The 54,901-nt window shown below is 73.4% G+C and carries 51 protein-coding genes; 26 read left to right on the plus strand and 25 right to left on the minus strand.

The window, feature by feature from the left end:
• Positions 1–30: 30 nt before the first annotated feature.
• Both ABZY33_RS08175 and ABZY33_RS08180 read right to left on the minus strand, forming a co-directional pair.
• Positions 31–909, minus strand: a complete 879-nt coding sequence (locus ABZY33_RS08175) for an alpha/beta hydrolase (RefSeq protein ID WP_356490678.1) — start codon at positions 907–909, stop codon at positions 31–33.
• Positions 906–1,463 (minus strand): quercetin 2,3-dioxygenase, encoded by a 558-nt coding sequence (locus ABZY33_RS08180; protein ID WP_356490679.1) that lies wholly within the window; start codon positions 1,461–1,463, stop codon positions 906–908. The genes ABZY33_RS08175 and ABZY33_RS08180 overlap by 4 nt, the downstream gene beginning before the upstream one ends.
• A gap of 125 nt (positions 1,464–1,588) precedes the next feature.
• Between ABZY33_RS08180 and ABZY33_RS08185 the strand changes: the two genes are divergently transcribed.
• Positions 1,589–2,044 (plus strand): MarR family winged helix-turn-helix transcriptional regulator, encoded by a 456-nt coding sequence (locus ABZY33_RS08185; protein ID WP_356490680.1) that lies wholly within the window; start codon positions 1,589–1,591, stop codon positions 2,042–2,044.
• On the opposite strand, the gene ABZY33_RS08190 is transcribed toward ABZY33_RS08185, so the two are convergent.
• Both ABZY33_RS08190 and ABZY33_RS08195 read right to left on the minus strand, forming a co-directional pair.
• Positions 2,025–3,245, minus strand: coding sequence for a phytase (locus ABZY33_RS08190; RefSeq protein ID WP_356490777.1), 1,221 nt, complete (start codon positions 3,243–3,245; stop codon positions 2,025–2,027). The two genes, ABZY33_RS08185 and ABZY33_RS08190, sit on opposite strands and share 20 nt — an antisense overlap.
• A 200-nt stretch (positions 3,246–3,445) precedes the next feature.
• Positions 3,446–3,712: a hypothetical protein gene (locus ABZY33_RS08195; RefSeq protein ID WP_356490681.1), complete on the minus strand. Its 267-nt coding sequence runs from the start codon at positions 3,710–3,712 to the stop codon at positions 3,446–3,448.
• A gap of 242 nt (positions 3,713–3,954) precedes the next feature.
• On the opposite strand from ABZY33_RS08195, the gene ABZY33_RS08200 reads away from it, so the two are divergent.
• The gene (locus tag ABZY33_RS08200) at positions 3,955–4,392 is read left to right on the plus strand and encodes a glutaredoxin domain-containing protein (RefSeq protein ID WP_356490682.1); all 438 of its coding nucleotides are present in this window, start codon (positions 3,955–3,957) and stop codon (positions 4,390–4,392) included.
• A gap of 18 nt (positions 4,393–4,410) precedes the next feature.
• Here ABZY33_RS08200 and ABZY33_RS08205 read toward each other — a convergent pair whose 3' ends face one another.
• Together ABZY33_RS08205 and ABZY33_RS08210 are read right to left on the minus strand one after the other, a co-directional pair.
• Positions 4,411–5,964, minus strand: a complete 1,554-nt coding sequence (locus ABZY33_RS08205) for an MFS transporter (RefSeq protein ID WP_356490778.1) — start codon at positions 5,962–5,964, stop codon at positions 4,411–4,413.
• 189 nt (positions 5,965–6,153) lie between these two features.
• Positions 6,154–6,627 carry a MarR family winged helix-turn-helix transcriptional regulator gene (locus ABZY33_RS08210; protein WP_356490683.1) on the minus strand — a complete coding sequence of 158 codons (474 nt, stop codon included), beginning with the start codon at positions 6,625–6,627 and terminating at the stop codon, positions 6,154–6,156.
• Between the two features lie 314 nt (positions 6,628–6,941).
• Here ABZY33_RS08210 and ABZY33_RS08215 point away from each other — a divergent pair, with 314 nt between their 5' ends.
• Positions 6,942–9,149 carry an MMPL family transporter gene (locus ABZY33_RS08215; protein WP_356490684.1) on the plus strand — a complete coding sequence of 736 codons (2,208 nt, stop codon included), beginning with the start codon at positions 6,942–6,944 and terminating at the stop codon, positions 9,147–9,149.
• 70 nt (positions 9,150–9,219) lie between these two features.
• On the opposite strand, the gene ABZY33_RS08220 is transcribed toward ABZY33_RS08215, so the two are convergent.
• The 5 genes from ABZY33_RS08220 to ABZY33_RS08240 form a co-directional block, all read right to left on the minus strand.
• Positions 9,220–10,641, minus strand: coding sequence for a glycoside hydrolase family 43 protein (locus ABZY33_RS08220; protein WP_356490685.1), 1,422 nt, complete (start codon positions 10,639–10,641; stop codon positions 9,220–9,222).
• A gap of 100 nt (positions 10,642–10,741) precedes the next feature.
• Positions 10,742–11,683: a carbohydrate ABC transporter permease gene (locus tag ABZY33_RS08225; RefSeq protein ID WP_356490686.1), complete on the minus strand. Its 942-nt coding sequence runs from the start codon at positions 11,681–11,683 to the stop codon at positions 10,742–10,744.
• A gap of 2 nt (positions 11,684–11,685) precedes the next feature.
• A complete protein-coding gene (locus ABZY33_RS08230) occupies positions 11,686–12,591 on the minus strand; it encodes a sugar ABC transporter permease (protein WP_356490687.1) in 906 nt (301 codons plus the stop codon).
• A gap of 29 nt (positions 12,592–12,620) precedes the next feature.
• A complete protein-coding gene (locus tag ABZY33_RS08235) occupies positions 12,621–13,964 on the minus strand; it encodes an extracellular solute-binding protein (protein WP_356490688.1) in 1,344 nt (447 codons plus the stop codon).
• An 85-nt stretch (positions 13,965–14,049) separates the two neighbouring features.
• Positions 14,050–15,876 (minus strand): sugar-binding domain-containing protein, encoded by a 1,827-nt coding sequence (locus ABZY33_RS08240; RefSeq protein WP_356490689.1) that lies wholly within the window; start codon positions 15,874–15,876, stop codon positions 14,050–14,052.
• 150 nt (positions 15,877–16,026) lie between these two features.
• Between ABZY33_RS08240 and ABZY33_RS08245 the strand changes: the two genes are divergently transcribed.
• From ABZY33_RS08245 to fxsT, 5 genes are all read left to right on the plus strand, one after another.
• Positions 16,027–17,049 (plus strand): LacI family DNA-binding transcriptional regulator, encoded by a 1,023-nt coding sequence (locus ABZY33_RS08245; RefSeq protein WP_356490690.1) that lies wholly within the window; start codon positions 16,027–16,029, stop codon positions 17,047–17,049.
• Positions 17,050–17,209: 160 nt separating this feature from the next.
• Complete coding sequence (locus ABZY33_RS08250; RefSeq protein WP_356490779.1) at positions 17,210–18,400, plus strand: hypothetical protein; 1,191 nt, start codon at positions 17,210–17,212, stop codon at positions 18,398–18,400.
• A gap of 33 nt (positions 18,401–18,433) precedes the next feature.
• Positions 18,434–20,038: a hypothetical protein gene (locus tag ABZY33_RS08255; RefSeq protein ID WP_356490691.1), complete on the plus strand. Its 1,605-nt coding sequence runs from the start codon at positions 18,434–18,436 to the stop codon at positions 20,036–20,038.
• Positions 20,035–21,132 carry a MoxR family ATPase gene (locus tag ABZY33_RS08260; protein WP_356490692.1) on the plus strand — a complete coding sequence of 366 codons (1,098 nt, stop codon included), beginning with the start codon at positions 20,035–20,037 and terminating at the stop codon, positions 21,130–21,132. The genes ABZY33_RS08255 and ABZY33_RS08260 overlap by 4 nt, the downstream gene beginning before the upstream one ends.
• Positions 21,125–25,612: an FxSxx-COOH system tetratricopeptide repeat protein gene (gene fxsT, locus ABZY33_RS08265; RefSeq protein WP_356490693.1), complete on the plus strand. Its 4,488-nt coding sequence runs from the start codon at positions 21,125–21,127 to the stop codon at positions 25,610–25,612. The genes ABZY33_RS08260 and fxsT overlap by 8 nt, the downstream gene beginning before the upstream one ends.
• 19 nt (positions 25,613–25,631) lie before the next feature.
• Here fxsT and ABZY33_RS08270 read toward each other — a convergent pair whose 3' ends face one another.
• The 5 genes from ABZY33_RS08270 to ABZY33_RS08290 all read right to left on the minus strand — a co-directional run bounded on the left by ABZY33_RS08270 (position 25,632) and on the right by ABZY33_RS08290 (position 29,762).
• On the minus strand, positions 25,632–27,461 hold the full coding sequence (locus ABZY33_RS08270; protein ID WP_356490694.1) for an HEXXH motif domain-containing protein: 1,830 nt from the start codon (positions 27,459–27,461) through the stop codon (positions 25,632–25,634).
• 41 nt (positions 27,462–27,502) lie between these two features.
• Positions 27,503–27,670: a hypothetical protein gene (locus tag ABZY33_RS08275; RefSeq protein WP_356490695.1), complete on the minus strand. Its 168-nt coding sequence runs from the start codon at positions 27,668–27,670 to the stop codon at positions 27,503–27,505.
• Between the two features lie 100 nt (positions 27,671–27,770).
• The gene (locus ABZY33_RS08280; RefSeq protein ID WP_356490696.1) at positions 27,771–28,880 is read right to left on the minus strand and encodes a hypothetical protein; all 1,110 of its coding nucleotides are present in this window, start codon (positions 28,878–28,880) and stop codon (positions 27,771–27,773) included.
• 77 nt (positions 28,881–28,957) lie between these two features.
• On the minus strand, positions 28,958–29,377 hold the full coding sequence (locus ABZY33_RS08285; protein WP_356490697.1) for a VOC family protein: 420 nt from the start codon (positions 29,375–29,377) through the stop codon (positions 28,958–28,960).
• Between the two features lie 10 nt (positions 29,378–29,387).
• A complete protein-coding gene (locus tag ABZY33_RS08290) occupies positions 29,388–29,762 on the minus strand; it encodes a helix-turn-helix transcriptional regulator (RefSeq protein ID WP_356490780.1) in 375 nt (124 codons plus the stop codon).
• Between the two features lie 145 nt (positions 29,763–29,907).
• Here ABZY33_RS08290 and ABZY33_RS08295 point away from each other — a divergent pair, with 145 nt between their 5' ends.
• From ABZY33_RS08295 to ABZY33_RS08315, 5 genes are all read left to right on the plus strand, one after another.
• Positions 29,908–30,267: a hypothetical protein gene (locus ABZY33_RS08295; protein WP_356490698.1), complete on the plus strand. Its 360-nt coding sequence runs from the start codon at positions 29,908–29,910 to the stop codon at positions 30,265–30,267.
• A gap of 256 nt (positions 30,268–30,523) precedes the next feature.
• Positions 30,524–30,928, plus strand: a complete 405-nt coding sequence (locus ABZY33_RS08300; RefSeq protein WP_356490699.1) for a hypothetical protein — start codon at positions 30,524–30,526, stop codon at positions 30,926–30,928.
• Positions 30,929–31,264: 336 nt separating this feature from the next.
• Positions 31,265–31,783 carry a lytic polysaccharide monooxygenase auxiliary activity family 9 protein gene (locus ABZY33_RS08305; protein ID WP_356490700.1) on the plus strand — a complete coding sequence of 173 codons (519 nt, stop codon included), beginning with the start codon at positions 31,265–31,267 and terminating at the stop codon, positions 31,781–31,783.
• Between the two features lie 154 nt (positions 31,784–31,937).
• A complete protein-coding gene (locus ABZY33_RS08310; protein ID WP_356490701.1) occupies positions 31,938–32,663 on the plus strand; it encodes a chitinase in 726 nt (241 codons plus the stop codon).
• A gap of 163 nt (positions 32,664–32,826) precedes the next feature.
• On the plus strand, positions 32,827–33,663 hold the full coding sequence (locus ABZY33_RS08315; protein ID WP_356490702.1) for a GNAT family N-acetyltransferase: 837 nt from the start codon (positions 32,827–32,829) through the stop codon (positions 33,661–33,663).
• A gap of 30 nt (positions 33,664–33,693) precedes the next feature.
• Here the strand turns inward: ABZY33_RS08315 and ABZY33_RS08320 are convergent, their stop codons facing one another.
• Together ABZY33_RS08320 and ABZY33_RS08325 are read right to left on the minus strand one after the other, a co-directional pair.
• Entirely contained in the window at positions 33,694–33,906 is a 213-nt protein-coding gene (locus ABZY33_RS08320) for a hypothetical protein (protein ID WP_356490703.1), read from the minus strand.
• A 186-nt stretch (positions 33,907–34,092) separates the two neighbouring features.
• Positions 34,093–34,512 (minus strand): carboxymuconolactone decarboxylase family protein, encoded by a 420-nt coding sequence (locus ABZY33_RS08325; protein WP_356490704.1) that lies wholly within the window; start codon positions 34,510–34,512, stop codon positions 34,093–34,095.
• Positions 34,513–34,685: 173 nt separating this feature from the next.
• Between ABZY33_RS08325 and ABZY33_RS08330 the strand changes: the two genes are divergently transcribed.
• Positions 34,686–35,060, plus strand: a complete 375-nt coding sequence (locus ABZY33_RS08330; protein ID WP_356490705.1) for a VOC family protein — start codon at positions 34,686–34,688, stop codon at positions 35,058–35,060.
• A gap of 66 nt (positions 35,061–35,126) precedes the next feature.
• Here the strand turns inward: ABZY33_RS08330 and ABZY33_RS08335 are convergent, their stop codons facing one another.
• Positions 35,127–35,471, minus strand: a complete 345-nt coding sequence (locus tag ABZY33_RS08335; RefSeq protein WP_356490706.1) for a helix-turn-helix domain-containing protein — start codon at positions 35,469–35,471, stop codon at positions 35,127–35,129.
• Between the two features lie 129 nt (positions 35,472–35,600).
• Between ABZY33_RS08335 and ABZY33_RS08340 the strand changes: the two genes are divergently transcribed.
• The 4 genes from ABZY33_RS08340 (at position 35,601) to ABZY33_RS08355 (ending at position 40,098) form a co-directional block, all read left to right on the plus strand.
• Entirely contained in the window at positions 35,601–36,344 is a 744-nt protein-coding gene (locus ABZY33_RS08340; RefSeq protein ID WP_356490707.1) for an ANTAR domain-containing protein, read from the plus strand.
• A gap of 144 nt (positions 36,345–36,488) precedes the next feature.
• Positions 36,489–37,703, plus strand: a complete 1,215-nt coding sequence (manD, locus tag ABZY33_RS08345) for a D-mannonate dehydratase ManD (RefSeq protein WP_356490708.1) — start codon at positions 36,489–36,491, stop codon at positions 37,701–37,703.
• Positions 37,704–37,755: 52 nt separating this feature from the next.
• The gene (locus ABZY33_RS08350; RefSeq protein WP_356490709.1) at positions 37,756–38,226 is read left to right on the plus strand and encodes an MSMEG_6728 family protein; all 471 of its coding nucleotides are present in this window, start codon (positions 37,756–37,758) and stop codon (positions 38,224–38,226) included.
• A gap of 78 nt (positions 38,227–38,304) precedes the next feature.
• Complete coding sequence (locus ABZY33_RS08355) at positions 38,305–40,098, plus strand: ABC transporter ATP-binding protein (protein ID WP_356490710.1); 1,794 nt, start codon at positions 38,305–38,307, stop codon at positions 40,096–40,098.
• Between the two features lie 19 nt (positions 40,099–40,117).
• Here the strand turns inward: ABZY33_RS08355 and ABZY33_RS08360 are convergent, their stop codons facing one another.
• Positions 40,118–40,375, minus strand: a complete 258-nt coding sequence (locus ABZY33_RS08360; protein WP_356490711.1) for a DUF5133 domain-containing protein — start codon at positions 40,373–40,375, stop codon at positions 40,118–40,120.
• A gap of 163 nt (positions 40,376–40,538) precedes the next feature.
• Positions 40,539–41,720, minus strand: coding sequence for a PP2C family protein-serine/threonine phosphatase (locus ABZY33_RS08365; RefSeq protein ID WP_356490712.1), 1,182 nt, complete (start codon positions 41,718–41,720; stop codon positions 40,539–40,541).
• Between the two features lie 274 nt (positions 41,721–41,994).
• Between ABZY33_RS08365 and ABZY33_RS08370 the strand changes: the two genes are divergently transcribed.
• Complete coding sequence (locus tag ABZY33_RS08370; RefSeq protein WP_356490713.1) at positions 41,995–42,876, plus strand: SDR family oxidoreductase; 882 nt, start codon at positions 41,995–41,997, stop codon at positions 42,874–42,876.
• Between the two features lie 55 nt (positions 42,877–42,931).
• The gene (ligD, locus tag ABZY33_RS08375; RefSeq protein ID WP_356490714.1) at positions 42,932–43,843 is read left to right on the plus strand and encodes a non-homologous end-joining DNA ligase; all 912 of its coding nucleotides are present in this window, start codon (positions 42,932–42,934) and stop codon (positions 43,841–43,843) included.
• A 12-nt stretch (positions 43,844–43,855) separates the two neighbouring features.
• On the opposite strand, the gene ABZY33_RS08380 is transcribed toward ligD, so the two are convergent.
• Positions 43,856–44,941 (minus strand): Ku protein, encoded by a 1,086-nt coding sequence (locus tag ABZY33_RS08380; RefSeq protein ID WP_356490715.1) that lies wholly within the window; start codon positions 44,939–44,941, stop codon positions 43,856–43,858.
• Positions 44,942–45,039: 98 nt separating this feature from the next.
• On the opposite strand from ABZY33_RS08380, the gene ABZY33_RS08385 reads away from it, so the two are divergent.
• Positions 45,040–45,780, plus strand: coding sequence for an Asp/Glu racemase (locus ABZY33_RS08385; RefSeq protein WP_356490716.1), 741 nt, complete (start codon positions 45,040–45,042; stop codon positions 45,778–45,780).
• 95 nt (positions 45,781–45,875) lie between these two features.
• Positions 45,876–47,069 (plus strand): alcohol dehydrogenase catalytic domain-containing protein, encoded by a 1,194-nt coding sequence (locus tag ABZY33_RS08390; protein ID WP_356490717.1) that lies wholly within the window; start codon positions 45,876–45,878, stop codon positions 47,067–47,069.
• A 55-nt stretch (positions 47,070–47,124) separates the two neighbouring features.
• Here the strand turns inward: ABZY33_RS08390 and ABZY33_RS08395 are convergent, their stop codons facing one another.
• Positions 47,125–47,928, minus strand: coding sequence for a VOC family protein (locus ABZY33_RS08395; protein ID WP_356490718.1), 804 nt, complete (start codon positions 47,926–47,928; stop codon positions 47,125–47,127).
• Positions 47,929–48,329: 401 nt separating this feature from the next.
• On the opposite strand from ABZY33_RS08395, the gene ABZY33_RS08400 reads away from it, so the two are divergent.
• The gene (locus tag ABZY33_RS08400; protein WP_356490719.1) at positions 48,330–48,656 is read left to right on the plus strand and encodes a plasmid stabilization protein; all 327 of its coding nucleotides are present in this window, start codon (positions 48,330–48,332) and stop codon (positions 48,654–48,656) included.
• A 97-nt stretch (positions 48,657–48,753) separates the two neighbouring features.
• Here the strand turns inward: ABZY33_RS08400 and ABZY33_RS08405 are convergent, their stop codons facing one another.
• Positions 48,754–51,030, minus strand: a complete 2,277-nt coding sequence (locus tag ABZY33_RS08405; protein ID WP_356490720.1) for a catalase — start codon at positions 51,028–51,030, stop codon at positions 48,754–48,756.
• Positions 51,031–51,178: 148 nt separating this feature from the next.
• A complete protein-coding gene (locus ABZY33_RS08410) occupies positions 51,179–52,435 on the minus strand; it encodes an APC family permease (RefSeq protein ID WP_356490781.1) in 1,257 nt (418 codons plus the stop codon).
• A 279-nt stretch (positions 52,436–52,714) separates the two neighbouring features.
• Here ABZY33_RS08410 and ABZY33_RS08415 point away from each other — a divergent pair, with 279 nt between their 5' ends.
• The 3 genes from ABZY33_RS08415 (at position 52,715) to ABZY33_RS08425 (ending at position 54,815) form a co-directional block, all read left to right on the plus strand.
• A complete protein-coding gene (locus ABZY33_RS08415) occupies positions 52,715–52,960 on the plus strand; it encodes a DUF6479 family protein (RefSeq protein ID WP_356490721.1) in 246 nt (81 codons plus the stop codon).
• 34 nt (positions 52,961–52,994) lie between these two features.
• Positions 52,995–53,210, plus strand: a complete 216-nt coding sequence (locus tag ABZY33_RS08420) for a hypothetical protein (protein ID WP_356490782.1) — start codon at positions 52,995–52,997, stop codon at positions 53,208–53,210.
• Between the two features lie 333 nt (positions 53,211–53,543).
• Positions 53,544–54,815 carry a phosphatase PAP2 family protein gene (locus ABZY33_RS08425; RefSeq protein ID WP_356490722.1) on the plus strand — a complete coding sequence of 424 codons (1,272 nt, stop codon included), beginning with the start codon at positions 53,544–53,546 and terminating at the stop codon, positions 54,813–54,815.
• Positions 54,816–54,901 lie beyond the last annotated feature (86 nt).

The following is a 54,901-nucleotide window of genomic DNA, read 5'->3' on the forward strand; positions in this document are numbered from 1 at the left end:
CTGCCAGCACTTCGGCGCCCGGCAAAGAGATCAGCGGAGCGTGCGGGCGAACTCCAGGGAAGCCGTGAAGATCTCCGCCACGCCCGCGTCGGTGAGACCGATCCAGCCGTGGTTCGCCCCCGGCACCGTCCGCAGTTCGACCGGCGCACCGGCCGCCCGCAGCGCCGCCGCCAGGTCCCGGCCGTGCCCGCACGGCACCATCACGTCGTCCTCGCCGTGCACGATGAGGAACGGCGGCGCATCCGCGTGCGCCTGCCGTACGGGGCTCGCGGCGGCGGCCAGGCCGGGGACCGACGCGGGTGCCGCGCCGAGCAGCAGCGCCTCCATGGTCGCCGGGCTCGTGGGGTCGAACGGCGGCCGGGGCGTCTGCAGATCCGCGGGTCCGTACCAGACGACGGCCCCCGCGAGCGCCGGTTCCCGGTGCGTGAGGGCGAGCAGCGAGGCGAGGTGGCCGCCCGCGGACTCGCCCCACACGACGGTGCGCCCGGTGTCGACGCCGAGTTCGCCGGCGCGGAGCCCGAGCCAGCGCAACGCGGCACGCAAGTCCTCCAGCGGCGCCGGGAACGTGGCCTCGCCGCTGAGCCGGTAGTCGACGCAGGCGACGGCGAGCCCGGCCGCGGCGATCCGTTCGAAGGGGCCGGGCTGCCAGGAGCGGGTGCGGGCGCCGAGGTCGTCACGGCGTCCGCGCCGCCAGGCCCCGCCGTGCACGAACAGGACGAGGGGAGCGGGGCGTCCGGTCTCCGGCGCGGGCAGCCACAGATCCAGCTCCAGCGGCCGGCCGCCCTCCACCACGCCGTAGGGGACACCCCGCAGCGTCCGGATCCCGTCCGGCCGCCCGCCGGCCGGCGGCAGGGGGGCGACGTCCGGGTGCGGGGCGGCGATCAGCCCCAGCAGCTCGGCCGGTGTCATGCGGTCCTCCACTCCTGGTCGGGCAGGAAACGGACATCGTACTTCTGGGGCACGGCGGCGAACTTCCCCGGTTCGGGGACGAACGGCCGGTGCGGCAGACCGTGCCCGTCGGCCGGGGTGCCGAGGCTCTCGAAGAACCGCTCGAAGGTGCCGCCGGGGCCGGCCGCGACGCCGACGATCTGCGTGTGGTGGCGCTCCATGCGGTAGGCGTGCGGGCAGTTCTTCGGTACGAAGCCGAAGTCGCCCGGGGTCAGCAGCCGTTCGGTCTGCTCGCCCGCGGTGTCCTCGACGAAGAGCCGGACCGCGCCCTGCGTGACGTAGAAGACCTCGTAGGTGTCGGCGTGCAGGTGCGCCGGGATGATGTCGCCCTTGGGGCCTTCGCAGGTGAAGAAGTTGAAGGTGTTCTCGGTCTGCTCGCCGCCCGCGTAGACGGTGATGAGGTCGCCGAACAGATGGGCCCGGTCGCCCTCGCCCTTCTCGATGAAGTACGGCTGCCCGGGCTCGGCCGGGATACGGGACGCGTCCCGGTAGCGTGTCGCGAACTCGACGGTCATGATGTGCGCGCCTTCCTCTGTCAGGTCACCTGACGGCTGATGTCAGGTAGCCTGACATGTGCGGCGTGCGGCGGGCAAGCGTCCTGACCGCGGCGGAGAGTGCGAGCGCGAGTGCGAGGGAAGCGATGACGGGGAGCCGGCGGGATCTGCCGCAGCTGCTGGGTGAGGCCAGGCGCTGGTTCGAGGACGGGATGCTCGCGGCGCTGGAGAGCGAGGGCGTGCCGGCGGTGACGCCCCCGCAGGTGCAACTGTTCGCCGCGCTCGACGAGGACGGCACCACCGTGGCGGAGCTGGCCCGGCGCACGGGAGTGACCCGGCAGACCGTGCACCAGGCCGTGCACTCCCTGGTCGCCGCCGGGCTGCTGGAGCAGGTCCCGCACCCCGCGTCGGCCCGGCAGCGGCTGATCCGGCGCACCCCCGAGGGGCGGCACGCCCATGAGCGGGCGCGCCGCGCCCTGGACCAACTGGAGGGCGAGCTGGCCGACCGGATCGGCCCGGAAGCGGTCGTGGCGCTGCGCTCCGCCCTGGAGGCGCCCTGGGGCGGGCCGCCCGCCGCGCCGGTCAGCCGACCGCGTCCGTGACCTCGCCCAGGTCGACGAACTTGAAGTTCGTGGACGGCCGCCCGGGGTCGCCGGGCGCGTCGTGGCCGTCCTGGACGACGAGGAGGCCGTGCGGGTAGCGGCGGCCCAGCGGCGCGTCGAGCACGGCCGCGCCGTCGCACTCCTCGGAGCCGTCGAGCGCGGCGGAGGCCGGGGTGATCCGGAAGCCGCCCTCGTACGCGTTGCCGTCAAGGGCGTCGCGGTCGTAGGCCGCGAAGGTGTTGTCGCCCTGGCTGGAGGCGAGCAGCAGCCCGTCGCCGTCCTTCCGCGCCACCAGCGTCAGGCCCTCGACGTCCGCGGTGAGGTGCGTGCCTCCGTAACCGGGATCGGCGCCCGCGACGCACTCCTCGCTCGCCTCGTCGTAGCTGCCGGGGACCCCGTACTCGCGCACGGTGTCGACCAGCCGCGGCCGGCCCGTGAGGTCGGCGCGCAGCCGCCAGATGCCGACGTCCTCCTGGCCCGCGTAGAGCGTGCCGTCCGCCGGGTCCACCACCATCCCCTCCACCTGCGGGAGTTCGCCGGGCTCGGCACACGGCGACCAGGAGGTGCCGTCCGGCATCCGGAACGCCGCGGGCAGGTCCAGGGTGCGCAGCGCGTGGTAGCCGACGGTCCCGTCCGGGCGTGCGGTCAGCTCCAGCAGGGCGAGCCGGGTGCGCTCGCGCCGGCTGACGACCGCGTAGGAGCGGCCGGTCCTGGGGTCGGTCCAGGTGGCCAGGCCGTACGCGGTGCGCTGGGCGTCGGTCTCCTCCTGGGAGGCGGAGAAGACGCGGGGCGCGTCCGGGGCGGTGACGTCCTTCAGCGGGCCGCCGGGGCGGTCGCGGTCGATGCGGTAGACGCGCAGCCGGTCGCTGCCGCGGTCCGTGGTGACGGCGAGGTCGGACAGGCGCGCGCTGTGCACGAGGTCGACGTTGTTGAAGCGGCCGGGCGCGTGGCCCGGGCCGGGCGCGGCGGGCGCCGGCAGGGACTGCACCTCGCGCGCGGCCAGGTCGTACACGCGCAGGCCGCCCTGTTTCGCGGTGGCGATGACGAGGCTGCGGCCGGGGTGAGCGGCGTCGCGCCAGATCGCGGGGTCGTCGGCGTCGGCGTCACCGCCGGCCGTGTCGTCGTGCAGGGCGGCGGTCTCGGCGCGCGGCGCCACGGCCGGCGGCGCGGCGGTGGCCCCGGCCGGGGCGGTGACGGTCATGGCGCAGGCGGCGACGGCGGCGGCGAGCACGGCCAGGGGCGTCCGGCGGAGGGTCACGAACGGGCTCCTTCATGTCGGGAACATGCCGGGAACATGAGGGCAGCATCGTCTGCGCTCGACGTGAGGAGGAAGGGGGCGGCACGAGAACCGGGCTCGTACGTGGCGTGAATTCGCGGCGCCTGCAAGGGAGTTCGCGGAACCTACCGGCGCAGCCGCAGGCGGCCGAACCAGCGGCCCCGGTGCCCGTCGGGCGTCAGGACCGGGTCCGTGCGCCCGGCCTGCGCGCGGATCTCGACGTGGGACTCGTGCGCGGTGACCCGCAACGCCTCTTCATAGGCGGCCAGCGCCCCGCCCAGGGCGCCCCCGGCCGCGCCCCGCCGCCGGATGCGCGCGGCCAGCCACGTGAAGAGAGCGAGCACGGCGATGACGGCGAGAGCCAGCACGAGGTAGGGCAGGAGCGCGCTCATGGCTCGCAGCCTAGGTGTCCTGCTCACGAGCGTCGTCGACCCTGACCGCCCGGACCCGGCTGATCCACGACGGGCTCGATCCGCTCCGTCCCCCGGCAGCCGGGCCACCGTGGCTCCACCGCCGCCGTGCTCACCGGCCTGTTCTCGAGGGGCTCGCGCGGCACCACCTCACCGCGCACGGCACCGCGCACGGTGCCCCGGCCCGCGCCCCGGCCGGTGGCCACCGCGTAGGCTGCGGCCCCATGAGGCGCACCTGGGTCCTGCCGGCACTGCTGGTGCTGTGCGGCGCCGCCGCCGCGACCGGCCCCGCCCTGCGGGGCGGCACCGGGACGGCCGTGGTGTACCTGCTGCTGTTCGTCCTGCTCGCGGGCGTCTGCTCACCGCTGGTCTTCCCGCGCTCGCTCGGCGCGGCGCAGGCGCGGGCCCGGGGCGCCGCCGACGGACGCCCGGTCGTCTACTGGCGACCGGGCTGTACGTACTGTCTGCGGCTGCGCCTGCGACTCGGCCGCCGGGCCCGCCAGGTGTACTGGGTGAACATCTGGCGCGACGGGGCCGGGGCGGCCCAGGTCCGGGCCGTCAACGACGGCAACGAGACGGTGCCGACCGTCTTCGTCGCCGAGCGGCCGTACACCAACCCCGATCCCAGATGGCTGCGCGAGCAGCTCACCTCCCGCTCGTAGGCGGGCCACCGGCGGCCTTCAGTGCCGGGCCACCTGCTTGCGCAGCACCGCCGCCGAGACGAGCGCGCCGAGCGCGCACAGCACTCCCGTCACCGTGACGGCGGTGTGCACGCCGGACATGAACGCCGCGTGGCTGCCCTCGGTCACCGCGCCGCGGAGCGGGGCGGGCATCGAGGCGGAGACCGGTGCCGCACCCATCGCGACGGCGTCCTTGGCCTCGGCGAGCCCGCCGGCGGCCCGCTCCGGGACGCCGGCCGAGACCAGCTCGGAGCCGAGCGTCGCCCCGACCCGGCTGCTGATCAGCGACACCAGTACGGACGTGCCGAGCGCGCCGCCCACCTGGAGCGCGGTGGCCTGGAGCCCACCGGCGACCCCGGCGTCCTCGACGGGCGCGTTGCCCACGATCGCGGCGGACGACGCGGACATCACCATGCCGACGCCGAGGCCCAGCGCGACGAACGGCGGCCACAGCGCCCCGTACCCGGAGTCGGCCGCCCAGCCGAGCATCAGGAAGGACGCGGCGCCCTGGAGCACCATGCCCAGCGGCATCGTCAGGCGCGGCCCGAACCGGTCGGTGAGCGCCGCCCCCAGCGGGGAGGCGACGACGGAGGCGAGGCTGAGCGGCAGCGTGCGGACACCGGCCTCGACGGGCGAGAACCCGCGCACGTTCTGCAGGTACAGCATCACGAAGAAGATGCCGCCGAGCAGGACGAAGAAGTTCAGCGCCGTGACGACGGTGCCGACGGTCACCGCGCTGCTGCGAAAGAGCCGCATCGGCAGCAGCGGATGGGCGGCGACCCGGGACTCGTACAGGCCGAACAGGACCAGCAGCACCGCACCGGCGGCGATCGCGCCCAGCGTGCCGGGCGAACTCCAGCCCCACGTCTCGCCCTTGACCACACCGAACACGACGACCAGCATGCCGAGCGCGAGCAGGACGACACCGGCGACGTCGAACCTCTCGCCCGCGGCCGCCGCGTTCTTGCTCTGCGGCAGCACCAGCGCGCTGACCACGAGGGCGACGACGCCGACCGGCACGTTGAGGTAGAAGACGGACTCCCACCCGACGTGCTCGACGAGCAGCCCGCCGACGATCGGGCCGAGGGCGGTGGAGACCGAGGAGACCATCGCCCAGATGCCGACCGCCATGCCGAACTTCCGCGGCGGGAACACCGCGCGCAGCAGACCGAGCGTGTTCGGCATCAGCAGCGCCCCGAAGAAGCCCTGCGCGGCGCGGAACGCGATGACCAGCTCGATGGAGCCCGACAGGCCGATGGCCACCGAGGCGAGGGTGAAGCCGACGACGCCGGCCAGGTAGACGGTGCGCCGCCCGAACCGGTCGCCGAGCTTGCCGCCCAGGATCAGGGCGGCGGCGAGCGCGAGCAGATAGGAGTTGGTCACCCACTGCAGGCCCGCGGTGGAGGCGTGCAGATCGCGCCCGATCGCCGGGTTCGCGATGGAGACGACCGAGCCGTCGAGCCCGACCATGAACAGGCCGAACGCGACCGCGACCAGCGTGAGCCAGGGGTTGCCGCGCCGCGTCGGGGGCGCGGCGCCCGGCGGGACGGACACCGGGGTGGCGCAGGGGGCGACAGAGGGGGAGGAGGACACAGGTCTGCCTTGTCTGAGAGGGAGGACGGAACGCGTACGAAGAAACGCGTACGAAGAAAGAAGAAAGGGGTGGAGGCGCAGGCACGGGGGCACGGAAACGCCCCGCTCCCGCGCGGGCGGAGGCAGGGTGGCGGCGCGGCGGACCGGCGGTCAGCCCGCGTGCGGCCGCAGCGCGGTGTCGAGCGCGTTCAGCGCGCCGAGGGCGGAGCCGAGCGCGTCCAGCTCACCGCCGGTCAGATGCCCCAGCGCCGCGGCGAGATGGCGCCGGGCGATCTCCCCGGCCTCGGCGATGCGCTCCCGGGCCACGGCGGTGGTGTGCAGATGGGCCACGCGCCGGTCCGCGGTGTCACAGCGCCGCTCCAGGAGGCCGGAGCGGGTGAGGTGCGAGACGAGGGCGCTGACGTTGTTCGGCTGCATCAGCAGCTCGTGCGCGGCCTCGCGCACCGTGACGCCGTCCCGGTCCGCCACCAGACGGAGCAGGGCGAGCTGCGCCTCGGGCAGCCGGTCGTGCGGAAAGTCCCCGAGGATCCGGCGGTCGAGACTCCGGTGCAGCGTCGGCAGGGACACCGCGAGCACGGCGGCGACGCGGTCGATGTCCTTGCGGGCGGCACGGGAGGCGGGCATGACAAGCACCTTAGGTATGTCTCTATAGGTATGTCAAAACAGCTGTCCGACCGCCTCCCGCCTGCGGATTTCCACCCGGAGCCGCACGGCCGACTGCACCCGGGGTTCTACACGCATCACACACGACTCCTCCCCGGGTATGACACGCGCCGTCCGCGCCTACCGCGAACGCGGGTCCGGAGTCCGGCTCAGAGGCTTACCCGGGGGCCGAAAGCAGCGGAGACGATGGAATCCGATCCTGCCGACCACCCTGACGTGCGACGACGCGCCGCCGGGCGGTCGCCTCTGCCCCACGAACCCGACGGGAGCCCGCCGTGGCTACGTTCCTGTACAGACTCGGACGGCTGTCCTTCCGGCGCCGCCGCTATGTGGCGCTGCTGTGGGTGCTGCTGCTCGGCGGGATCGGCTTCGCGTCGTCGGCCGCGCCGGCGCCGCCCGCCGACTCGTTCTCGATGCCCGGCACGGAGTCGCAGAAAGCCTTCGACCTGCTCGACCAGAAGTTCCCCGCGGCCGGTGCCGAGGGGGCGACCGCCCGCGTCGTCATCCGCGCCCCACAGGGCGAGAAGCTCACCGACCGGGCGCCGAAGGCCGACGTCCGCGCGCTGGTGACCGCGCTCGGCAAGGGCCCGCAGGTCTCCTCTGTGGCGGACCCCTACAAGGCGAACGCCGTCAGCAAGGACGGCACCACCGCCTACGCCTCCGTCGCGTACAAGGTCGCCTCGGCCGAGCTGACCGACGCGGCCCACGACGCCCTCACCCGGGCCACCGACGACGCCCGCGCCGAGGGCTTCACCGTCGAGACCGGCGGCGACGCCGTCGAGGCCGAACAGGAGATGGGCGGCAGCGCCGAGCTGATCGGCATCGCGATCTCCGCGGTCGTCCTGCTCATCACCTTCGGCTCCCTGGTCGCCGCGGGCATGCCGCTGCTCACCGCGGTCATCGGCGTCGGTATCGGCGTCTCCGGCATCGCGGCGCTCGGCAGCGTCCTCAACCTCTCCAGCACCACGTCCACCCTGGCCATGATGATCGGGCTGGCGGTCGGTATCGACTACGCCCTGTTCATCGTGAGCCGCTACCGCGCCGAGATAGCCGAGGGCCGCGCGGGCGAGGAGGCGGCGGGCCGCGCGGTCGGCACGGCCGGATCGGCGGTCGTCTTCGCCGGCCTGACGGTGATCGTCGCCCTCGCGGGCCTGTCCGTCGTGAACATCCCGATCCTGACGAAGATGGGGATGGCCGCGGCCGCGACCGTCGCCATCGCCGTCGTCATCGCCCTCACCATGATCCCGGCCCTGCTCGGCTTCGCGGGCAAGAAGGTGCTGCGCCGCAAGGAACGCAAGGTCCTCCCGGCCCAGGGCGCCCCCGCGGGCAAGCCGAACCTGGGCACGCGCTGGTCCCGCTTCGTGATGCGCCGCCCGCTCACCGTCCTGCTCGTCGCCGTCCTCGGACTCGGCACCATCGCCGTCCCGGCCGCCGGCCTCGAACTCGGCCTGCCCGACGAGGGCTCCTCGGCCCCCGACAGCACCCAGCGCAAGGCGTACGACCTGCTGTCCGAGTCGTTCGGCGCCGGGTTCAACGGTCCGCTGATGGTGACCGTCGACGGCAAGGGCGCCGAGGGCGCCGCCAAGTCCGTCGGAGCCTCGCTCGCCAAGGTCGACGGCGTCGCCGCGGTCGCCCCCGCGCAGGTCAACGAGGCGGGCGACACCGCCATCATGTCCGTCGTACCGACCACGGGACCGAGCGACCACGCGACCGAGGAACTGGTCAGGACGATCCGCGCGAAGGCCGGCGCCTGGGAGGCGCAGACCGACGCGGACGTCCTCGTCACCGGCCAGACGGCGATGACGATCGACTTCTCACAGACCCTGAACGACGCGCTCGTGCCCTACCTGCTGCTCGTCGTCGGTCTGGCCTTCCTCCTGCTGATGCTGGTCTTCCGCTCGATCCTCGTCCCGCTCAAGGCGGCGCTCGGCTTCCTCCTGTCGGTGGCGGCGGCCCTCGGCGCGGTGGTCGCGGTCTTCCAGTGGGGCTGGCTCGCGGACATCGTGGGCGTCGACCAGCCAGGACCGATCATGTCGATGATGCCGATCTTCATGATCGGTGTGGTCTTCGGGCTCGCCATGGACTACGAGGTCTTCCTCGTGACCCGGATGCGGGAGGCCTACGTCCACGGGGCGCGGCCCGGCGAGGCCATCGTCACCGGGTTCCGGCACGGCGGCCGGGTCGTCGGTGCCGCCGCGATCATCATGATCAGCGTCTTCTCCGGCTTCATCATGGAGAACGACGACATGATCAAGATGATGGGCTTCGGCCTGGCCGTCGCCGTTCTCTTCGACGCGTTCGTGGTCCGCATGGCGATCGTGCCCGCGGTCATGGCGCTGCTCGGCAAGGCGGCCTGGTGGCTGCCCCGCTGGCTCGACCGGCTGCTGCCGAACGTCGACGTCGAGGGCGAGAAGCTGCAGCAGAACCTGGCCGCGGCGCCGCCCGCCGAGGACGACCGCGAACTGGAGCCCGTACGCGGCTGAATCCGCTCCCTCGCACGGCGACGGGCCCGCTCCGGTCACCGGGGCGGGCCCGTCGCCGTCCGGCCCGGGGTCAGTCGGTGTACACCTCGGCCCGGTCGACGCTCACGAACGCGGCGCCGGACGCACCGCCGCGCTCGCCCGTCACCCGGACCCGCAGCGTGTGCGCGCCGCTCGCCAGGCGCGGGCTGAGGTACTGGAGCGTCTCACCGGTACGGATCGCGCCGTAGTAGTCCAGGCGCTGTTCGGGGCCGCCGTCGACGCTGACCGCCGCGATGCCGTTGCCGGTGTCGCGGACCGAGAGCAGGGCGATCCGGGTGCCGGTGAAGGTGTACGTCGCGGTGGCGCCCGCCCGGTCGCTCCAGTGGTCGTCGCTCCAGAAGCACTGGGCGCCACAGCCCGAGCCCGAGTTCCAGGCACCGGTGTACGTGACGCCGCCGGGGCCGCTGGAGCGGCCGTCGTCGTTGATCCAGTAGTTGCCCGAGCCGGGGTCGCCCGCGGGCAGGTCCTGGGTCGCGCCCATGGCGAGCGGGACACCGAGGTCAGGGCTGCCGTCCGCGTTCCAGCTGATCTTCTGCGCCCGGGTCGTGCGGTCGGTGTAAGTGTTCACCGACGTGGTCTTGGCGTGGTAGACGAGCCAGTCCTGGGTGCCGTCGGGGGAGGTGAAGAAGGCGTGGTGGCCGGGACCGAACACGCCGTGGCCGTCGGCGCGGGAGAAGACGGGACCGGAGCGCTGCGACCAGTTGCCGGCGACGAGCGGATCGGCGCCGTCCGCCAGGGACATCATCCAGACCTGGTAGTCGGGTTTGCCGGTGTCGCAGGTCGAGTACGTCATCCAGGTGCGGCCGTTGCGGTGCAGGAACTCAGGTCCCTCGCGCACCTCGGGGCAGCCCCCGGCGGCGTTGATCGCGGTCGCGTTGCCCGAGACGGTCCAGGGGTTCGACAGCGGCGCGATGTTCAGCCCGTTGTGCTGGTAGGCGTTGATGCCGCTGTACGCGAGATACAGGCGGCCGTCGCGCTGCAGGATGCCCGGGTCGATGGCGAAGTCGTCCGCGTGGTCGGGCGGGGTGAGCTTCGCCTTGAAGTGGTACGGGCCGGCCGGGTCGTCGCGCTCCGACTCCAGGACGTAGAGGCGGTGATGGTCGTCCGTGCCGTCGTCGGCGGTGTAGTAGAGGTACCAGCGGTTGCCGGAGCGGTAGAACTCCGGGGCCCAGATGTGCTGGTTGCGGGTGCGGTCGGTGTCCGTCCAGACCGTGACCGGGTCGGCGTCGAGCAGCGTGGCCAGCGACGGCGAGCGCCACATCCGGATGCTGTCGCCCTGGGTGGTGGTGAGGTGGTAGGCCCCGTTCGCGTAGGCCATGAAGGGGTCGGGTCCGGTGTTCAGCGGATTGCGGAAGGTGCCCGAGGCCGCCGCGCCGGCCTGCGGTGCGCAGACCAGTCCGACGAGCAGGGCCAGGAGGGCGGTGACCAGGGCGAGACGGGGCCGGGCGCGCATGAGCGGCTCCTTACATCGATGTAAGTCTCACGGCTTCAGGACGGTAGGGACGGGACACGGGACTGTCAACGGGGCGTGGGGGAGGGCGCGTCGGGGCGTCTCACTGGCCGCCGAGGCCGGTCGTCGCCACGGACTTCACGATGTGCCGCTGGAAGAAGACGAACACCACGACGAGCGGCAGCGCGGCGAGCACGGCCGACGCCATCGACTGCGCGTACTGGATGCCGTACGCGTCCTTCACCGAGGTGATGCCGACGGGCAGCGTCATCAGGGACGGGTCGGAGGTCGACACGAACGGCCACAGGAAGTTGTTCCACGCGCCGATGAAGACGAAGATCGCCACGGCGGCGAGCATCGGCCGCGACAGCGGCAGCAGCACCGACCAGAAGATCCGCCAGTGCCCCGCGCCGTCGATCCGGGCGGCCTCCTCCAACTCCTTCGGCAGCGAGTCGAAGTGCTTCTTCAGGATGAACACCATCACCGGCGCCACCGTCTGCGGCAGGATCACCGCCGCGTACGTGTCCAGCAGGTGCAGCGTCAGCATCTGCTGGAACCACGGCACGATGAGGATCTGCGGCGGCACGAGCACGGCGGCGATCGTGAGCGCGAACAGCCACCGGCGTCCGGCGAACAGCGTGCGCGAGAACGCGTAGCCCGCCATCGCGGAGACCAGCACCGTGATCGCGGTGACGGCGGCCGAGATGAGGAGGCTGTTGAGCATCCACAGCGGCAGGTCCCCGCGCTCCCACACGGTGCTGAACCCGTCGAGCGTGAACCCGTGCTCCGGCCACAGCCAGTGCAGCGGATCGCTCGCGTCCTGCTCGGACTTGAACGCGGTCAGCAGCGCCCACGCCATCGGCAGCAGCCAGACCAGCGCGGCGACGGCGAGGACGGCGAGGGCCAGCACGCGGGTCGTCCGGCCTGCGCCGAGGGTCAGGTTCGACTGCGTCCGCTCCGGGCGCCGGGGCCGTCGCGGCGGTGTCACGGGCCTGCGCGCGCGGGGCGCGGGTGTGCTGCGGACGGGTGCATCGGTGGAGGTCATGGTCACTTCTCCCGGCGGCGGAGTAGGGCGAACTGGGCGGCGGAGGCGAGGACGACGAGAGCGAAGAAGATGTAGCTGATCGCCGAGGCGTAGCCGAGCCGGTAGCCGGTGAAGCCGACGTCGTAGATGTACTCGACGACGGGCCGCGTCGAGTTGTTCGGGCCGCCCTTGGTCAGCAGGTACACCTGGTCGAAGACCTTCAGGGACGCCAGGACCTGGAGCACCGTGATCACCACCGTGATCCGGCTCAGGCTCGGGAGCGTGATCGAGAACAGCCGTCGCCACGCCCCCGCCCCGTCGATCGCCGCGGCCTCGTAGAGGTGGTCGGGGATCGATTGCAGCGCGGCCAGATAGAGCAGGAAGTTGAAGCCGACCGTCCACCACAGCGTGGTCAGCGCGATCGCCCACAGAGCCACCGACTCATCGCTGAGCCAGGCGAGTTGGCCGAGCCCGGCCTTGTCGAGCAGGTGGTTGTAGAGGCCGAGGTCGGGTTGGTAGAGCCAGATCCACAGCAGGCTGACGACGCCGACGGGCAGCAGGTACGGCGCGAAGAACGCGAGCCGCCACACCCACTGGCCGGGCAGCCCGGTGTGCACGAGCAGCGCCATGCCGAGCGCCACCACGACCAGCGGGACCGTCGAGATGAGGGTGAACAGGACGGTGTGCCAGAGCGCCTTCCACATCTCGGCGTCCTGGAACGCCTCGGTGAAGTTGCCGGCGCCGATGAACGACGGGGCGTGTGCCGAAAGCGCCCGGTCGGTCAGGCTCATCCACAGGCCCTGGCCCAGCGGCCAGAGCAGGAACACCGCGAACAGGACGAGGAAGGGCAGGGCGAAGAGCAGGCCGGGGGAGAGCAGCCGCCGCACCGACGGGACCCCTGGCCGGGGCGAGGCGTGGGGAGAGGACATCGTTGTGCCTCCTAGGGGGCGGGACCGGTTCAGGCCGGGCTGGGCTTGGCGAGGAAGGTGTCGAGGCGCCGCACCATCGCGCGCGCCGCACGGTCGGGGGCGAGGCCGTCGAGCAGGGCCTGCTGGAGCACCTGCGACATGGCGTTCTGGAAGTCGGAGCCCGCGCCCGCGAACCAGGCCGCCGGGTCCAGGACGACGTGGTCCGCGGCCACTTTGTAGTGCGCCTGCGGCAGCAGGGCCGCGTACTCCTTGGTGCGGGTGACCGGCTCGTACGCGGGGATGTGGCCCGCGGTCGCCCAGATCTGGCCGGCTTTCAGGAGCGCGGCGACCGCCCGGTGCGTGCGGCGCCGGTGCCCGGCGTCGGGGTGCTCGCGGTGGGGGAGCACGAACGAGTGCGAGTCGGCGTAGACGGCCGGGGTGCCGAAGACCGTGGGGAAGGGGGCCGCGCCGACGTTCTTGTCCGCGCCCCGGAAGGTGCCCAGCTCCCATTCGCCGGACAGGATCATCGCGGTCTGCCGGTTGTTGAAGGAGGCCATGCCCGCGTTGTAGTCGAGCCGCTTGGGGTTCACCCGGCCGTCGACCAGTCTGGCCATGAACGCGATGACCTCGGCCATCCGGTCCACGTCGACCTCGGCCGGGCCGCCCGGCGGCACCTCGAAGACGCCGCCGGTCTGCTTGTACAGGCCGTAGAAGAGCCGCCAGCCCTGCGCGGTGTCGGTGACGTACCCGAAGGAGATGCCCTGCTGCCCGGACGCCTTCGCCAGCTCCTTGCCGGCGGCGAGGAACTTCTCGGGCGAGGAGAACGCCTCCGCGTCCAGCGTGCCGTCCTTCGTGAGCAGCCCCGCCTTCTTCACCGGCTCCGGATGGAAGAACACGATGAAGGGGTGGGTGTCGAGCGGGATCGCGTAGGTCTTCCCCGCGTACCGGGTACGGGACCACACGGCGTCGGTGAAGTCCTCGCGGCGCACGCCGTACTCGGCCAGCAGGCCCAGGTCCCACGGGTCGACGAGGCCGCTGGGCGCGTAGCCGGCCAGGCGCGACATGTGGCAGACCGCGACGTCCGGACCGCGGCCGCCGGCCGAGGCCATGGCGAGCTTCGTGTAGTAGGGGGTGCCCCACTCCAGGACCGTGCGCTCGATGCGGGTGCCCGGCATGCCGGGCCGCGCCGCGCGCGCCATGTCGTTGAGCAGGCCGCCGTCGGCCCCGCTGAACAGGTCCCACAGGCGCACGGTCGACTCGTCGGCCGCGAGCGCGTTGCCGCAGCCGCTGAGCGCTCCGGCGCCGAGGACCGTGGTCCCGGCGGCGAGCGCGGCTGTCAGCGCGCGTCGTCTGGTGAGTGCGGGGCGACCGACGGGTGCGGGTGTGCCGGTCATCTGGCTCCTTCCCGGGGGTGGCGGTGGGTGGCCCCGCCGCCGCCCTCTCGGACATACATCGATGTAAAGAATGGGTACGACGGGACTAGCGCGGGCCCTCGAAGGCCGCGGGACGCTGCTGCGCGGCCCGCAGCAGCGCGGTGTCGACCTTCTCGCCGCGGTCGAAGCGGTAGACGCCGTTGCGCTCCTGGAAGACGTCCGTGAGCTGGGTGTAGCAGTAACCGAACATGTCCGGGTCGTCGAGCAGCACGCCGGTCAGGCCGGCGAACCGCGCCACGAACTCCTCGGCGCTGCGCGGCCGTTCGCCGTACCCCCACGACTCGTCGCGCGCCTCTCCGGAGACCTCGGCGGCCGCCTGCGCGTCCCACCAGATGCCGCCGAACTCGCTGCAGAAGTAGGGCTGTCCGCGGTACGGAACCGACCAGGGGCGCCCGCCCGGGCCCGCGTTGATGTACGGCGTGCCCTCGGCGAGACCGCTCATCGCCTTCGCGAACTCGGCCGGATCCTGCTCGTAGTTGTGCGCGTCGTAGACGTCGGTCTCCGGGACCCGGTGGGCGTAGCCGGAGGCGTCGATGACGGGGCGGGTGCCGTCGGCCTGCTTGGTTGCCAGGAACATCGCCCGCGTCACGTCGTCGAGCTGGGTGATGCGGTCGTGCAGGTGCTGGTACGTCTCGTTGAGCGGGCACCAGCCGATGACGGAGGGGTGCGAGTAGTCGCGCTCCACGGCCTCCAGCCACTGGGCGACGTAGCTGGCGTCGGGCCGCTGGTTGTCGTCCCGGACGCCGACCTCGCAGCCCCAGTCGCCGAACTCGCCCCAGACCAGGTAGCCCAGCCGGTCCGCGTGGTACAGGAACCGCTCCTCGAAGACCTTCTGGTGCAGCCGCGCCCCGTTGAAGCCGGCGGCGAGACCCAGCTCGATGTCCCGGACCAGGGCGGCGTCGCTCGGCGCCGTCATCAGCCCGTCCGGGTAGTACCCCTGGTCGAGCACGAGCCGCTGGAAGACCGGCTCGCCGTTCAGGAGCAGCCGCTTGCCGTCGGCGGAGACCGAGCGCAGACCGGCGTACGAGCGGACCAGGTCCACCACCTCGCCCGCGGCGTCGAGCACCTCGAAGGTGAGGTCGTACAGGTGCGGGTCGGCCGGCGACCACACGCGCAGCCGGTCCGCGGACGGCGTGAGCGCGAGCCGGGGTGTGAGGTCGAGGTCGGCACGGGCCTCGGCCGTGGCGACGGTGCCGTGCTCGTCCGCGAGGGTGGCGCGGACCCGGTGCCCGGGCGCGTTCCCGGTCAGCGGCAGCTCCAGGAAGAACGAGCCGGAGGCCAGGTCCGGCGTGATGCGCGGCCGCTTCAGGGCCACGGCCCGCGGCACCGGCTCCAGCCACACGGTCTGCCAGATGCCGGTCGTGCGGGTGTAGTGGCAGTGCGTGTTGGCGTACCAGGTGGCCTGCTTGCCGCGGGCCTGCGGGCCGTGCCGGCTGTCGCGGGCCCGCACGACGAGCGTCATCTCGCGGCCCGCGGCCGCGACCCCGCTCAGATCCGCGGTGAACGGGGTGAACCCGCCGCGGTGGCGCGCCACCTCGACGCCGTCCGCCCACACGGTGGTGTCGTGGTCCACGGCCCCGAAGTGCAGCAGGACCCGGGCGTCGGTCCACTCGGCGGGCACGGTGACGGTCCGCCGGTACCAGACGGCCTCCAGGAAGTCGCTCTCGCCGATCCCCGACAGCTCCGACTCCGGGCAGAACGGCACGGTGATCCGCCCGGACAGCGGGCGCTCGCGCAGCCCCCGTTCGAGGCCGGTGTCGGCGCGGTCGATCTCGAACTGCCACTCGCCGTTGAGATTGAGCCAGGCCTCACGGGCGAACTGCGGCCGCGGGTACTCGGGCCGCGGCAGGTCGTCGTGGTGCGGGACGGGCATGGCGCTCCTTGCCTCCGGGTGCTGCTCCAGTCGGTGCGTGGCTCATGGCACCATGACGATTACATCGATGTAAATATCCGGGGAGGTGCGGGATCCGCCCCGAAACCGATTCGTGATGGTCGATACGATCGCGGGTGGCAGACGGAAGGAATGAGCAGCGTGGCGGCCAGACCCAGGATCAAGGACGTGGCGGAGTACGCGGGTGTCTCCCCCAAGACCGTCTCCAACGTCATCAACGACTACGAGCACGTCTCGGACCGCACCCGCGAGGTCGTGCGGGAGGCGATCGAGGCGCTCGGCTACCGCGTCAACATCGCCGGCCGCCAGCTCCGCCAGGGCCGCACCGGCATGATCACCCTGGCCGTGCCCGAACTGGACGTCGCGTACTTCGCCGAACTGGCCAAGCACGTGATGACCGAGGCCGACCGGCGCGGGCGGACCGTGCTGCTGCACCAGACCGGCGGGGTGCGCGAGCGCGAACTCGCCGCCCTGCACGGCTTCGACGCCCAGTTCACCGACGGCGTCATCCTCAGCCCGCTCGCCCTGCGCCCCAGCGACCTCGCCACCCGCGACCGGCGGCTGCCGGTCGTCCTGCTCGGCGAGCGCCCCGCCGAGGGCAGCACCGACCATGTCGCCATCGACAACGTACGGGCCGCGCGCGAGGCCACCGAGCACCTGCTGGCCCGCGGCCGGCGCCGCATCGCCGTCGTCGGCGGCACGGTCCGGGGCCGCCAGGGCACCGACCGGCTGCGCACCGACGGCTACCGCGAGGCGCTGGAGCAGGCCGGAGTTCCCTTCGACAGCGGCCTGGTGGTGCCGGTCGGCGCCTACCACTGGAAGGACGGCGCGCGGGCCGCCGCCGCGCTGATGGTGGGCGACCCGCGCCCCGACGCCCTGCTCTGCCTCAACGACCACCTCGCCCTGGGCGCGCTGCGGGCCCTGCACGAGCGGGGCGAGCGCGTGCCCAAGGACCTGGACGTGGTCGGCTTCGACGACATCGAGGCGTCCGGGTTCAGTGTGCCCAGCCTGACCACCGTCGCCCCGGACAAGCAGGAGATCGCGCGGGCCGCCGTCGCGCTCCTGCTCGACCGGATCGAGGAACCGGCGGCCGGCCCCCTGCTGGACCACGTGGTGGGCCACGAGCTGAAGGTCCGGGAGAGCACCGGCGGGTGAGCCCCGCCCGTCCGGGAGAGCCCCGGCGGGCGAGCCGCACCGCGCCCCGTCATCCGTGCGCGGCCCTTCGTCGCGCCGGGCGCTGCGGTTACCATGAACTACTGAGTGAGCCTCATATGCCGTGGCCCACGGGGGAGTTCGCGGAGGATCCTTGACGAGCGTGCTGTTCATCCACGGCACCGGGGTGCGGGCGCCGGGCTATGCGCAGGCGCTGGGCGCCGTGCGCGCCGGCCTGTCCGGGGCGCGGCCCGACGTGACGGTGGCGGAGTGCGACTGGGGCTCCGCCCTCGGCTCGTACCTGCGGGCCGACGGCGCCTCCATCCCTGGGTACGAGCCGGGTGAGCCGGCCGTGAAACCCCTCCCGCGGGACGAGGAGCGTGCCCGCTGGGCCCTGCTGTACGCGGACCCGGACGCGGAGCTGCTGCTGTTCGCCCTGGCCGGACAGCAGGCGACCGCGCCCTTTCTGCCCGGTGCGCTCCCGGCGGGGCGCCAACTATGGGCCTGGGCGGCGGAGTTGGACCGCGCCGAACCGGTGCGAGCGGCGTGGGCCGCCGCGGGCCTCGACTCCGGCCCGGCCGGCGCCGTGGCGGCGCTGCTGGCCTCGGACGGCTTCCGGCGCGCCTGCGACGCGGCGGACGGCGCCGGCGCGGCCGGCCTGGCACGGCTGACCGGACGCGCGCTGGCCGCCCGCGCCCTCGCCGGGCACCCGGGCGGCCCGGGCGCCGTCCCGCCGGCCGCACGGGACGCGATGGCCGCCGCCGTCGTCGACCAGCTCGGCGGCGAGGAACGCGGGTTGGGGGACGCCCTCGGCAGGGCCCTGGGCGCCTCCGCGCGGCTGCTGGAGCGGGCCGGCGGCTCCCGGTTCGTCGTCGGCCGGCGCAGCCGCATCAGCGAGCACTCCCTGGGATTCGCCGGGGACATCCTCAGCTATCTCGTCCGCGGCCAGGCCGTACGGGCGTACGTCGCGGAGCTGGCGCGGCGCCTGGAGCCACCCGTGGTGCTCCTCGGCCACAGCCTCGGCGGCATCGTCGCCTTCGACCTGCTGGCCGGGGACGGCGGCACGCCGCCCGAGGTCGCCCAACTGGTCACCGTCGGCTCCCAGGCGCCCCTCCTCTACGAGCTGGACGCCCTGCCCTCGCGCCCCTACGGCACCGGACTGCCCGCCGCCTTCCCGGCCTGGCTCAACGTCTACGACCGGCGTGACCTGCTCTCGTTCGTCGGCGCCGGCCTCTTCGGGCCGCGTGTGCGCGACGTCGAAGTGGACAACGGGCAGCCGGTGTCGGCCGCCCACAGCGCGTACTGGACCAATCGGCACCTGTACGAGGTGCTGGCACAGGAACTGCCCGGGTGACGCCGGATGTTACGCAGTGCGAGGGGGACGCACGTGCCGCGAGGCGCAGAAGGACGGCAGGAGAGACAGCGGACGCTGCGGGAGATGGTCGAGGCGCTCGGCACGTCGACCCCGCTCGCCGACGAACGGGGACGGCTGCAGTGGGCGCGTGAGCTGCGCGACGACTTCCCGGATCTGGACCTGGAGGGATTCCGTACCGCACGACAGGCGTTCGCCGAGGCCGTCCGGCACTGCAGCCGGGAGGAGGACGGCCTCGAACGGCTGGTGGACGCCACCGAGTTCGTGGCACCCGCCGTGGCGGGGAAACTGCGCCCGCTGCTCGACGAGTGGCACGCCGTCGACCTCTACCACGGCCGCGACTGGACCGCCCTGCGCGAGGGGCTCGACCTGGCCCTGCCCGAACTGCCCGCCCTGGTGGCCGCTGCCACGAACGACCGGATCCGGCTGCCCCGGCACTGCCGCTCGGCCTGGCACGCCTTCGTCCACCTGGCCTGCCACAACGCGCCGGTCGGCGGCCTCGAACCGAGCATGGCCCTGCTGGAGCACCTGATGCTGCGCCCCGAGGCCGCGCCGCTCGTCGGCGAGATACGCGCCTGGAACGACCACTTCGCACAGGAGTGGGGCAAACGCGACGGGGCGCACGGGCTGCGCGCGCTGCGGGCGCGGCTCTCCGGACGGCCGGATCCGGCCGCCCGGGCGGAGCGGGCCGTGCTGGAGCGCGGCGCGCAGGGCGGGGACGGCGCGTTCGCGGAGCCGCACGTGCCGGTCATCCGGCTGTTCATCAAGGTCGCGCCGGACCTGCGCCCCTCGGACGCGCACGTGGCGCGTCAGGGGAGGCACGAGGCGCACTACCGGGTCTCGTCCCGCGTCCGGTACACCGAATCCGTGCGACTGCACCAGGAGGACTGCGACCCCGTGGAGCCCGTGCCGCGCAGCAGGCTCCCGTACGCCGTCGCGGACCTCCTGTCGGCGACGGCCGAGCTGTGGCAGTCTCGGGACGAGAACGTGGTCCTGGAGTTCTTCCTGCCGGCGGAGCTGCTCACGGAGCCCGTCGAATGGTGGGACCGCGATCCCCGACTGGGGCATTCCAACCCGTTGTTGAGCAAATACCCGTGGGTGTACGTGCACAGCCTCGAACGGATGCAGCGGCGCGATCTGCACCACGCCTGGCGCAGGCGGTGGACGCGTTTCAAGAGCGACCCGGGCGGCGGGCGCGCCCACTGGTGCGACCCGCAGGGCCGCCCCGACCCCGAGCATCTCGCGTTGCTGGATGCCCGGATCGGCAAGGAGGAGGGTGTGGTCTGCATGGTGCTCAGCGACACTCCGCGGGCGGGCGAGGGCACCGGCTCGCACGAACTGCGGCTCGGCCTGGATCTCGGCGTACCCGTGATGGTCTTCCACCGGGCGCCGGACGCCCCGGCGGCCTTCCACGGTCTGGTGAAGGAGTTGTTGGCCGGGGAGGGGCTGGCCAACCTTCCCGCCGCTGCACGACAGTGGAGGAGCGATGCGGCAGCGGGCACCGCGGAAGTGCGCGACAAGGCGCTGATCCAGCAACTGGGCGTGGTCTGGGACGATCCGCAGCAGCTCCTCGACGGTGACGCGTGCGCCCCCGCCGCCTTCGTAGGGGGGACCGAGTGAACGCGCAGGAGACCGACGGACTGCCGTACCGGGGCACCGGGAGACCGCGCCCCCAGGAGCCCTACGAGGAGCGGAGCTGGCCCGAGGGCCCGCGCTGGCGCAGCTTCGGCGGCGGCCCGGTCCAGCCCCGGCCGCCGGACGAGGACGAGGCCGACCGCCGGCTCGGCCCGGCCGACGCGCCGCGCACCCCGCCGCCGGACGAGGTGCGCCTGGTGAACGCGGCGATCCTGCTGCGCCGACCGTTATTGATCACCGGCCGCCCCGGAGTCGGCAAATCCGCCCTCGCTTTCCGGATCGCCCGCGAACTGGAGCTCGGCCGGGTCCTGCAGTGGCCCGTCACCAGCCGCACCACCCTGGCCTCGGGCCTCTTCGAGTACGACGTCATCGGCCGGGCCCAGGCGGGCCAGGCGTGGTACCTCGCCCAGCAGCAACAACAGGCGCACCTGGCGGCCGCGGCGCGGCAGCCCGAGGCAGGTGAACCCGGCACCGATATCGGCGAGTTCGTCCAGCTGGGGCCGCTGGGCACGGCGATGCTGCCGCACCGCATCCCGCGCGTACTGCTCATCGACGAGATCGACAAGTGCGACGTCGACCTCCCGCACGATCTGCTGTCCCTCTTCGAAGACGGTTTCTACGCCGTACCGCCACTCGTTCGTGTGAGCAAGAAGCAGCCGGACGTCACCGTGCACACCGCCGATCCGGGCGGAACCGCTCGCATCACGGACGGAACCGTTCGCGCCCGGGCATTTCCCATCGTGATCATGACCTCCAACGGGGAACAGGAGTTCCCGGAGGCTTTCTTGCGTCGCTGTCTGCGTCTGGACATGCCGGACCCCGGTGCGGAAGGGTTGGGGGAACTGCTCTCCGCCCACTTTTCCGACCGACTCGGTGACATGCACGGCAAGTTGATCCAGGACTTCACGTCCCGCAGCGAGCGCACCGACGGTCTCTCCGCCGACATGCTGCTGAACGCCGCGCATCTGGCGACCTCGGGCGCCTACGCGTACGAGGACGGCGACGCCGCCGAGTGGCAGGCAGTCCTGCGCGCCATCTGGCACTCGCTGAAGGCCGACGGGACCGGGCTCGGTGACTGACCACCCCTCCGCTCCCGACGGCCGGGCGCCGGGCGCGCACGGACCGCGTCCGCCCGCGGGCCGCCCACGCCTGCCCGTGGGGGAGCTGCGCTGGTGGGAAGTGGCGGACGCCCTGTGGATCGCCGAGCAGCACCCCGAACTCCTGGACCCGCCGAAGAAGCCCGCCCCCGTACCGCCGCGGAACGCCGTGCCACCCCGGGCCCCCGCCCCGCAGGACCCGCCGCCCGCCCCCGGCCCCCCACCCCAGGACGCACCGGAGCCCGCCGGGGCCGCCGCGGACCGGGCCACCCCCGCGCACCCGCCCCCACCGCGGTCGCCCGCTGAGGCGGACGGCGCGGAGGACGGCGCGGAGGGCGGCGAACCCGTGCCCCGTCCGGACCCCCGCCCTCGCCGCCCCGCCCGCCCGCGCCGCCGCCCCGGCCCCTCGGCCCGGGAGCTGGGACGCGCCCTGCGACCCTTCCGGCAGCTCCGCAGGACCTCGCCCACCGACGAGGTCGACGAGGAGCGCACCGGCGAACAGTTCGCCGAGGCGCCCTGGCTGCCGCCCGCGCTGCGGCCGGCCCCGGAAGCGCGCTGGGACGTCGTGCTCGTCGTCGACGGCGCACCGCAGATGGCCGTCTGGCGGGGCACCGCCGACCGCCTCGCCGCCGTGCTGCGTCGCTACGGCGGCTTCCGCGACATCGTGCTGCGCAGCCTGGACACCGACTCCACCGGCGACGTGGTGCTGCGGGACCCCGGCCGGCGCGGCGCCACCCACCCGGTGCGCAGCCTCGTCGACCAGTCCGGGCGCCGGATCGTGCTCGTCCTCACCGACGGGGTCGCGGCCGCCTGGCGCAGCGGGGCCGTGCACAGCGCGCTCGCCCTGTGGGGCAGGCACCAGCCGCTCGCCGTGCTGAGCACGCTGCCGCAGCGGCTCTGGCACCGCACCGGGCTGCGGCCCGAGCGGGTCAGGCTCCACCTGGCCGGCCGTGGCGCGGCGGGCGAGGCGGTGCGCTGGGAGCCGGCGCAACCGCACGGCGCCGAGGAGTGGGTGGCTCCGCTGCGCCGGGACCACGCGCTGGCCGTGCCGGTCCTGGAGGTGTCGGGGGAGTGGCTGTCACCCTGGGCCCGCTTCGTGGCGGGCCAACAGCCGCGCTGGACCGAGGTCGCCGCCCTCATGGTGGTGCCCGGCCCGCCCGGGGCCGAGCCCGAGCCCGAGGCCACGACCCCCGCCGACGCCACCGCGGCCGAACAGGTCGGCCGCTTCCGCGTCTGGGCGTCGACGGAGGCCTTCGCCCTCGCGGTGCGGCTGGCCGCGGTCCAGCTCGATCTGCCGGTGATCACCGCCGTGCAGCGCGCGATGCTGCCCAGGTCGGAGCCGGTGCACCTGGCGGAGCTGCTGATGAGCGGCCTGGTCGAGGTGCTGCCGGGGGACGAGAGCGCCTATGTGTTCCGGCCGGGCGTGCGCGAGGAGCTGCTCGCCGCCGGAACCAAGCGGACCACCTTGCAGGCCTCCCGCCGGGCCGCGGAGGTCCTCGCCTCCCGCAGCGGTGCGGCCCGGGAACTGCTGGCCCACTACGACGGGCGCGAGCAGCCGCCCGAACCGGAAGTGACGGCGGAGAACGCGCGCTTCCGGGCGGTCGAGCACGCCGTGCTCAGCGTGCTGGCCGGAGAACACCTGCCGAGGGCCCGGCGGCTGGGCCGGCTGATCGCGGCGCATACGGAAACGGCACCACCGACGGACGCTGGGGAGCGTGGCGGAGTGATATCGGATGAAACTTCCCGAGGCACAATGAAGCCCCATAATTCACAAAATGGCCCGAATCATATTGATTCCACCCACTCCCCGCACGCCCCGGCCGCCGCCCCGGCCCGCCGGGAACCGGGTGCACCGGGCCCGCTCCAAGGAGGCACGCCAGTGACCACGGTCGTCCCCGGGACCGCCGCCCCCGCCGCCGAGGCCCGTGAGGAACCGGCCGGCGCGGCCTACCAGGCGCGCGCGGTCCGCCCCGCGATCCTCGGCAACATGCCGCCGCGCAACCTCGTCTTCACCGGCCGCGACGACCTCCTGCAACGCCTGGAGGACGATCTCGGCCAGGGCCCGACCGCCGTGCTGCCGCACACCCTGCACGGGATGGGCGGCGTCGGGAAGTCGCAGCTCGCGCTCGAATACGTCTACCGCAACGCGGCCCGCTACGACGTCGTGTGGTGGATCCCCGCCGAGCGGCCCACGCAGATCGCCCAGGCGCTGGTGGAGCTCGCGCTCCGGCTCGACCTGCCGGTGACCGGCGAGGCGAACACCGCCGTGCCCGCCGTCCTGGAGGCGCTGCGCACCGGCCGCCCCTACCCCAACTGGCTGCTCGTCTTCGACAACGCGGAGAGCCCCGAGTCGGTCCAGAACTACTTCCCCCTCACCTCGGGCGGCGGCTCGGCCGGCTCCATCCTGGTCACCTCGCGCAACCCGCAGTGGAACACGCTGGCCCACCCCCTCGAGGTCGACGTCTTCAAACGCGAGGAGAGTATCCAGCTCCTCCAGCGGCGCAACCCCGACCTCCCCGACGACGAGGCCGACCGGCTCGCCTCCGTCCTCGGCGACCTGCCGCTGGCGGTCGAGCAGGCGTCCGCCTGGCGCGCCGAGACGGGCATGCCGGCCGAGGACTATCTGCGGCTGTTCGAGGAGAAGCGCGCCGAGCTGATGGCGGTCTCCCCGCCCACCCAGTACGAGCAGACCGTCGCGACCGCCTGGAACGTCTCCCTGGACCACCTGGAGGGAAAGAACAGCGCCGCGCTCCAACTCCTCCAGGTCTGCTCCTACTTCGCTCCCGAACCGATCGCCCGCTCGCTCTTCTCCGGAGCCCCCGTCGAGCCGATCGCGCCTGACCTGGACCGGTCCCTGACCGACCCGCTGCGCCTGGGCCGTGCCATCCGCGAGATCAACCGCTACTCCCTGGCGAAGATCGACCACCGCACCAACTCGATCCAGATGCACCGCCTGGTCCAGGCCGTGCTCAACGCCCGAATGTCCCAGGAGCAGCGCGACCGGATGCAGCACGGGGCCCACCTGCTGCTCGCCGCCGCCACCCCGCGCGACCCGCAGGACCCCTCGCACTGGGGCCGGTTCGGCGAGCTGTACCCGCACGTGGTGGTCTCCGAGGCGATGCGCTCGCCCTCGCGGCACGTCCGCCAGATGGTGCACGCGGTCGCCGAGTTCCTCTACTACTGGGGCGACCACGAGGGGTCGCGGGACTTCTCCCAGCGGGCCTACGACAGCTGGTGCGAGCTGCACGGCGAGGACGACCGGCAGACCCTGATGCTCGGCCGCCACCTGCGCTACGTGCTGTGGGCGCTGGGCCGCTACCGCGAGGCCGCCGCGCTCAGCACCCGGATGCTCGCGGTCCTGGAGGAGCGGCCCGGCTCCGACGTGGACGACGAGTTCCTGCGCGTGCGCGGCCTGGCCGCCTCCGACAGCCGGGCGAGCGGCGACTTCACGGCCGCCCGCGCCATCAACGAGGAGGTCTACGAGCGGGCCGTGCGCGCCTACGGCGACGACGACCCCGAGACCCTGATGCACGCCCACAACCTGGGCGTGAGCCTGCGGGTCACCGGCGACTTCCGCGGCGCCCTGGAACTGGACCGCCAGACCTGGCGGCGCCGCACCCAGATGTTCGGCGAGGACTCCCTGTCCAGCATGCTCACCGAGTCCAGCATCGCGCTCGACCGCCGCGAACTGGGCGAGTACGTCGACGCCGTGCAGCTCTTCGAAGGCATCACCGAGCGCTACCAGCTGCAGATCGGCGCCAACCACCCCAACACCCTGCGCAACGTGGCCCGGCTCGGGGTCTCCCTGCGCAAGGCGGGCCGCCACGCCGAGGCCGCCGAGCTGACCCGGCGGGCCCGCAAGGAACTGCTCAGCCGGTACGGACCCGAGCACCCGGACTCGCTGGTGGCCTCCCTCAACCTCTCGGTCGACCTGCGCCAGTCCGGCGAGCTGACCGATTCGATGCGGCTCGGCGAGGCCACCCGGGACCTGTTCGCCCGGGTCTTCGGCGCCGACCACCCGCACACCCTGGAAGCCGAGATGGACCTCGCCATCACCTACCGGCTCCTCGGCAAGGTCGACGAGGCCCGCACCCTGAACGAGTCGGCGCTCGCCCGGTGCACCGCGCAGTTGGGCGACGGGCACCCCGACGCCCTGGTCTGCCGGATCAACCTCGCCAGCGACCTGTTCGCCCAGGGCGACGCGGCCGGCGCCCTCGCCCTGGACGAGGCCACCCTGACGGCCGCGAAGGAGAGTCTCGGGGCGAACCACCCGACGGTGCTGGTGCTGATCAGCAACCTCTCCCAGGACCTGCGGGCGCTCGGCCGGCTCGCGGAGTCCGAGGAGCTGCGCCAGGCCGCCGTCGAGGGGATCGGCCGGGTCCTGGGCGAGCGGCACCCGGCGCACGCCGACGCGGTGGCCTCCCGCCGGGCCAACTGCGACATCGACCCGATGCCGATCTGACCGGCCGGGGCCGCCCGGTTCAGCCCGTCGCGAGTCCGTCGAGCCAGCCGGCGAACGCGACGGGGTCCGGGCCCGCCCCCTCGGCGCCGCGCACGGCCCGGTGCACCGCGTAGGCCAGCTCCGGCTGTGCGCGGGCCACCTGGCCGGGGCCGTCCGGCGCGGCGGCGCGCAGGGCCAGCAGGAGGTCGGCCCAGGCCGACCGGTCCGCTCCGGCCCCGGACAGCGCCGCGGCGGCGGCCCGTACCGCGCCCGCCGCGTCGCCCCCGACCAGGAGCGTCTGGGCGGGGCGGGCGTCGCGCGGCGGTTCGGCGTCGGCGGCCGCGGCCGGCTCGGCCAGCCGCATCCGGTACAGCGCGGCGACCACGTCCAGGCGCGGCACCGCGGGGTCCGGGCAGACCCGCGCCGCCCCGACCGCGCGGGGCCGCGGCGGCGCGGGCCAGGCGGCGGCCAGCGCGGCCACCGCCACCGGGTCGGGGGTGAGGTGGTGCAGCCGCCAGCTCATCGTGTGATGGTCGGCGGCGTCCCGTGCCAGCGCGTCCACCGCGTCGAACGGCTCCGGGCGGCCGGCCCCCGTCACCGTCTCGCGCAGCCGCCGCACCACCCTGCGGCCCAGCTCGGTGAGGCCCTCGTGGTCCGCCAACCGGGCGAGCACGCGCAGCAGTTGCCGCCGCCACAGGGCGTACTCGAAGCAGGCCGCGGTGCGGCCCGGTGCCGCGAGCCCGGCCCGGCCGCGCCAGAAGCGGGTCACGGCCGTGAACGCGTAGACACCTTGCAGCAGCCCGCGCAGCGGACGGGGCTCGTCGCGCCACGGGGTGTAGAAGAGGGTGGCGTCGTCGGGCTCGTACAGCTGGTACAGGTGCATCAGCATGCTCAGCTTGGTGTGCTGGATCTCGTGCGCGAGGACCGCGGCGAGCTGCTCGGCGTCCGCGGGCCGGGCGCAGGCAAGCCGCCCCGCGCCGTCGCCCGAGGTGGCGCTGGTCAGCCGCTCGCCGCCGGTCCGCACCACCGGCTCCACGCTGTGCAGCAGCACGGCGATGTCGGTCGCGGACTGGCTGTCGGCCTCCGCCAGCAGCGGGGCCGCCGCGTGCAGCAGCTCGCTCCAGCACTCCGCCTCGTCCGCGGGCAGCCGCCCCGGCGGCCGGCCCTGCGCGCTCGGTACCACCCGGTGCGGCCCGAGGTCGTCGAGGAGCACGGAGCGCGGGGCGCCGAGCGAGGTCAGGGCGATGCGGCGGGCGGGCTCCCAGCCGGGCGCCGCCGTCGTGTACGGGGCCGGGACCCGGACCGTGTGCGTGCCGATCCGCAGGATCACCTGCCCGTCCGCGCCCGTGACCCGGGCCCGGCTCCAGGCGGCGCCGGGCGCGACGGCGCGGCCGACGCCGGGCAGCAGGACGGTGCCGTGCCGCGCGGGCACCCGCAGGGTGAAGTCGGTGCCGGTGCGCAGCGCCGCCGCCGCGGCCAGCGCGTGGAAGTGCCCGGTCTCCACCCACAGCGGCGCGGGCGCGGCGGCGGGGGGCGCGGTGCCGCGCAGGGCGCGCAGGGTTCCGGCGAGCCAGAGCCCCGTCTCGGGCGCCATGAGCAGCTCCTCGACCGCGGCGTGGTCGCGCCGGTCCGCGCGCAGGAGCAGCTCCCACGGTTCGTCGACCGGGTCCAACGGCCCCACCGACCAGGGGTGTTCGCGCAGCAGGTCCAGGAAGAGGTCGATCAGGAGCAGCCGGTGGCTGCGCTCGGCCCGCCACAGGTCCCGCAGCACGCGGGGGCTGCCGCCGCCCGCGGCCAGCGCGTCGAAGTCCGTGGCCGAGAACCCGTGCCGCCGCAGCGCGGTGGGCGCCCCCACGGGCTCAGCGGGCATCGGCCGGTCCCGACCCCCCGCCCGGTGCCCGGCGGCACCGCTCAACTCTTGTCGTCACCACCGAAGTTGACGTCCGGGTCGTCGAGCTTGCGCAGCAGTCGTCGCTTGCCCTGCGCTCGCTCGGCTCCGGTATGCGCGCGTAGCTGCTCAAGCGTCCATCCCCCGAGGTCTACAAGCTCCGATTCAACAGCGCTGTCGGCGTGGTCCATGGTGCCGTGGCCCTCCCAGCATCTGGGTCGCCGATGACGCCGACGCCGACCCCTTGTGCTCCATCATGTCCCTTGCACTCCTGCTCGGGAACCCTGTGTCTCAGTCATCCTTTTCGGTCAACTCGCGTGCCCTGGCCGAGAAATCCTCGTACGCGCGCGTTCCGGTGTCGACCATCTCCATCGCCTCGCACAGCTCGCCGAGGCCGCCGGGGAACTCCAGGCAGGTGTCGACGAGGTCGAGCAGGGCGGGCCGGGTGATCGGGGACTGGGGCACGCCGGCGCCGATCTCGGGCGGCAGCTGCCGGATCACCTGGGCGCGCGTCTGCGGTTCCCGCATCGCCGGGATGCGCTCCAGCGCGCGGACGAGCTCCCGGCGTACCTCGCGCGGCACGCGGCCCGGGCCCGGGGCGGCCGCCGCGGGCCGCCGCCACCGCTCGCCCTGCCCCTCGGGGCCGGAGTGCCAGAAGTAGGTGGGGCTCTGCACGGCCCGGCCCCGGCCGGTGATCCGCTCCCGCAGCCGCTCGGCCAGCACCCGCGGGTCGGCCAGCGCGCCCGCGGGGCCGGTCTCGTCCCACAGGTCGTGCACGGCGCCGGTGAAGACGCCGGGCCCGCCGGTGCGGCCGCCGCGCGCGGACTGGCCCGGGGCGCACGCGAACAGGGCGTGCTGGCCCGGCCGCTCGCGCAGCGGCCGCACGGGGACGGGATCGGGCGCGAGGGCGCCGTCGAGCCGGGACGGATCGGCGAACAGCTGGCAGGTGTCGAGCAGCCACAACTGGTGTGGGAAGGACGGCACCAGGTCCGAGCGCCACGCGGCGAGCGCCGCGTCGAGATCCAGGCTGCGCAGGTCCTGCCCGGTGGCGTCGGCGTAGAGCAGGCGGCGGTGGCCGTCGGCCGCCACCAGGCCGTGCCCGGACCAGGCGAGGAAGAACAACGCGCCCTCGCGGGCGGGGAGTTCGCGGAAGAGGGCCTGGTGCACGGCCTCCCGTCCGGCCGGCCGGACCGGGACCCCGGCCTCGGCGGCGAGCCGCTCGTGGTCCGGGGTGGGGGAGAGGAGCAGGGTGATCCGCTCCGGCGGTACCCCGGCGGCCAGCAGCCTGCGGGTGTGGCCGACGGCGTCGCGGACCGGGCCGTCGAGGTCCCAGGCCGGCCCCGCGTCGTAGCGCTCCACTCCCACGATGACCGCGTGCGTCGGCGATATCCGGTCCGGCATGGGGAGTTACTCCCCGGGAACGGGGCGGGCGAACCGTGCCGCGCGGACCTGACGGGCGGCGGCGCGCCGCGGTCCGCTCACTCCTTGAGGGGCTGCGTGAAGCGCAGGAGGTTGCCGGCGGGGTCGCGGAAGGCGCAGTCGCGGACCCCGTAGAACTGGTCCATCGGCTCTTGGACCACGTCGGCGCCCGCCTCGCTGACCCGCTTGAAGGTGGCGTCGCAGTCCTCGGTGGTGAAGAGCACACCGCGCAGCAGCCCCTTGGCCAGCAGCTCGGCCATGACCTTCCGGTCGGCGTCGGAGGCGTTCGGATCGGCCAGCGGCGGCTCCAGGACGACACTCACGTCCGGCTGGGCCGGCGAGCCCACGGTCACCCAGCGCATCCCCTCGTAACCGACGTCGTTGCGCACCTCGAGGCCGAGCACATCGCGGTAGAAGGCGATCGCCCTGTCGGGGTCGTCCACAGCGATGAAGCACGTGGAGAGCTTGATGTCGTCCATGCCGCTCAGCCTACGACCGGGCGGCGGGCCCTGCCTCCCCGTTCCGCACGGGCCGGGTGTGGATCTTCATCATGCAGGCCGGGATCGCGGCGGCGTCGTCGTGCGGCCGGGCCCGGTAGGCGCTCGGGCTCTCCCCGACCAGCTCGGTGAAGCGCGAGCTGAACGAGCCGAGCGAGGTGCAGCCGACGGCGAAGCAGACCTCGGTCACCGTGAGGTCGCCCCGGCGCAGCAGCGCCTTGGCCCGCTCGACGCGGCGCGTCATCAGGTAGCTGTACGGAGTCTCGCCGTACGCGGCGCGGAAGCTGCGCGAGAAGTGGCCCGCGGACATCAGCGCCACCCGCGCGAGCGCGGCGACGTCCAGCGGCTCGGCGTAGTCCCGGTCCATCCGGTCCCGGGCCCGCCGCAGCCGGGCGAGGTCGTCCAGCTCTGGCTGTCTCACCGTTCGAGTCTCGCACAGCGGGCGGGTCGAGGGGCGCGGGACCGGTGTGGCAGAGTGCCGCTCCGACGAGTGATCGACGTACGGGGGAGCAGTGAGGGACGACGCGACCAGGGGCACCTGGGGGCTGATGCTGACGTGCCTGGGCGGCGGGCTCGGCGGGGTGCGGATGGTGACGCGGCCGGTCGGGCACGTGACCGGGACCCGGCAGGAGGCGCGGGACGCCCTTTACCGGCACGTGCTCTCCTTCGAGCTGAAGCACCCGGCCAATCCCCAGCGCCGCACCGTCTACGAGCAGGACGAGGGCTACCTGCTGATCGCGGTGGGGCTCACCCAGACGTTCGAGTACGCGTTCCACCTCGCCCGGGTCGTGCACGACAGCCGGCCCGACCTGCCGCTCGCGCCGCCCCAGCCGACGGCCCCGCCGCCGCCCGTGGCGCCGCCGTACCAGTGACGCGGGAGGCAGCGGGCCCGCGTTCAGCCGCAGGAACCCCGGCGCTCCGTACGCGGGGGCCGGGGCGGGGCAGCGCGTCGGCCGCGACCCGCCGCGGGCTCCGTGCGCCGCCCCGTGCCTCAACCGCCGCATCCGCGCCCCGCGCCCTCTCTCTGCGCGTGCTGTGCGCCCCCGCGCGGAGGTTCGCTCCGCACGAGCCGTGGTGATAAACGGTGGAGGGACGGGGTCGGCGGACAGGGCGACGAGAGGAATCGGCATGGCACCTCAGGCAGTTCTGGAAGCGGGGCGGCTGTCCGCCATAGCGAAGATCCTCGAACGGGCGGGCGGTCATCTCAGCGCGGCGGCCGGCGACGGCGCGCCGGCGTCCGGCGTCGAGTCGCTCCTCGCGCTCTCCCGCAGCGCGTCGTACGACGTGACCTGCGCGGTGCGCCACGCGGTCACCGGCGACCTCGGCCTGGCGCACGAGCATCTGGAGGCGGCCCGCACCGCCCCGGACAAGCTCGCGGTGGCCGCGGCCGGTATGCCGCGGCCCCTGCCGGCCGGTGTGCGGACGGCGCTGCAACTCCTGCGCGGCATCAACGGTTTCTTCAGCGCGGAGACCGAGGACGCGTTCGTGCGGGCCCTGAGTATCGACGTCGGCCGGAGCCGCGCCGCGAGCTGACCACAGACCGCTCGCCGCGCGACGACGCCGGAAGGCGACGAGACAACGAAGGCCTCCGTGAGGTGTGGTCCGCAGCGACCGCGCCACCCGGGGGCCTTCGCCATGCCCGGGTCCCCGGCGCGGACCCGTTCGCCGCGTGTGCCTTGACAGGGGCACGCCCGCTTGTATGGTCTAGGCCAAGCAGTAACGGCCGTTCCGCTTACGGAAGTTCGCCCGAACCCACGGGCGCGCCTTCCGCTGTCCCTTCGCGCCTCTTGGCCCCACCCACGAGAGGCCGGCCTGCCCGCGTCCCCCCACGTTCGTGCCGGCAGGAAGACCGCGAGTGAAGGAGTACGCATGAACGCCAGAAGGAAGACGGCCGCGCTCATCGGCGCGGCACTGGCCCCGGTCATCGCCGTCAGCCTGCCCGCCGGACCGGCGAGCGCGCACGGCTACATCTCCACCCCGCCCAGCCGCCAGGCGCAATGCGCCGCCGGCACCGTGTCCTGCGGCGACATCACGTACGAACCGCAGAGCGTCGAGGGCCCCAAGGGGCTGACGAGCTGCAGCGGCGGCAACAGCCGGTTCGCGGAGCTCGACGACGACTCCAAGGGCTGGATCGCGACCCCCGTGCCGCGCACCGCCAGTTTCCAGTGGAAGCTGACGGCTCAGCATGCCACCAGCACCTGGCAGTACTTCGCCGGCGGCCGGCGGATCGCCGAGTTCAACGACAATGGTGCGAAGCCCGGCGCGACCGTCACCCACCAGGTCGACTTCGGTTCCCTGACCGGACGTCAGAAGGTGCTCGCCGTCTGGAACATCGCGGACACGTCCAACGCGTTCTACGCCTGCATCGACGTGAACGTCGGCGGCTGACGGACCCGCGGGGCCGGTCTGGAACCGGCCCGTCGAACGGCGGCGCCGCGGGCCTTCCCCCACGGCGCACCCCGTGGCACACCTGTGCCCGGGCGTGCCCCGGCCCGCGGCGCCGAACCCCCCACCTCCGCATTGTCGAATGGAGCGCCCCCCCATGCGCCGTCGTATCCTCGCGCTGCTCACCGCCACCGCCTCGGCCGCCACCCTCGGCCTGCTCACCCTGGCCTCGCCCGCCTCCGCCGAGAAGGCCGACGCCCAGGCGGACTTCGTCGTCAGCCAGGCCCAGTTCGACCAGATGTTCCCGAGCCGGAACTCCTTCTACACCTACGACGGGCTGAACGCCGCCCTGAGTGCCTACCCGGAGTTCACCGGTACCGGCAGCGACACGGTGCGCAAGCAGGAGGCCGCGGCCTTCCTCGCCAACGTCGGCCACGAGACCGGCGGCCTCGTCTACGTCGTCGAGCAGAACACCGCCAACTACCCCCATTACTGTGACACTTCGCAGTCCTACGGCTGCCCGGCCGGCAACGACAAGTACTACGGGCGCGGGCCGATCCAGCTCAGCTGGAACTTCAACTACAAGTCCGCGGGCGACGCCCTCGGCATCGACCTGCTCCACAACCCCGACCTCGTGCAGAACGACGCGGCGGTCTCCTGGAAGACCGGCCTGTGGTACTGGAACACCCAGAGCGGGCCCGGCACCATGACCCCGCACAACGCGATGGTCGGCGGCGCCGGCTTCGGCGAGACCATCCGCAGCATCAACGGGAGCCTGGAGTGCAACGGCGGCAACCCGTCGCAGGTCCAGAGCCGCGTCGACAACTACAAGAAGTTCGCGCAGATCCTCGGCGTCGACCCCGGCGGCAACCTCACCTGCTGACCGCCTGTCAGCCGCCGCGGCCACGCCCGCCCTTGACGCCCCCGCCGGCGCCGGGCGGGTCCGCGTCCCCGCGGCGGGGCACCGGCCCCGCCGCGGGGACACAGGCGCACACGGTCCCGCCGGACCCCGGGGGATTCGTCCGGATGTGATCTGATCGACCACTATGAGTGCGCAGCAGGACCTACGGGACACGACCGACCTGGCGGGCAGGGCGGAGCGCAACCTCGCCGAGCACGCCTGCCACCTGCACCGGGCCCTGCCGGGCGCGGCCGTCACCGCCACCGGTGACCTGCTGATCGCGGACAGCGGCCTGGACGACGACACCTTCAACGTCGTCGCCGCGGCCCGCTTCACCCCCGGCACCGCGCCGGTCCGGATCGCCGAGACCGCCGCGGCGCTCGCCGCCACCGGCCGCCCCTTCTCCTGGTGGGCGGGGCCCGCCTCGACCCCACCCGACCTCGCACAGCGCCTCTCCGCCGCCGGCCTGCCCGCGAGCGCGACCGAGACGGTCATGTGGGCCGAGCTGACCGACACCCTGCCCCAGCCCTACGTCGCCGGCCTCGACGTCCACCCGGTGACCACGCCCGAGCGGCTGCGCGACTACGCCGCCGTCCTCGCCGCCACCTGGGACCCGCCCGCCGCGACCGTCCGCCGCTTCTACGAGCGCACCGCCGCGCGAGCGCTGGCCGCCGACTGCCCGGCCCGCTACCTGGTCGGGTACGCGGCGGGCCGCGCGGTCTGCTCGGCCGAGGTCTTCCTGCACGCGGACGTCGCCGGGATCTACCACATCAGCACCCTCGCCGCCGACCGCCGCCGCGGCTACGGCGGCGCCATCGCCCTCGCCGCCCTGCACACGGCCCGCAGGGCCGGCCACTTCCTCGCGGTCCTCCAGGCCTCCGCCGCAGGCGAGCCCGCCTACCGCCGCCTCGGCTTCCGCGCCTTCGGCCGTGTCACACAGCACGCCGTCGCCCCCGGAAAGCCGCCGCTCTCCTCCTCCTGAGCGGCGCACTCGACGCATCCGGGCCGGCCGCTACCAGGGCGCGGGCCAGGTCCCGGGCCCACCGCCGCGCCAGTCGATCAGCGGCGAGGCCGCCACCTCGGCCTCGTCCATCTCAAGGCCGGCCTGACGCAGGAACTCCGCGACGTCGCGCAGATCGTGGGCGAGCCCCAGGATCTCGCCGTCGGCCCGGACCCGGCGCCCTCCGGTGGGGGAGGGCTGGTAGACGGTGATCGGTCTGCTCATGCCTCCACCGTCCGGTGTGCCCGGCCCGCCCGCATCCCGGGAGCGCCCGGCGAGGGCCCCGCCGCCGGTGCGCCGACGGGGCTGGGCGCATCAGGTGACCCCCAGCGCGTGGCGTCACGCGGCGCGCACCCGCCCTCCCAGTACGAGCGGCGGCCGGGGCGCTGACGCCGGCCCGCGCCGCCGCGGCTACTCCTGCTCGACGGGGAGCAGCCCGAGTTCACCGAAGACCTTCTTGGCCACGAAGGTGGCGTTCAGGGCCTTGGGGAAGCCGCAGTAGCCCGCCGCGTGCAGCAGCGTCTCGACGATCTCCTGCGGGGTGAGACCGACCTTGAGGGACGTGCGGACGTGCACCTCCAGTTGCGGTTCGCAGCCGCCCAGGGCGGTGAGGATGCCCAGGGTGACCAGCTGCCGGTCCCGCGGGGGCAGCGCGGGACGGTTGTAGATCTCCCCGAAACCCCAGGCCACGATCTGGTGGGCGAGTTCGGGGCTGACGTCGGCGAGGGCGTCGACGACGCGCCGGCCGCCGTCGCCGTCGACGCGTGCCAGCGTCTCCATGCCGCGGTCGAAACGTTCCTGGCGGCTCTCGGAGCCGGGCGCAGCGCTCATGGCGAGTCCGTTCGTAGGGGTGGAGGCTCCACGTTCGGGACGCAGCCGCCCCGGCGCAACCCCGGGGGCCGGAAGGGGGCGGCCGCGGGCCGGAGCGCAGTGTTCCTGGGCCGGACGGGGGCGCTTCCCGGCGCGGGCGCGTGGGAGCGGATCCCGGGGGCAACCGATGGAGCATGACAGCAACGCTCGGTGGCTTCGTCCTCGGTACCCCCGACCCGTCCGCGCTGGCCGACTTCTACCGGGCCCTGCTGGGCTGGGAGGAGGCCGAACGCAGCCCGGAATGGGTGCGCCTGGCCGCGCCGGAAGGGGGACGGCCCTCCCTCAGCTTCCAGTTGGAGTCCGACCACACGCCGCCGGTGTGGCCGCAGCGGGCGGACAGCCAGCAGATGCAGGCGCATCTGGACCTTCAGGTGGCCGATCTGGAGGGGGAGACGGAGCGGGCGTGCGCCCTGGGCGCGACGCTGGAGGAGCACCAGCCGCAGAAGGACGTACGCGTCCTGCGGGACCCGCACGGTCATCCGTTCTGCCTTTTCCTGCCCGGCGCCTGAGAAGCCGGCCGGGGGGCGGCGGTCCGGGGGCAGGGGAGCCGCCCATGTCGACCGCCGACGGCGCGCTCAGCCGTGGTCGGTGGCCTGGCGGCCCGCGCCGCGGTGCGCCTCGTCCTGGGCGAGAAGACCGAGGAGGGAGGCGACGGTCAGACCTGCCTCGGCCTCGGCCGGGTGGCGCAAGGTCTTTCCCGGCGAGATGCGGTACGCGTTGCCGCGCCCTTCACGGGTGTGCGAGAGGAAACTGCTCTCCTCCAGGTCCGCGATGATCTTCTGGACGGCCCGCTCGGTGAGCCGGCAGTGCGCCGCGATGTCGCGGATCCGCGCGTTCTGATTGTCGGCGATGGCAGCCAGCACCCGCGCGTGATTGGTGATGAATGTCCATCCAGCATGCGGTTCCGGTACTCCATCCATAAACGCATCGTAGGCCCGGTGGTTCACGTCCCAGAACCCCCGAACTTCGTTTCCGGTATCACTTGACGTATGTTGCCGCAGAGCGGGAATCTGGGACGGGACCGCGAGGCCGCACCGAGGGAGACGGACATGTCGCAGGCTGCACAGTCCGGCACCGGTCCGGCCGCCCGCTGCGCAGCCCCGCCCCCCGCGGTCGACGCCCACCGGCTGTCCGGACTGAGGCTCTTCAACCACTGGGACGGAGAGCGGATGGTCGTCAGCGTGCGCGGCGATCTCCACCTGGACGAGGACCAGCAGCTGAACAGCGCGCTGCGTCCGCTCCTGCTCGCTTCGGACGGCAGCGTCGACCTCGACGTGGACCGGGTCGACCTCTGTGGCTGCTCCGCCGTCAACGTGGTGCTGAGTGTCGACGGGCCGGCCACCGCTCCGGACCCGGGCCAGGACGACGGCCCGGACACCGAGCTGAGCCGTGAGGTCACGCAGCTGCGGCGGGCGATGCAGAGCCGCGGCACCATCGACATGGCCCGGGGCGTGCTCGTGGCCGCCTTCGGCATCGACCCGCAGAACGCCTGGACGGCGCTGGTCGAGACCTCGCAGCGCACCAACATCAAGCTGCACCAGGTGGCGCAGGACCTGGTGGACTCCACCACCGGTGCGGCCCCGCTGTCCAAGACGGTGCAGAGCCAGCTCTCCGCCGTGATCGCCCGGCTCGGCGACCGGACGAGCGCACCCGGCGCGACGGCCCCGGCGGCACCGGCCGATCCGGTCGACGGGCACGACTGGGACTGGGCGGACGCGGACACCCCGGTGCCCGCGCGCACCGTCGCGTCCGTACCCGTCCCGCCGAGCGACGCCGACACCGCGAACGCCTGAGCGGATCCCCCTTCCGGGAGCGGCCGCACCGCACGCGGCCCATGGACCCCGGGCGGCGCCGCGGCGCATGCTGACCACCGCACCCAGACGGTGCCGGTCATCGCGCGCCGCCCGTCGTCCGTCCGGAACCGAAAGAGCCTCCCGATGAAGATCGTCGACGCCACGACCGTCGTCACCAGCCCCGGCCGCAACTTCGTCACGCTCAAGCTGACGACCGACGAGGGGCTGACCGGCCTCGGCGACGCCACGCTCAACGGACGCGAACTGGCCGTGACCGGCTACCTCACCGAGCATGTGGCGCCCCTGCTCGTCGGCCTCGACCCGCACCGCATCGAGGACACCTGGCAGTACCTGTACCGCGGCGCCTACTGGCGGCGCGGGCCCGTGACGATGGCCGCGACAGCCGCCGTGGACACGGCCCTGTGGGACATCAAGGCGAAGGCCGCGGGGCTGCCGCTCTACCAGCTCCTCGGCGGGGCGAGCCGCGAGCGCGTCCGCGCCTACGGCCACGCCGACGGCCGTGACCTGCCCGAACTGCTCGACTCGGTCCGCGCCCGGCTCGCCGAGGGTTACCGGGCCGTCCGCATTCAGTCCGGCATCCCGGGTCTGAAGGCCGTCTACGGCGTGCACGCCGCCGACGCCACCGGCGCCGCCGTCCCGCACCAACAGGCCCGCCCTCTCGTCGAGGACTGGGACACCGACGCCTATCTGCGCCACACCCCGGCCGTGTTCGAGGCCGTACGCGCCGAGTTCGGTCCCGAACTGCCGCTGCTGCACGACGCGCACCACCGCCTCTCCCCGATCCAGGCCGCCCGCCTCGCCAAGGACCTGGAGCCCTACCGCCCCTTCTGGCTGGAGGACTGCACGCCCGCCGAGAACCAGGAGGCCCTGCGCCTCGTGCGCCGGCACAGCACCACGCCGCTGGCCGTCGGCGAGGTCTTCAACACGGTGTACGACTACCAGACGCTCATCACCGAGCAGCTGATCGACTACGTACGCTCGGCGGTCACCCACTTCGGCGGGGTCACGCCCCTGCGCAAGCTCCTCGACTTCGCCGCCCAGTACCAGATCAGGAGCGCCGTCCACGGCCCCGAGGACATCTCGCCGGTCGGCATGGCGGCCGCCCTCCATCTCGACCTGGCCGTCCACAACTTCGGCATCCAGGAGTACGCGGGCCACACCCCGCTCACCGACGAGGTGTTCCGGCACGCCTACACCTTCACCGACGGCCACCTGCACCCCGGGGAGTCCCCCGGCCTCGGCGTGGAGCTGGACGAGGAACTGGCCGCCGCCCACCCGTACAAGGCTGCCTACCTGCCGGTCAACCGGCTCCAGGACGGCAGTGTCCACGACTGGTGAAATCCCGCGGACCACGCGTCTGGGAACGTGCCGCCCGCGGTAGGCATCCTGCGTGCAGACCTTTCTCCCGTACCCCGGCTTCACCCGCTCCGCGATGGTCCTGGACCGGGCCCGCCTCGGCAAACAGCGGGTCGAGGCCCTCCAGGTCCTGCGCGGCCTGACCGTGCCCGGCTACGGCTGGCGGAACCATCCCGCGGTCCGCATGTGGACGGGCTACGAGGAGGCGCTGGTCCGCTACGGCCTCGACGTGTGCGCGGCCTGGGTCGCCGAGGGGCGCGCCGACACCTGCGCCACCACACTCGTCACCGACTTCGCCACCCACCGACCCGGCGCGCAGGTCCGCAATCAGGAGCAGCTGGCCGAGGCGGGGGAGCTGCCGCCCTGGCTGGGGGAGCCCGCCTTCCACCGCAGCCACCAGTCGGCGCTGCTGCGCAAGGCGCCCGAGCTCTACGCCGACGCGTTCCCGGACGTCCCCGACGACCTGCCGTACTACTGGCCGGCCTCCGACCGGGCCGCCGCGTAGGACGGCCGCCCGCCTCGTTCTGCGCCGGGTTCGCAGGAAGCGCTTACCCAGACGCGGCGGATGCGGTGGGATCGGACCATGCACGCATCGGCACCCGACCATCTGGACCACCGCTACCGCGGAGAGCATCCGATCCGCACCCTCGGCCACCTCTTCCGCCCCGACCGCGGCCGGCTGCTCCTCGCCACGCTGCTGTTCGTCGTCAAACACAGCCCCATCTGGCTGCTGCCGGTGATCACCGCCACCGTCCTGGACGTCGTCGTCCGGCACGGCGCCCAGGCCGACCTGTGGCGGGCCACGGGCCTCCTGCTGTTCATCCTCATGATCAACTACCCGCTGCACCAGTGGTACGTACGGCTGCTCGGCGGCAGCATCCGGCGCATGGGCACGGCCCTGCGTTCATCGCTCTGCCGCCGCATGCAGCACCTGTCCATCGGCTACCACTCCCGGACCAGTTCCAGCGTCCTGCAGGCGAAGGTCGTCCGGGACGTGGAGGCGGTGGAGCAGATGGTCCAGCAGAGCTCCGACACGGGCCTGGGCGCCGTGACGACCCTCATCGGCGGCCTGGCCGTGATCGGCTTGCGGACGCCCGAGTTCCTGCCGGTGTTCCTCGTCGTCGTCCCCGCGGCGGGCTTCCTGGTGATGCGGCTGCGGGGGCGGCTGCGCAGCCACAACGAGGACTTCCGCCGCCAGGTCGAGCACCTTTCCTCACGGGTGGGCGAGATGACGACCCTCATCCCCATCACCCGCGCCCACGGACTCGAACGCACCGCGCTCGGCCGCGTCGACGGCTCCCTGCGCCAGGTCCTCGCCGCCGGACTGCGCCTCGACACCATGAACGGCCGCTTCAACTCGGCGGCCTGGGTCGTCCTCAACATCCTCGGCGTCTGCTGCCTGACCGGCTCGGCCCTGGTCGCGTACCACGGCTGGCTCGGCGTCTCGGCCGGCGACGTCGTCATGCTCAGCGCCTTCTTCACTGTCCTGACCGGCTCGGTGACGACCCTGCTCAACCTGGCCCCGCTGATCAGCAAGGGGCTCGAATCGGTGCGCTCCGCGGGCGAGGTGCTCCAGGCGCCGGACCTGGAGAGCAACGCGGGCAAGGTGTCCGTGCGCCACGTGACCGGCCGGATCTCCTTCGAGCACGTCGGCTTCTCCTACGCGGATCCCGGCGCCGCGGACGGTGCCGACGGCGCGGGACCCGCCGTCGACGACTTCACGCTCTGCGCCCGGCCCGGCGAGACCATCGCCCTGGTCGGCGCGTCGGGCGCGGGCAAGTCGACCGTGCTGAACCTGCTGATCGGCTTCATCCGCCCGACGGCCGGACGCATCCTGCTCGACGGCGTCGACATGGCCACGCTCGACCTGCGCAGCTACCGGCGGTTCCTGTCGGTCGTGCCGCAGGAATCGATCCTCTTCGAGGGCAGCATCCGCGACAACGTGACATACGGGCTCGGCGCGTTCGACGAGGAGACGCTGCTGCGCGCGCTGCGCGACGCCAACGCGCTGGAGTTCGTCCGGCAGCTGCCCGACGGTCTCGACACGGTCGTCGGCGAGCGGGGCGCACGCCTGTCAGGCGGCCAGAAACAAAGACTCGCCATCGCCCGCGCGCTCATCCGCGACCCGCGCGTCCTGGTCCTCGACGAGGCCACGTCGGCGCTGGACAACCGCTCCGAGGCCCTCGTCCAGGAGGCGTTGGGCCGGCTGGTGCACGGCCGGACCGTCTTCGTCGTCGCGCACCGGCTCTCCACGATCCAGGGCGCCGACCGCATCGTGGTGATGGCGGACGGCCGGATCGCGGAGACGGGCACCCATGCCCGGCTGCTCGACCGCGGCGGGCTCTACGCGACCTTGCAACCCGCCGCGACGGCGTAGGGGGTGTCCGGCCGGGCGCTCACGCGGCGTCCGCGAGAGGGGCCCGGTCCGGGCGCATCGGCATGACCGTCGGGCCGCTCCGGCGCAGCAGGGCGTCCGCCGTGCGCCGGGCGTCCTCGACGCGGGTCGTGCCGGTCAGGACGCACAGCGTGTACGCGCTGTCCTCGCGGGCGCGGACCGTCTCGGCCGTCGAGCGGCGCTCGTCGCGGGCGACGGCATCGGTGTGGCGTATCAGCGCCTGACGCAGGTCGTCGGCCGTGGGAAGCAGCACGGTCATGTCTTGGTTCTCCTTCACCGTCCGTCCGGCTCCCGGGGCACGCGGAGCCGCTTCGCCTACGGTCTGCCCGCCCCGCCGAGGCCGGTACCGGGACTTTGGTCCCTTATCGGGCCAAGACGGTCAGGTCCGGCGGCGGTCGCCCCGCGGGGCCGGGAGCCCTGGGTCAGCGCGGCACCGGACGCCACTCGAACATCAGGATGGTCGCGTCGTCGCGCAGCCGGCTGTCCTGGGCGTCGACGATGGAGTGGATGAGGCGGCGCAGCGTCTCCGGGGCCAGCTCCCCGGCGGCGGTGGCACGGATGACGTACTCGGCGAACTGGTCGAGGCCCAGCTCACCGCCGTTCTGGGTCCGGGCCTCCGTGACGCCGTCGGTGTACATCAGGACCCGGTCGCCGGGCTCGAGGCGCATCTCGTGCACCCGGCGCGGCGTGCGGGAGAGGCCGGCCGGCAGCCCGAGCGGCGGGTCGGCGTCCCGCTCCATCGCGCCCGCGACCAGCCGTTCGTCACGGATGAGCAGGGGCGCGGGATGACCGCAGTTGATCCACCGCAGCCCGCCCGAGGCCAGGTCCAACTGGGCGAGGACCGCGGTGCAGAACTGGTCCGGCAGCCACTGCGCGAGAGCCGCGTCCACGGACTCCACCAGCTCGGGCAGGTCTGCGCCGGTGCGCCGCGCGTTGCGGCAGGCGGCCAGCGACACCACGGAGGTCAGCCCGGAGGCCAGGTCGTGGCCCATCGCGTCCAACAGCCCGGCGTGCAGCGTCGTCTCGGTCAGCGCGTGGTCGAAGGCGTCGCCGCCGACCTCGTAGGCCGGTTCCATCACGGCGGTCGAGACCGCGTGGGTCGTGCCGATGGTGCGGGGCGGCAGATACGCGCGCAGCATCTCCGCGGGCAGTTGCATGGTGCGCGTCCGGGCCCGGCGTACGTAGGTGTCCTTGTACGCCCGCTTCGAGGTCACCATCATGGCGCACAGGTGTGCGAGCGTGCGGCCGCGCCGCAGGGAGAGCGGGTCGAGCGCCGGGGAGCGCACGGCCACGACGCCGAGCCGCTCCGCGCCGTCCACCATCGGCAGCCAGGCCGTGAGACCGCCGACGTCGGACTCCTCCACGCGCAGGGACTCCGTGCGGTAGGTCCAGCCGGCCAGCGAGCCGTCGATGGGCAGGGTCGGCGCGACTTCGTTCAGCGGGGCCAGCTGGCGCTGCTGGAGATCGGCCAGGTAGACCACCGCGCCGTGCAGGCCTAGGGCTTTGGCGCAGTGGGCCACCGCGGTGGCGAGGTCCAGCGGCGCGTTGCGCGGGTCGGCCAGGAACTCGCCGAGCAGACGGTCCCCGGACTCGGATGCCGACACGTCATCACTCCTCGGTGCCGCGCGGACGGCTGCCCGGGCAGTCTCGCACCGGCCCGCGCGGCCCGCCTCCGGTGCCCGGCCGATCGGGCGGCGCGCCGCGAGGGCCCGCGGCGAGCGGCTTTCCGCCGGCCCGCAGGTGTGGAGCCGTGGTCCACGGGACACCTGGTGTTCTGCGTTCGCGCCGGTCGTCCGCGGCGAGCAGGCTGGTGCGTACGCGGCGCCGGGCAGCACGCGGCGCGGGATCAGGAACGGACCGCAGGAAGGACGAGCACCGATGGGTGACACCCCGCAGGACCCGACGACGAAGCACCCTCAGCCCGACTTCGCCCAGCAGGACCAGCAGCCGCCCGGGTGGAGCGGCCCGATGGACCCGCCGCCCGACCACGGCGAGGACTCCTACCGGGGCAGCGGCCTGCTCACCGACCGGGCGGCGGTCATCACCGGCGGCGACTCCGGGATCGGCCGGGCCGTCGCGCTGGCCTACGCCCGCGAGGGCGCGGACGTGCTCTTCACCCACCTGCCCGAGGAAGCGGAGGACGCCCGGGAGACCGCCCGCCTCGTCGAGAAGGCGGGCCGGCGCGCCGTGGCCGTCCCGTGCGACATCCGGGAGGAGGAGCAGTGCCGCCGGCTCATCGAGCGGGCCGTGACGGAGTTCGGCCGCATCGACGTGCTCGTCAACAACGCGGCCTACCAGATGTCCCAGCCCGACGGCATCGGCGCCATCTCCACGGAGCAGTTCGACCGCGTCATGCACACGAACCTGTACGGCATGTTCTGGCTGAGCAAGATGGCCGTACCGCACATCCCGTCCGGCGGTTCGATCATCAACACCACCTCGGTGCAGGCCTACAAGCCGAGCCCGCACCTGCTCGACTACGCCATGACCAAGGGCGCCATCGTCACCTTCACCCAGGGCCTCGCCCAGATGCTGGTGGAGCAGGGCATCCGGGTCAACGCGGTCGCCCCGGGGCCGGTGTGGACGCCGCTGATCCCCGCCACGCTCCCGGACACCGCGGAGTTCGGCAAGCAGGCGCCGATGGGCCGTCCCGCCCAGCCCGCGGAGATGGCGCCCGCCTATGTCTTCCTCGCCTCGGAGCACGCGAGCTTCATCACCGCGGAGATCATGAACGCCACCGGCGGCACGCCGCTCCCATGAGCGGGCCCGGGCGGCGTCCGGCCGGTGCGGTGAGCGGTGCGAAGGAGGCACAGGCATGAGTTCCGATGTCGAGGTACGGGTCGGGCGGCGCACGGTCCAGGTCAAACGGGCCGACAAGGAGCTGTTTCCGCGGGACGGTCTCACCAAGGCCGACCTCGTCGAGCACTACCGGCGGGTCGCCCCGCGCATGCTGCCCGAGCTGCGCGGCCGGCCCCTGATGCTCGAACGGATGCCGGACGGCATCGAGGGCCAGCGCTTCTACCAGAAGGAGGTCTCCGACTACTTCCCCGACTGGATCCACCGGGCGGTGGTGCCCAAGGAGGGCGGCGAGGTCACCCATGTGATCTGTGAGGACGCCGCGACCCTCGCCTATCTGGCGGGTCAGGCCTGCATCACCCCACACCGCTGGCTGAGCCGCGCGGACCGGCCGCGCCACCCCGACCGGCTGGTCTTCGACCTCGACCCGCCCGGCGACGACTTCGCGCCCGTGCGCAGCGCCGCGCACCGCCTGCGCGAGCTGCTCGACGAGCTGGAACTCACCTCGGGCCTGATGACCACGGGCTCGCGCGGCCTGCACGTCGTCGTCCCGCTCAACCGGCGCGCCGACGCCGACGACGTCCTCGCCTTCGCCCGTGCCGCCGCGCACGAACTGGCGGAGCGCCACCCCGACGAGCTGACGACCGAGCCGCGCAAGGACGCCCGCAAGGGACGGCTGTACCTGGACGTCGCCCGCAACGGCTACGCGCAGACCGTGGTCGCACCGTTCGCCGTCCGGTCCAGGCCGGGCGCGCCCGTGGCCGTACCGGTGGCCTGGGACGAACTGGACGATCCCGGCCTGGACGCCCGCCGCTGGACGGTCACCGACCTCGGCGACCGCCTCGACACGGACCCGTGGGCGGGTCTCGCCCGGCACGCCGGCGGGGTGAGCGCGGCGGAGCGGCGGCTGCGGGGCCTGGACCCGCGGTGACGACGGCGAGGGTCAGGACGAGGCCCGGCGCCGGTGCGTGCCGCGCAGGGCCTCGATGAGTTCGGCGCGGTTCATGGCGGAGCGGCCAGGGAGCCCGGCGTCCGTGGCCCGCTGGTAGAGCTCGGCCTTGGTGAGGGTGTCCAGCGACGCGGGTCCGGTGCCGCACTTGCCCTTCGCCGCGCCCTTCCCCGCACCCCGGCCGCGGCGCTTGGCGGCGGCGTCACTGATCCGTGTCGGCGGCGCGGGCGCGTCACTGCCGCGCTTCTTACCGCCGCCTCCCTTGGCACCGCCGGACGGGGCCTTCCCGGCGGAACCGGAAGGCTTCTTCGCCCGGTCGACGCTCGCCCGCAGCGCGTCCATCAGGTCGACCACATTGGTGGACTCGGCCGGCGGCTCGGCCTTCTCGACCGCCTCGCCCGTCCGCTTGGCCTTGATGAGCGCGTTCACCTGCTCCTGATAGGTGTCGCGGAACTCCTCGGGCCGCCACTCCATGCCGAGGGTGTCCACGAGCTGGCGCGCCATCTTCAGCTCCCGGTCGGTGACCTTCGTCCTGCCCGGCAGATCGTCGATCTCCTGGCGCGGGTCGCGGATCTCGTCGGCCCAGTGCAGGGTGTGCAGCGTCAGCAGCCCGGCCTCGGCCTTCACCGCGACCAGATACTGGTGGTTGCGCATGACGAACGTGGCGATCCCGGCCCGGCCCGCCTCCTCCAGCGCCTTGTGGAGCAGGGCGTAGACCTTGGCGTACTCCTTGCCCTTCGGGCCGAGGTAGTACGTCCTGTCGAAGAAGACCGGCTCCACCTCCGCCAGTTCGACGAAGCCGGTGATCTCCAGCGACTTGGAGCGCCCGGGGGCGATGTCGTCCAGCTCCTGCGGCTCGACGAGCACGTACTCGTCGCCGTCGTCGTAGGCCTTGACGACCTCGTCGAGGGGCACTTCCTCGCCGGTCCGCTCGTTCACCCGTTTGTTGCGTACGCGGTCGGAGGTGCCGCGCTGCAACTGGTGGAACCGGACGGTGTGGCTGTCCGTGGCCGGGTACATCTGGATGGGCAGGGACACGAGACCGAAGGTCAGCGTGCCACTCCACACTGGACGCGCCATATGCGCCGCACCCCTTTCGCCTTTTCCCTCATGGCACCCCGGCCGGCGGCCCGTCGCATCCGGGGAGCGGGCGGCGCCGGGCCGTTAGCCTCATGGACATGCGGGAGCCAGCACCCTGTGATCCGGGCCGCCGCCGCGTCGGCGTGGTCGCCTCGTACGACTTCACGCGCCAGGACGAGCTGCGCCGATGGCTGCCGGCGCGGGTGGCGTGGACGATGACCGTCACCGACGAGGTGCCCTACGAGAACAATCTGGAGCTGGTCTCCCGGCTCGGCCGGCCGGGGCTGCTCTCCGGTCCGGTCCGCGGCCTCGTCGACGCCGGGGCGGAGGCGGTCGCCTACCTCTGCACGGCGGGCAGTTTCGCAGGCGGCGTGCCCGGCGAACGCGCGCTGCGGGAAGCGATCCGGAGGTCCGGCGCACGGCATGCGGTGACGACCAGCGGCGCCGTGGTCGCCGCGCTGCACGCGCTCGGCGCGCGCCGGCTCGCCGTCGTGCACCCCTACCAGCAGCCGGTGGACCGGCTGCTCGCCGCCTACCTGCGGGCCCATGGGTTCGACCTCGTCGCCCTCACCGCGCTGGGTCTGGACACGGTCGAGGACGTCTACGCGGTGGCGGCGGACCAGGTGGCGGACGTCGTGGCGCGGGCCGACCGCCCGGAGGCGGACGCCGTCTTCGTCAGCTGCACCGCCCTGCCCACCTACGACGCCCTGCCCCGCCTGGAGGAGCGCCTGGGCAAACCCGTCGTCAGCGCCGACCAGGCGACCGTATGGGCGCTGCTGGGCGCGGTGGGGGAGCGGGCGTACGGCCCCGGCCAGCGGCTGCTCGGCACGCGGGCGTGAAACGCGGGCGGCCCGGCGGCGCCCGCATGCGGATCGGCGGCACCCTGCTTACGGTGGGTGATCAGGCGTCGTCACCGTGACCGGAGGAGAACCCGATGCGCGCACTGACCTGGCAGGGCCGGCGGGACGTCCGGGTCGAGACGGTCCCGGACCCCGAACTGCGCGACCCCACCGATGTCATCGTGCGGGTCACGTCCACCGGCGTCTGCGGCTCCGACCTGCACCTCTACGAAGTCCTCGGGCCCTACCTCGACCCCGGCGACATCCTCGGCCACGAACCGATGGGCATCGTCGAGGAGGTCGGCGCGGACGTCACCGAACTGGCGGCGGGCGACCGGGTCGTGGTGCCGTTCAACGTCTCCTGCGGCGACTGCCACACGTGCGGCCAGGGATTGCAGTCACAGTGCGAGACCACCCAGGTCAGGGAGCGCGGCACGGGCGCCGCCCTCTTCGGCTTCAGCAAGCTCTACGGCCAGGTGCCGGGCGGCCAGGCCGAGCTGCTGCGGGTGCCGTTCGGCAACACGCTGCCCATCAAGGTGCCCGCGGGCCCGCCGGACGACCGGTTCGTCTACCTGTCCGACGTGCTCCCCACCGCCTGGCAGGGCGTGGAGTACGCCGACATCCCGCCCGGCGGCACCGTCACCGTCCTGGGGCTCGGGCCGATCGGCGCGATGGCCGCCCGGATCGCCCTGCACCGAGGCGCGCGCCTCGTCGTCGGCGTGGACCTGGTCCCCGACCGGCTGCGCCGCGCCCACGCGGACGGCGTCAAGGCGCTCGACCTGCGCCGCTACGGCAAGGACATCGGCGACGCGATCCGCGACCTGACCGACGGGCGCGGCACGGACGCGGTCATCGACGCCGTCGGGATGGAGGCCCACGGCGGCCACGGGGCACCCTTCGCCAAGGCCGCCCAGTGGGGGGTGGGCCTGCTGCCGGGACCGCTGGCCGAGAAGGTCATGGACCGCGCCGGGACCGACCGGCTCGGCGCCCTCTACGCCGCGATCGACATCGTCCGGCGCGGCGGCACCGTCTCCCTCTCCGGCGTCTACGGCGGTGCGCTCGACCCGCTGCCGCTGCTCACGATGTTCGACAAGCAGATCCAGCTCCGCATGGGCCAGGCCAACGTGAAGCACTGGGTGGACGACATCCTGCCGCTCCTCACCGACGAGGACCCGCTCGGCGTCGACACCTTCGCCACCCACCACATGTCCCTGGAGGACGGCCCCCGGGCCTATCAGATGTTCCAGGACAAGGAAGACGGGATGATCAAGACGCTGCTCAGGCCCTGACAGCAGAAGCAAGGGGGGCGGTCGCTGCCGCCCCCGCGCGGTCCGTCCCGGGGCGTCAGCCGGTCCGCGCGTGCGAGTTGACCGCGAAGCGCGCCCCGTCGGGGTCGCAGAGCACGGCCTCGGCCGAACCGTCGGGCCCGTGCACGACCTTGCCGCCGTTGGCGGCCGCCGCCTCGGCGCACGCCTCCACGTCGGTGACCGAGAAGTGGACCTCCCAGCGCGGCCGGATCGCGGGATCGGGCGCGGACTCCACCGCGCCGGAGTGGATACGGGCCACGATCTCGCCCCGGCTGCGCAGCACGACCTCCTCGTCCTCGTACTGCACGTCACAGGCCTCCGGCGCCCCGGTCGCCCAGCCCAGGACCTCGCCGTAGAAGATCGCCGCGTCGAACGCGTTGCGGGTGTGCAGGGCGACGAAGGCGGGGGCGGCGCGGCGCCACTCCTCCCAGCCCGCCACCAGCGCGCCCTCCCAGATGCCGAAGACCGCGCCGTCGCGGTCGGCCAGCAGGGCCGCCCGCCCCGGCGGGAAGGAGAGCGGCCCCACGGCGGTGGTGCCGCCCCGCTCGTGGCTGCGCGCCACCGTCTCGTTCGCGCTCGACGCGGCGAAGAACGGGGTCCAGGCGACGGACGTCTGCCCGATGCTCTTCGCGGCGGAGACCCCGGCCACCGGCATCCCGTGCACGCTGGCGAACCGGTACTGGTCGCCCATGGCGCCGGTGTGCCACTCCCACCCCAGGACGGCGTGGTAGAACTCCTCGGCCACACTCAGGTCGTAGGTGGACAGACTGACCCAGCAAGGCGCACCGAACACCGATCTGCTGGCCGGGCTCTGGCGTGCAGGTGACTGAAAGCTGCTCATTTTCGTACCGTTCTGAGGTCGGTGGAAGCCCCCCACCCGCGCTGAGCCACTGGCGCCCGGACCGGGACCGGCTGGCGACCGGTGGCCGGTGGTCCCTGGAGGAGCGCGTGACCTCCAACGAACGAATCGCTCCCTGGATGCGCCGCCGTCACTCTCGTGGCTGCTCGAACCACATCCATTAGACACTGGCTCCCGCCTCTCCCGCCTCCGCTGGGACGGGACGCCGGTCCCGCCGGGGCGGCTCATCCGTTCGGCGGCCGTCTGCTCGCACCCCCGCGCCGCCCCGGCGTCAGATGGGAGCAATCCGGAATCCGGGTGACCGGTCCGCCGGAGGGTACGCGGAGGTCATCGCAGAGCGGGAGCGGCCGAGCGAGCCGCCCCGGGTCCGGAAGGAGCACGGTATGCCCCAGGGTTCCAGCGCCAAGCGCGAGCGACAGTACGAGCACATCAAGGAGGGCGCGGAGAAGCGCGGCACCTCCACGGGGCGCGCGAAGGAGATCGCCGCGCGCACCGTGAACAAGGAGCGCGCCCGCTCCGGCGAGTCCAAGACGGCGAGCAAGACCTCCACGCGGGACAGCAAGTCCGCGTCGCAGCGCGGCGGCGAGCGCTCCCACAGCGGCTCCCAGGGACCGACCAAGGACCAGCTGTACGCGGAGGCGAAGAAGAAGAACATCGAGGGCCGCTCCTCGATGAACAAGCAGGAGCTGGCCAAGGCCGTCGGCCGCTGACCGACGCCCGCCACGCGGCACGCGGCACGAAAAGACCGGGGCCGGCCTCCAGGGAGTACCCCTCCCGTGCAGGCCGGCCCCGTCGTGTGCGGTTCGGTCACAGGGCGGTCGGGAACCGTTCCCAGACACGGTGCCTGGAGAGCAGCACCTTCATCTGGTCGAGGACCGCGGTGCCGCTGTCGCCGAGCACGATGCCCGGGTCGGCGGTCGGCAGGCCCGCGGCCTCGATGGTCTGCTCGGCGCCCGCCCAGCCGCCGATGACCTTGCCGTGGCGGTACGCCTCTTCCAGCAGGAGCCGCACGCGCGGGTCGAGGGTCGAGGTCGCGCTGTCCGCCTTCGCGTCCCGTGCCGGGATGGCGTCGGCGCCCGCGGCGGGTACTCCGACCACCACGAGGGCGTCGAACTCGACGGAGCGGGCCGTGGCGAAGGTCCGCTGCACGGTGATCGGTTCGCCGTCCGCCGCCAGTTTGCCGCCGGCCGGGGCGATGACCAGCGGTACCATCCCGCCGTCGAGCAGCGTCTGACGCAGGGTGCGTACACCGTCCGGGTCGACCGTTCCGTCGGTCACGATGCCGATGAGCCGGCCGTCCGCCGGCCACTCCTGGCCGATCTGGGAGAGGGCCGGGCTGGGGCGCGGGTCCGTCAGCGGCACGGTCGGCGCGGGCGCGGGCAGCCCGAGCGAGGCGGCGACCTGCGCGCACAGTTCCGCGTCGATGTTGGCGAGCGACTGCAGGCCGCGCTCCTTGACGGCCTGCTCGTAGCACTTGCCGAGTTCGAAGGAGTAGGCGTTGACGATGTGCTCGCGCTCGGGCGGGCTCATGCTCAGCCAGAACAGCCGCGCCTGGCTGAAGTGGTCGTCGAAGGTCGCGGGCGCCTCGCGCACCTTGCGGGACGCGGGCAGCTCGACGGGCACCTCGATGTCCGCCCCGGTGTCGGCGCCCGCCATGAAAGGACAGCCCGCGTCGAGCGAGTTGGGGTGGTACGGCGCCACGCCGCGGTGCACGGCCGTCTGGTGCATGCCGTCGCGCAGCATGTCGTTGACGGGGGCGTGCGGGCGGTTGATGGGCAGCTGCCCGAAGTTGGGGCCGCCGAGCCGGCTGATCTGGGTGTCCAGGTAGGAGAAGAGCCGGCCCTGGAGCAGCGGGTCGTCGGTGACGTCGATGCCGGGCACGAGGTGGCCGACGTGGAAGGCGACCTGCTCGGTCTCGGCGAAGTAGTTCGAGGGGTTGCGGTTGAGGGTGAGCAGCCCGATCGGCTGGACCGGCGCCAGCTCCTCCGGCACGATCTTGGTGGGGTCGAGCAGGTCGATCCCCTCGAACATCTGCTCCGGGGTGTCGGGGAAGGTCTGGATGCCCAGCTCCCACTCCGGGTAGGCGCCCGCCTCGATGGCGTCGGCGAGGTCGCGGCGGTGGAAGTCGGGGTCGACACCCCCCGCGATCTGCGCCTCCTCCCAGACGAGGGAGTGCACGCCGAGCTTCGGCTTCCAGTGGAACTTCACCAGGGTGGTCTCACCGGCCGCGTTCTCAAGCCGGAACGTGTGGACGCCGAAGCCCTCCATCATCCGGTACGAGCGCGGGATGCCGCGGTCGGACATGTTCCACAGCGTGTGGTGGGTGGCCTCGGAGTGCAGGGTGACGAAGTCCCAGAACGTGTCGTGGGCGCTCTGCGCCTGCGGGATCTCCCGGTCGGGGTGCGGCTTGCCGGCGTGGATGATGTCCGGGAACTTGATGGCGTCCTGGATGAAGAAGACCGGGATGTTGTTGCCGACCAGGTCGAAGGTGCCCTCGGCGGTGTAGAACTTCGTCGCGAAACCGCGGGTGTCACGGACCGTGTCCGCCGAGCCGCGTGAGCCCAGGACGGTGGAGAACCGGACGAAGACGTCGGTCTCGACACCCTCCGCGAGGAACGCGGCCTTCGTGACGCCCGCAGCGTTGCCGTAGCCCTTGAAGACACCGTGGGCGGCGGCGCCCCGCGCGTGGACGACGCGCTCCGGGATGCGCTCGTGGTCGAAGTGGGTGATCTTCTCGCGCAGGTGGTGGTCCTGGAGGAGGACGGGGCCGCGCGGACCGGCCTTGAGCGAGTGGTCGGTGTCGTAGAGGCGGTCGCCCTGCGCGGTGGTGAGGTGAGCGCCCTGCTGTGCCGCCGCCGCCCGGCCGTCGCGCGAGGGGGCGCCGGTGGGGCTCACCGGCCGCGGTCCGCTCTGGTCCGGTTTGGGCGGCAGCGGCTCGCGCACCTCGGTGGGCTCGGCGAAGGTCGGCGACTCGGGGCCCGGCTTCCCGGGGACGCCGTCCTCGGGGCCCCGGGGCGCCGTCTGCCCGGTGACCGTCTCCTTCACCTTTTCCGCCGCGTCCTTGATGGGGTGGTTCTCGTCCATCTGTCGTGTCTCCCTCGACTGCGCTGTCCTGGGCGATGGGCCGTCGCGCCGGTGCGCCGCGGCGGACGCAGCAGGAGTACCCGAATCGCCGGATTTACCACGCGGCTGTTCAGTTAGTCCTTGGTGTCCCAGTGGCCACGCCCGCCCCTCACGCGGCGGCCTTGCGGCGGCGCACCGCCGCCACCGCGCCCAGGACCACCCCGACGGCCAGGACGATCAGCCCCCGCAGCCACACCTCGCCGTCGACCTGGGTGGCCAGCACCACGCAGGAGAGCGCGCCGAGGACCGGGAGCACGGTGAACGCCCGGAAGTGGGGCGGCGCCTCACGGTCCCGGCGCAGCACGAGAACGGCCGTGTTGACCAGGAAGAAGACCACGAGCAGCAGCAGGACGAGCGTGGAGGCGAGCGTCTCCACGTCCCCGGTGAGCGCCAGCAGGAAGGAGAGCAGAGTCGTCACCGCGATCGCCGCCCACGGCGTCCGCCGCCCCGGCAGCACCCGCGTCAGGACCCCCGGCAGCAGCCCGTCCCGCGCCATGCCGTAGGCCAGCCGGGAGCTCATGATGCCGGTGAGCAGCGCGCCGTTGGCGACGGCGACGAGCGCGATGGCGCTGAACACCTTGGGCGGCACCCCGCCGGCCTCCCGCACCACTTCCAGCAGCGGGCCGCTGGAGTGGGCCAGCGTGTCCGTCGGGACGGCGGCCGAGGCGACGATCCCCACCAGCGCGTAGACGGCCCCCGCGGTCACCAGCGCCCCGAAGAGGGCGCGGGGGTAGGAGCGCCGCGGGTCGCGGGTCTCCTCCGCGACGTTGACCGAGGTCTCGAACCCGACGAAGGAGTAGTACGCGAGGACCGTCCCGGAGAGCACTCCGGCGAGGGCCCCCGACCCGGAGGTGCCGAGGTGGACGAGCCGGCCCCCGTCGCCGTCACCGCGCAGGAACAGCCAGACGCCCAGGCCGACCACGAGCAGCAGACCCCCGACCTCGATGAGGGTCGCGGCGACGTTGGCCCGGGTGGACTCGCTGATGCCCCGCGCGTTCAGCAGCGCCAGGGCGCACAGGAAGACGGCGGCCACCAGCACGACGGGCAGGCTGACGAAGGCGCTCAGATACTCACCGGCGAAGCCGCGGGCCAGCGCGGCCACGGAGACGATGCCGGCCGCGAGCATGCAGAACCCGGCGAGGAACCCGGCGAACGGCCCGTACGCGAGCGTCGCGTAATGCGAGGCGCCGCCCGCCCGCGGGTACTTCGTGGCCAGCTCGGCGTACGAGGACGCCGTCAGCAGGGAGAGCAGCAGGGCCAGGACCAGCGGCACCCACACGGCACCGCCCGACTTGGCGGCCACCTGCCCGACCAGGACGTAGACACCGGCGCCCAGGACGTCCCCGAGGATGAAGAAGTAGAGCAGCGGGGTCGTCAGCGTCTTCTTGAGTGCGGTGCCCTGCTGCTGCGCGTTCGCCTGTCCGGCCACTCGACTGCTCCTCGATGACTACGAGAGGGGGCGATGACCGCGAGAGGGAGCTCTCGCCTCGCCGACCCGTTTTCCACCCTCGGCCAAGTAGCCCCGGGCGGCCAGCTGAAACGATCAGCCTGGCCCTTCACGCCGCCCACCGGACGCGCGGACCGGGAAACAATCTTTCCTCGCTGGTCTGTGCGGTTTTCGCGCGGAACGGGGTACAGAAGGCGCATGCACACTCACAGCCACATCGTTCTGGCCGCCGGGAGCGGAGGCTCGCTCATCTTCATCGTCGTCGGCGTTGTCGTGGTCATCGGTCTGCTCGCCATGTTCGTGACCGGACGCCGCCGCGCGGCGCGCCGCACCGAGCCCTCCCAGCCGGCCCCCGGGACGCACCCGGGCTCCGACGAGGCCCAGCGCGGCACCACTTGGCAGACCCCTGGCGACGACCCCGACCAGGGTCACCCCCACCCCTGAACCGACGGGCGGCAATGTGACAGACACACAGCTCATGGACCCGGCCCCGCCGATAGTCGTGCGCCGGCCGCTCGGCACCGGCGGCCGACGGGTGACGGCCCACGGACGCATCCTCGGACTCGCGCACTGCGACGCGGACGTGGTCGCGCTGCTGCGGCAGGCGGAGCTGCCCGACGCGGCGATGCTGCTGGACGACCGCTCGTTCATGGCCTGGCGCGGCGGGCGCGCGCACCACTACGAGGCCGCGTGAGCCGCCGGCACCCGCCGCCCGCCTGAGGACCTCCGCCGGACGATGCCCGGCGGCCGGGGACCGCCACGCGTCCCTCGTCGTGGCGGGGCCCCGCGTTGCGGTATCCGCCGGATCCCGGAGCGGCGCTCCGATAACATGATCCGATCTCACCGTGATCTCACAGCGATCGCGCCGAGCACCCGCGCCGCGCCGGAGAACAAGGTGATCCAGCACGAAGGGTGAACCACCTACCGGAACGCAGACATCGGCTGACCATTGACAAACGCAGAAGCACGCGCGGACGCGCGCACAGAACCCGGCCCCATACCCCCCGCCCGGCGCGGGCCACGGACGATGCTGTGGGGCGCGGCGGCGGTGGCGACCTCGGCGTTCCTCGTCGTCCTGGAGATCGTGGCCCGCCGGTACGGCCTGCCGGGACCGATCACCGCCCAGGCGAGCGAGGTGATCTTCGCTCCCCGGTCGGGCCCGCTGCTCTACGCCGGGCTCGCGCTGACGCTGGTGGTGCTCACCTGGCGGCAGCGGCTCGTCGCGGTGGCCGCCGCGGTCGCCATCGACCTCGTCTTCCTGCTGGTGCGCCTGGCCGCCGGCGCCGACCTCGCCTTCGGCAACGGCGCCCTGTGGGTCATCCTGGGTGTCGCCGTCCTCGCGCTCACCCGTCGCACCGGTGCCGACCGGACCCTGCTGCTGAAGGGCGTCGGCCTCGGTCTCCTGCTGGTCGCCGGCCACAAGACCGGTGACACCTGGCTGCTCATCACCTCCGAGTCCCGCCCCGAGGTGCTCGACCTGTACGTCGCGACCGCGGACCACGCGCTCGGCAACCCGTCCTGGCTGGCCGGCCGGCTGGTCGAGGCCACCGGCCCGGTCGGCAGCCACGCCCTGCACCTGGTGTACGGCCAGCTCCCGCTGGCGGCGGCCATCGTCGCGCTGTACCAGCTGCGCAACGTGTCGGTCGAGCGCCGTTTCCCCGGCCACCACCTGGTGCGCACGTTCCTCGTCATAGGGCTGCTCGGCCCCGCCATCTACATGATCTTCCCCGTCGTCGGGCCGGTCTTCGCCTACGGCGCCGACGGCGGCAGCTGGGCGGTGGCCAACCTGTGGCCGCACACGCCGACGTCGCTCGGCCCCCCGCACCCGGTGCTCTTCGACGAGATCACCCCGCGCAACTGCATGCCCAGCCTGCACACGGCCTGGGCCACCACCCTCTTCATCCACTCGCGCAAGGGCTCCCGCCTGATGCGGTTCGCGGGCGCCTTCTGGCTGGTCGCCACGCTCACCGCCACCCTCGGCTTCGGCTACCACTACGGCGTGGACCTCGTCGCGGGCGTGGTCTTCGCGGTCACCATCGAGGTGGCCATGCGCGCCTTCGAGCGGGGCTGGGACCGCCTGGCGGTCCAGCAGGTCGTCCACGGCACGGTGGTCTTCGCCGCGCTCCTGACGTCGTACCGCTATCTGCCGCTGGAGATGGCCCGGCACCCGTGGGCGTTCGGGCCGCTCCTCCTGCTGGCGATGGCCTCGGTGGTCCACGGCTACGTGCGGACGACCAGAGCGTGGCAGCCGATGGCGGCGCCGGCCCCCCTGGCCGAACCGCAGCTGCTGCAGGCCTGACCTGGGCGCGTACGGACCGACGGGGGTGGTGCGGTCCTGCTGTCCGCGCGGTTGGCGCGGCCCGGCCCCCCGGCCTAGCGTGGAAG

Source organism: Streptomyces sp. NPDC006552, from assembly GCF_040611655.1.
Classification (GTDB): domain Bacteria; phylum Actinomycetota; class Actinomycetes; order Streptomycetales; family Streptomycetaceae; genus Streptomyces.

Excerpts from the sequence above, each read along its gene's own strand:
- ABZY33_RS08225 (WP_356490686.1), bottom strand. The coding sequence starts at position 11,683 with ATGACCTCCACCGATGCACCCGTCCGCAGCACACCCGCGCCCCGCGCG.
- ABZY33_RS08330 (WP_356490705.1), top strand. The coding sequence starts at position 34,686 with ATGACAGCAACGCTCGGTGGCTTCGTCCTCGGTACCCCCGACCCGTCC.
- ABZY33_RS08175 (WP_356490678.1), bottom strand. The coding sequence starts at position 909 with ATGACACCGGCCGAGCTGCTGGGGCTGATCGCCGCCCCGCACCCGGAC.
- ABZY33_RS08320 (WP_356490703.1), bottom strand. The coding sequence starts at position 33,906 with ATGAGCAGACCGATCACCGTCTACCAGCCCTCCCCCACCGGAGGGCGC.
- ABZY33_RS08245 (WP_356490690.1), top strand. The coding sequence starts at position 16,027 with ATGAGCAGCGTGGCGGCCAGACCCAGGATCAAGGACGTGGCGGAGTAC.
- ABZY33_RS08210 (WP_356490683.1), bottom strand. The coding sequence starts at position 6,627 with ATGCCCGCCTCCCGTGCCGCCCGCAAGGACATCGACCGCGTCGCCGCC.
- ABZY33_RS08235 (WP_356490688.1), bottom strand. The coding sequence starts at position 13,964 with ATGACCGGCACACCCGCACCCGTCGGTCGCCCCGCACTCACCAGACGA.
- ligD (WP_356490714.1), top strand. The coding sequence starts at position 42,932 with ATGAGTTCCGATGTCGAGGTACGGGTCGGGCGGCGCACGGTCCAGGTC.
- ABZY33_RS08335 (WP_356490706.1), bottom strand. The coding sequence starts at position 35,471 with ATGGATGGAGTACCGGAACCGCATGCTGGATGGACATTCATCACCAAT.
- ABZY33_RS08290 (WP_356490780.1), bottom strand. The coding sequence starts at position 29,762 with ATGGACCGGGACTACGCCGAGCCGCTGGACGTCGCCGCGCTCGCGCGG.
- ABZY33_RS08390 (WP_356490717.1), top strand. The coding sequence starts at position 45,876 with ATGCGCGCACTGACCTGGCAGGGCCGGCGGGACGTCCGGGTCGAGACG.
- ABZY33_RS08280 (WP_356490696.1), bottom strand. The coding sequence starts at position 28,880 with ATGCCGGACCGGATATCGCCGACGCACGCGGTCATCGTGGGAGTGGAG.
- ABZY33_RS08230 (WP_356490687.1), bottom strand. The coding sequence starts at position 12,591 with ATGTCCTCTCCCCACGCCTCGCCCCGGCCAGGGGTCCCGTCGGTGCGG.
- ABZY33_RS08340 (WP_356490707.1), top strand. The coding sequence starts at position 35,601 with ATGTCGCAGGCTGCACAGTCCGGCACCGGTCCGGCCGCCCGCTGCGCA.
- ABZY33_RS08370 (WP_356490713.1), top strand. The coding sequence starts at position 41,995 with ATGGGTGACACCCCGCAGGACCCGACGACGAAGCACCCTCAGCCCGAC.
- ABZY33_RS08305 (WP_356490700.1), top strand. The coding sequence starts at position 31,265 with ATGAACGCCAGAAGGAAGACGGCCGCGCTCATCGGCGCGGCACTGGCC.
- ABZY33_RS08240 (WP_356490689.1), bottom strand. The coding sequence starts at position 15,876 with ATGCCCGTCCCGCACCACGACGACCTGCCGCGGCCCGAGTACCCGCGG.
- ABZY33_RS08315 (WP_356490702.1), top strand. The coding sequence starts at position 32,827 with ATGAGTGCGCAGCAGGACCTACGGGACACGACCGACCTGGCGGGCAGG.
- ABZY33_RS08400 (WP_356490719.1), top strand. The coding sequence starts at position 48,330 with ATGCCCCAGGGTTCCAGCGCCAAGCGCGAGCGACAGTACGAGCACATC.
- ABZY33_RS08285 (WP_356490697.1), bottom strand. The coding sequence starts at position 29,377 with ATGGACGACATCAAGCTCTCCACGTGCTTCATCGCTGTGGACGACCCC.
- ABZY33_RS08420 (WP_356490782.1), top strand. The coding sequence starts at position 52,995 with ATGGACCCGGCCCCGCCGATAGTCGTGCGCCGGCCGCTCGGCACCGGC.
- ABZY33_RS08275 (WP_356490695.1), bottom strand. The coding sequence starts at position 27,670 with ATGGACCACGCCGACAGCGCTGTTGAATCGGAGCTTGTAGACCTCGGG.
- ABZY33_RS08355 (WP_356490710.1), top strand. The coding sequence starts at position 38,305 with ATGCACGCATCGGCACCCGACCATCTGGACCACCGCTACCGCGGAGAG.
- ABZY33_RS08325 (WP_356490704.1), bottom strand. The coding sequence starts at position 34,512 with ATGAGCGCTGCGCCCGGCTCCGAGAGCCGCCAGGAACGTTTCGACCGC.
- ABZY33_RS08385 (WP_356490716.1), top strand. The coding sequence starts at position 45,040 with ATGCGGGAGCCAGCACCCTGTGATCCGGGCCGCCGCCGCGTCGGCGTG.
- ABZY33_RS08270 (WP_356490694.1), bottom strand. The coding sequence starts at position 27,461 with ATGCCCGCTGAGCCCGTGGGGGCGCCCACCGCGCTGCGGCGGCACGGG.
- ABZY33_RS08300 (WP_356490699.1), top strand. The coding sequence starts at position 30,524 with ATGGCACCTCAGGCAGTTCTGGAAGCGGGGCGGCTGTCCGCCATAGCG.
- ABZY33_RS08415 (WP_356490721.1), top strand. The coding sequence starts at position 52,715 with ATGCACACTCACAGCCACATCGTTCTGGCCGCCGGGAGCGGAGGCTCG.
- ABZY33_RS08185 (WP_356490680.1), top strand. The coding sequence starts at position 1,589 with ATGACGGGGAGCCGGCGGGATCTGCCGCAGCTGCTGGGTGAGGCCAGG.
- ABZY33_RS08360 (WP_356490711.1), bottom strand. The coding sequence starts at position 40,375 with ATGACCGTGCTGCTTCCCACGGCCGACGACCTGCGTCAGGCGCTGATA.
- manD (WP_356490708.1), top strand. The coding sequence starts at position 36,489 with ATGAAGATCGTCGACGCCACGACCGTCGTCACCAGCCCCGGCCGCAAC.
- ABZY33_RS08380 (WP_356490715.1), bottom strand. The coding sequence starts at position 44,941 with ATGGCGCGTCCAGTGTGGAGTGGCACGCTGACCTTCGGTCTCGTGTCC.
- ABZY33_RS08405 (WP_356490720.1), bottom strand. The coding sequence starts at position 51,030 with ATGGACGAGAACCACCCCATCAAGGACGCGGCGGAAAAGGTGAAGGAG.
- ABZY33_RS08190 (WP_356490777.1), bottom strand. The coding sequence starts at position 3,245 with ATGACCGTCACCGCCCCGGCCGGGGCCACCGCCGCGCCGCCGGCCGTG.
- ABZY33_RS08310 (WP_356490701.1), top strand. The coding sequence starts at position 31,938 with ATGCGCCGTCGTATCCTCGCGCTGCTCACCGCCACCGCCTCGGCCGCC.
- ABZY33_RS08425 (WP_356490722.1), top strand. The coding sequence starts at position 53,544 with ATGCTGTGGGGCGCGGCGGCGGTGGCGACCTCGGCGTTCCTCGTCGTC.
- ABZY33_RS08200 (WP_356490682.1), top strand. The coding sequence starts at position 3,955 with ATGAGGCGCACCTGGGTCCTGCCGGCACTGCTGGTGCTGTGCGGCGCC.
- ABZY33_RS08195 (WP_356490681.1), bottom strand. The coding sequence starts at position 3,712 with ATGAGCGCGCTCCTGCCCTACCTCGTGCTGGCTCTCGCCGTCATCGCC.
- ABZY33_RS08395 (WP_356490718.1), bottom strand. The coding sequence starts at position 47,928 with ATGAGCAGCTTTCAGTCACCTGCACGCCAGAGCCCGGCCAGCAGATCG.
- ABZY33_RS08220 (WP_356490685.1), bottom strand. The coding sequence starts at position 10,641 with ATGCGCGCCCGGCCCCGTCTCGCCCTGGTCACCGCCCTCCTGGCCCTG.
- ABZY33_RS08180 (WP_356490679.1), bottom strand. The coding sequence starts at position 1,463 with ATGACCGTCGAGTTCGCGACACGCTACCGGGACGCGTCCCGTATCCCG.